Raw genomic sequence first — 57,671 nt, forward strand, 5'->3', positions numbered from 1 at the left:
TAATTCAAGTGAATTTGTTTGAAAGAAGAACTTTAAAAGCTTTATTTTCACCCGATAAAATACCCATAAAACAAGAGGAAGCTCAAATGAGCTTCCTCTTGTGAAAAATTGTGGGACAGCAATGGCCCAAAAGCCACTTTATTCAATATTCAGTATATAACTAAAAACGGATAAACGGTTCCGGATCCTCTTTATGATGATCTGTGGCCAGTTGTGCGGTGCCACCGGTTTTCGGTTCTGCTGAAGTTGCCGGAGGATGAGCTTCCGTATCGACACCTAAAGGTTCAATTAAATGCGGATTGTCTAGTGGCAGGGTCTGTTCCAGCTGCATATCGAAAATATCGGTCAGAATACTGTCAAAGCGCTGCGCGTTATAACTGAGTAGCTGGCTAGCTTCTTCGGGTTGAATCGCGCCGGTATTTAGGGCATCGGCAATGTGTTCTTCAAAACTGAGGCCATCAAAACTGCCTTTGGCTTCAGCTTTTTTAAAGCGATCCCACAGCGGTTCAATTTCGGTTAAGCTCTGGAAGGTACTTTCCATCCGGCCAAAGACATCGTCCGGGTCCGTGTTATAGAAAACATGCTGTTTCAGCTGCTGGCGAAAAGCATTGTCCTGCATCATGCTCATGGCCACATCACGTTTCAGCTGATCGCTTGGTGGCTGCAAGGCACGGCCCCACGGGAAGCAGATCAATTTCACGACGCCAGCCGCCAGCTGCATAGGGAAATTATTGAACAGTCCAAAGAAGGCTTCTTGTGCATTAAACAGTGCTTTGTCTAAAGCCAGTTGCGCATGCAGTTGCTCATCTGCGGTTTTTTGCCCATGTGCATAGTATTTTAAGATGGCGGTGGCAATAAACAGCTGCGCATGAATATCGGCCAGGCGTCCGGACAGCATTTCCTTGCGTTTAATATCACCGGCCAATAAACCCAGACACATATCGGCAGTCAGGGCAAAGGCCGCACTAAAACGGTTGATAGTTTTGTAATAAGGCCGGCTAAATTCATCGGCTTGTTGCGGAGCATCGAATGAACCGCCAAACCAGCCAAAGGCAAATGCGCGCGCAGTCCGGTTAAAGGTATAACCGAGATGATGGTAGAACAGTTCATTAAATTGTGTCAGCGCGGCATCTTTATCAGGGGCTTGTAGCAGTTGTAATTCTTCATACAAATACGGATGGCAACGCATCGAACCCTGGCCAAAAATCATCAGCGAGCGGCTTAAAATATTGGCCCCTTCAACGGTAATGGAAACTGGAATGGCCTGATAGGTCAGCGCCAGAAAGTTCCGTGGACCCAACTGGATGGCGCGGCCACCGACCACATCCATACCATGATTAACCACACGGCGCATAGACTCTGTGGCATAGTACTTGGCCATCGCGGTCATCACGGCAGGTTTGCCGCCCTGATTCAGTCCACAGGTCACCAGATAGCGAAAGGCTTCCAGCATATAGGTTTCACTGGCAATATCACTGGTGACTTCCTGTACGCCTTCAAATTTCCCCACCGACAACTTGAATTGCTGGCGGATTCGCGCAAAAGCACCGACATTTAAATAGGTCATTTCCCCGGCAGCGGTTGACAGTGCCGGTAAGGAAATCCCGCGACCGACGGCCAGACATTCCATTAACATGCGCCAGCCTTTACCGGCATTTTCCACACCACCGATAATCCAGTCGAGCGGAATAAACACATTCTGACCTTCGACTGTGCCGTTCATAAATGGTGAACCGGGATGATGGCGCGGCCCGACTTTTACTCCAGCATGATTGGCCGGCAGTAGCGCACAGGTAATGCCATAGTCGGTTTTAGTCTTATCGCCGAGTAAGCCTTCCGGATCATACAGTTTAAAAGCCAGACCAATCACGGTGGCAATGGGCGCCAACGTAATCCAGCGTTTGGAGAAATTCATTTTCAGACCAAGTACTTGCCGGCCTTCAAACTGGCCATAACAGACCACGCCAGTATCTGGAATGGCACCAGCATCGGAGCCGGCTTCGGGGCTGGTCAGCCCAAAGCAGGGAATTTCTTCGCCTTTGGCCAGACCGGGCAAGTAGCGTTTTTTCTGCTCATCGGTACCGTAGTGCAGCAGCAATTCACCCGGGCCTAAGGAGTTGGGCACCATACAGCTGACCGCGGCAGTTAGGGAGCGTGAGGCAATTTTGCTCATAATCCGGCTTTGCGCAAAAGAACTGAAAGCCTTGCCGCCGTACTCCTTGGGAATAATCAGGCCCAAAAATCCATGGGTTTTAATAAACTGCCAGGTTTCAGGAGATAAATCTTTGTGCTTATGATGGATTTCCCATTCATCCAGCATCTTGCACAGCTGTTCCACTTCATTGTCTAAAAAGGATTGTTCCTCCGCACTGAGCGTAGGATAGGGATATTGCTCAAAGGTATCCCAGTTGGGCGCACCCATAAACAGCTCTTTTTCCCACCAGCTGGTGCCGGCATCCAGTGCTTCACGTTCGGTGCTGCTCATGCTTGGCATGGCTTGTGACAAAGCCTTATACGCGGGTTGGGTGATGATTTTCATGCGCAAGGCATCCACCATCACAATTATGCTCAGCACAATTAACGGAATGCCTAAAATTAAGGACCAGGGATTAATAAAGGCAGAGACAATACTGACCGCGATCAGGGTCATGGCACCGCTGTTGCGAGACAGCTGAAAATAGAAAATCGCCCACAGTGTAAAAACAAGAATGACGATACTGAGTATAAAAAGCATTATTGTATTTCTCCCGGCTGCTACAGCATCACCGTGCCTGCAAGGAAAAATGAAAGAAATGCTGCTTCATTTTGTCTGAAGTCATCCGGTGAAGGCTGTTCTTGGAACTTCGGTATCGTTTTTTTAAATATCAAGACCATTAAAACGATTGCTAAAAACAAACTCTATGGATGAAGATTGGTTGAAAAATGATCGCTATTCAAGTAAAAACGCGCAACGAAATGTGAAGATAAGTAAGGGATTAACAGCTAGGTCAAAGAATGATAGAAATTTATTTCTGATTTGAATGGGGTATTTTTTTAAAGATGAGCCGTCTTTGGATTTAAGAGGAAATAGATGATCTCTCTGGGCTAAGAATTCTGATCCGAGGACGATGTAAAAATTTAAGTAAAAGATGACCTTGTAAAAAAGCCCCGAATCCGGGGCCTTGTTTTCTAAGCTTAGTTTTCTCAGCTTATGCTTCGATGGTTTGTACACTAATTTTCTTGGCAGGATCAGTCTTGCGACGTACTGCTGGAACTGGCTCACCGTAGTATTGACGGTCTGCAAAATAACTTGAGCGCACCATTGGTGCAGACCAGATATTTTTAAAGCCCAGTTTGCGGCCATGTTCTGCATAACGCTCAAATTCTTCTGGTGTTACAAAGCGGTCAATTGGTGCGTGCTGTTTTGATGGCTGTAAATATTGGCCAATGGTCACATAATCTACATCATGTGCTCTCAGATCATCCAATAATGAAATCACTTCTTCTTCAGTTTCACCAATACCCACCATCAGGCCACACTTGGTTGGAATTTCCGGGCAATATTCTTTAAACATTTTCAGCAGGTTTAAAGAGTGCTGATAGTCTGAACCCGGACGCATGGCTTTATATAAACGTGGCACGGTTTCAATATTGTGGTTAAACACATCTGGCGGACATTCAGTCATAATGCGCAGCGCAATATCCATACGGCCACGGAAATCCGGAACCAGAATTTCCAGCAGGGTATTCGGACTTAAGGCACGCGCTTCTTTAATACAGTCAACAAAATGCTGTGCACCGCCATCAAGCAGGTCATCACGGTCTACCGAGGTAATGACCGCATATTTCAGGCCTAAGTTGGCAATGGTTTCAGCCATATGACGCGGTTCATCCGGATCAAGTGCATTCGGACGACCATGGGCAACGTCACAGAACGGACAGCGACGGGTACAAATATCACCCATAATCATAAAGGTTGCAGTACCACCACCAAAACATTCTGGCAGGTTCGGACAGGCTGCTTCTTCACAGACGGTATGTAGTTTTTGCTGACGCAGTGTCGATTTGATCCGTTGAACTTCTTCTGGTGCCGCCATCTTGACCCGAATCCAGTCCGGTTTGCGCGGCGTTTCAACCGTAGGCACAACTTTTACAGGAATACGAGCGACCTTTTCTGCGCCACGAAGTTTAACACCCTGTTCTGGTTTACGGTTTTCAGACATATTCAACTTTTCCACTGTTTTGACGGGGGAGATATTCGAAAAATAGCGCCTCCATTATAACGGACTTGGGTGCAAATAGGAAAAAAACGATATTCATTTAAAAAATGTGGCTATCACGCAATATATGCTAGGTAAATACAGAAAATCATGATGTTTTCAGTCATAATATGCATATGAGATATAAACAGAATAGATTAGTTTAAGGAGCGTTGAATGCCACGTAAAAAAGAGGTGGTTGCCGGAACTTTCGTTAAATATGATGCGGTGGTCCTAGGTTCTGGTCCTGCAGGTGAAGGCGCAGCAATGAAACTTGCCAAATCAGGCATGCGTGTTGCTGTGGTGGATATGCGTGAGCAACTCGGCGGTAACTGTACTCACGTGGGCACAATCCCAAGTAAGGCGCTGCGTCAGACGGTATCCAGTATTATCCGTTACCAGCGTGATCCGATGTTCCAGAAAGTGGGCGACTGGAAACAGTTCACCATGAAACAGGTGCTGCGTAATGCACATAAAGTGATTCAGCAGCAGGTCGATACTCACTCACGCTTCTATGACCGCAATAAAATTGATATCTATCACGGTCGTGCTTATGTGCAGGACAAAAATACCGTGCTGGTATTCAGTCCGGAAGGCATTAAGGAAACCCTGATTTTTAAGCAGCTGGTGATTGCAACCGGTTCACGTCCGTATCGTCCAGAAATTTTAGACTTTAACCATCCACGTGTATTCGATTCAGACAAGATTCTGGATCTGGATTTCTCGATTCAGAAAATCATCATTTATGGTGCCGGTGTCATTGGCTGTGAATATGCCTCGATCTTCATTGGTCTGGACCATAAAGTCGACCTGATTAACACCCAGCATAAATTGCTCAGCTATCTGGATGATGAAATCTCCGATGCCTTGTCCTATCACTTGCGTGAACAGGGCGTGTTGATTCGTCACAATGAGCAGATTGATCATTTGGAAACCTTTGATGATCACGTAGTGCTGCATTTGCAAAGTGGCAAGAAAATCAAAGCCGATGCCATCTTGTGGTGTAACGGCCGTTCAGGCAATACCGATGGTTTAGGCCTGGAAAATGTCGGCCTGAAACCAAACAGCCGCGGTCAGCTGACGGTAAATGAGCAATATCAGACTGAAGTAGAAAATATTTTCGCTGCTGGTGACGTGATTGGCTGGCCATCTCTGGCGTCTGCTGCCTATGACCAGGGTCGCTGTGCAGGGGCCAACATGAGTGGCGAAGAAAATGTGGCACCGGTGACTGATATTCCAACCGGTATTTATACCATTCCGGAAATTTCTTCAATTGGTAAGACCGAGCAGGAACTGACTGAAGAAAAAATTCCGTACGAAGTGGGTCAGGCTTCTTTCCGTCATCTGGCACGTGCGCAAATTACCGGTGATACGGTTGGTGAACTGAAAATTCTGTTCCACCGTGAAACTTTAGAAGTATTAGGTGTACATTGCTTCGGGAATAACGCGGCAGAAATTATTCACATTGGTCAGGCGGTAATGAACAGCCCGAACAATACCATCAAGTATTTTGTAGAAACCACATTTAACTATCCAACGATGGCAGAAGCGTATCGTGTGGCGACCTTAAATGGTATGAACCGTCTGTTCTAAGCGGTTGCTCATACTAAAAAACCCGTAAACACAGTTTGCGGGTTTTTTTATGGTTGGATGAAAAGGATAAATATCCTGCAGTCAAAGTCCTGAACATCGGTGCATATTCAGTATCTCTAGTTCAGTTCCTGCTTAAAAAGGTCGGCTTCCGGCAAGGCTGATACGTTTTAACAAACGGCGCTGCTCGGCTGGAAATGGACGGGGGGAATGCAGGGTAGCCTGATTATCCCAGAACACAATATCACCGACTTCCCACTGATGCTCATAGGCAAATTCTGGTTGAAGCAGATGGGCACGTAACTGGGTAATCAGTTCGCTACCAGCCTGATCGTCATAGTTTTCCAGTTCCACTTCGGTATGGGTATTGAGCCACAAAGCTTTACGCCCGGATTCTGGATGGGTGCGCACCAAAGGATGTGGATAGGCATGGCTTAAAACCGGTTGATCTTTAAAGCGATACAGCGGACTGTTGCCATAAACGCCGTCTTGCGACGAGGCTTGGGTTTTCTGCCGGCGAACAAAAGGGTTGTAAGTAATTAATTGTAGCTGGTTGATATGTGCCTGAGTGTCGGCATCTAGGGCATTATAAGCTTTGATGGTATTAATCCAGCTGGTCTGGCCACCATTTTGTGGCAGTTCAATAGCATAGAGCAAAGAGCCAAAGGAGGGCAGCGGTGTCCATTGATGATCGGCATGCGGGCTTAATTCACCATGACCAGTATAATCGCCTTGTCCTACTGCATTGGAAACAGGCACGATATCGGGTGGTACACCGCTATCATCCTGCGCGGCCAGTACAGGCGTGTCGGCAGCGGGACGGAAAATTGAACCGAAATAGGTGGTAAAGGCCAGATACTGTAAATCATCCAGCTGTTGCTGTTTGAAAATTAAAACTAAATGTTCTGCCAAGGCCTGTTTCAGCCGGAAAATGGTTTCACCCGATTGAGCCTTGCGCGCATCTAATCCATACACCACCGCACCAAGAGCCTGGTCAGTGTGTGGAGCAATACGGATTTCGCTGCCGTCCTGGAATTGATTGGCCTGATGCCAGCGCGGTGCATGGTGAATGGTGAATGGCTTGGGAAAGTTGGGTCAGACTGGTCATGTTTAAGTTTTTCTCTCAGTGTTATTGCTTCAAGAAAATTTAGAAAAAAACGCAGGCCAAATAAAATCAGAAGAAATTCTAAACTTATGAAAAGGCTATAAAAATAATTAAATATATGATTTATATTCTTTTAATTAAAACAGCAAACCAAATAACTGAATTTGCTGTTTCGGGATTTGCTGTTGATGCTGCGGGTTTTTAAACATTAATGTGCACAAAACGCCTGATTAAAGTATTCAAACAGCTGCGGGGTTTTCATCCATAACAGCAGCGATAAAATAAAAAAGCTGATAATGCACAGGCCAATCAGAATTTTTAACAGCGACATTGAATTAGTCATGCACCACCGCCTGTTCATTCACAAAGAAATGTACCCAGACGCCAAAAGCACTTAGCGCAATCGAGAACATCCAGATGGCATTATAGTTACCGGTTAAGTCATGGTTCAGGCCACCCAGCCAGCCACCGAGGAACGAACCAACCTGATGGGTGAAGAATACAATCCCACTGAGCATGGTCAGATATTTCACCCCGAACATATTGGCTACAATGCCATTGGTCAGTGGCACGGTCGATAACCATAACAGTCCCATAATGACACCAAAGCCATAAATTGTCCAAGTACTGAGCGGTAACAGTAAAAAGGCGATAATGGCCAAGCCACGCAGACCATACAGCCACATCAGTAAATGCGGTTTGGAATATTGGCCGCCCAACCAGCCAGCCGTATAGGTGCCGATAATATTGAATAAACCGACTAAGGCCAGGAAGATGGTGCCGGTGGTGGCGTTAAATCCATGATCAATTAAATAACCTGGCAAATGAATACCAATAAACACCACCTGAAAGCCGCAGACAAAAAAGCCCAAAGATAAAAACCAGAACGGCTTGTGGTTTTTGGCAATCACCAGAATCTGCTTAAATGTTAACGCCGGTTGCGGTTTGGTGGTCGCTGCATTCGGGTTGGTATACATCGGTGCTTTTAAAGTCCATGCCAAAGGAATTAGCAGGGTCATTAAAATGGCGCTAACCACCAGCGCACCTTTCCAGCCTAAATTCTGCAATAACAGCAGCGTGGTCGGCAGCATAATAAACTGACCGAAAGAGCCCGCTGCGCTGGCAATTCCCATCGCCAGGCTGCGTTTTGAAGGATGGGCTGCACGGCCAACTGCGGACAGTAAAATCGGAAAAGAGGTGGCAGAGAGCGCCAGACCTAAAATTAAACCGGCACTTAAATTCAGCAGCCAGCCGGTCGAGCTGACCGCCATCAGCAATAAACCCAGTGCATATAAGGTACCACCAACAGCGACCACAATTTTACTGCCATATTTGTCGGCAAAGGCGCCGGTAATTGGTTGTACCGCACCCCAGATCAGGTTTTGCATGGCAATAGCCAGACTAAAGACATTATGCCCCCAGCCAAATTCATGGCTCATTGGCACCAGATACAGGCCAAAGGCATGTCGTACCCCCAATGACAGCGCCAGAATAATGGCACTTCCCATCAGCATATAAATCAGGGCTTTGGAAAAACGGGTATCTGACATAAAAAGTCCGGCAGCCAGGAAAGACCTGCTTATGTTAGTAGATTGCCGCGTGGGAGGCGATAGAATAAAAATTAAATAAAAGATAAAATTTTTTTATGGCTGCATCAAAAAAGACAGCCCGAAAGGCTGCCTGATGATGGACTGAAAATTAAAGCCTAGAAACGGATACCAATACCGGCATAGGCCAGAATCGGATTCACTTCAATATCGGCCTTAGAACGAATAAGTTCGCCATGTGTGGCATCGGTCACGGTAATGGTGGTGTCATTTTGCAGATGTGCATAGGACAGCGAACCAACCGCAAACCATTTTTCATTAAAGTCATAGGTGAAACCGACTGTTGCTACCGGTGCGAATGCGTCGGATGCTTCAAGTTCAACTTTCGGATTGGCATTACTTGGTGTACCTTCCAGTGATGCACCGGCTTGCCCCTGTTTGATATTGGCAATCATATGACCGGCGGCAATCAGATCCTGTTCGGTACGCGGGTTAATTTCCAGTTCGTTAAAGTAGGCATACATTAAACCTAGGCCGACATAAGGACGGAATTTATTTACACCGGTTTTACCGAAGTGATACTGAAACTCAAATGCTGGTGTCCAGGCACGTGCCGAGGCCGCAGGACCATGCGCTTCTAGATCGGTAATGAAAATATCATTTTCAAGCTCTAAATTTCCTAAAGCTCCGCCCATAGGTGTTGCAGTTGCTGAAAAAGGTGCATAAATTTTTCCTTTACCTTGTAAATCGACTTTAGGCGGAATACCAGCTTTCATTTCAAAAGAAATATTGTCGGTAAAAAAGTAATTGGTCATGATGCCCAATGTGGTGACATCATCGGCTTCTAAACCCGTACCTGGATTATCCCATTGACTGAGTCCACGGATTTCAGCAGTTCCACTCAGTGCTGAGGCGACATCAGCATTAATTAAAGCTAGCCCATCAAGAGTAGCCTTTAAGAAAGGATTGACGCTACTTCCTGGTTTGATATTGTCGAGCACCGTTTGTGCTTTGATATCTCCAACTTTTGCAGTTTCACCTTCTTTTACCGCGGTATTAACCTGAAAGGGTTGTGCCTTGCCTTGTGGCATGACATGCAATGCCCCGACTGAAACAGAAAAACGTTTAAAACCATCACCATCTTGCAGGCTAAAATACGGTGAGGCATAAGAAACAGCAGGTAAGGCCAACAGCGTGCTGGCAAATAATAAGGTCTTCTTCATATAAGGGACTCCATGTCCAATTTGTTGCTCGTTTTTATAAGGGCCATTATTTAATAGTTAGATAAAGCAAGACTGTTGTTTTTGAAGAAGATTGTTTTATACATTTGTAACATTCTTGAAATAAGTTTGCTGCTCTGTGACTTATTTATGACTTGTGTAGCTAGAAATGCTAATAGGGTTTTTAGGGATGAAACCTGAATATTGATATAAGTATTTGATTTGTTTATTTTAAGTTGAAGTTTTAGGCGATAAAAAAGGCCACATCAATGTGACCTTTCTGACAATTTTTTTAGTTTTTACGCCAATGACAGCTTAAGACTGGAAACGTGACAGGTCTTCTTCAGGACGTGCAGTCAGGACTTCCAGACCGTCTTTAGTCACTAAAATAGTGTGTTCATATTGCGCTGAAAGTTTGTGATCTTTGGTCACCACAGTCCATTTGTCGCCCAGTAATTTGGTTTGCCAAACACCCGCGTTTACCATTGGTTCAATGGTAAAGGTCATGCCTTCTTCTAAAATCATGCCGGTATCTGGCTGGCCATAATGCAGCACTTGCGGTTCGTCATGGAAGGTTGTTCCAATGCCATGACCGCAATATTCGCGCACCACACTAAAGCGCTCAGATTCGACATATTTCTGAATGGCATGGCCAATATCACCAATGGTCGCGCCCGGTTTTACAACTTCCATACCGCGGTACATAGCTTCCTGTGCTACTTTGCATAGACGGTTGGCAAGAATAGAAGTTTCACCACCAACGATGTACATCATGTTGGTATCGCCGTGGTAACCATCTTTAATGACCGTGACATCAATATTCAGGATATCGCCTTTTTTTAATGTCTTGTTTTCAGATGGAATACCGTGACACACCACGTGGTTTACCGAAGTACAGATGGTATGCTGGAAGGCTGGACGACCTGGGGCTGCACCATAGCCCAGGCAGGCTGGAATGGCATTTTGTACATTGACAATATAATCGTGACAAATCGTATCAAGCTCAAGTGTGGTTACACCCGGTTTGATATGTGGCTTGATCATATCCAAAACTTCCGCTGCCAGTCGTCCCGCTACCCGCATTTTCTCAATTTCATCTGCGGTTTTAATTAATCGACGAGGCGCTTGATAAGTACTGTTCATGATCTCTAAAAACTTTTGGAAATTTATATGTGACTATGGTATAAATAGCCGCCCATTTTATCAAATGCTTTTTCGTGAATAAATTTCGCGGGCATTGTGCGATGGGGCAACAAAATCCGCACATATATCGTCACATTACTCTGGGTGCCCTTTGGGGTGGAGAATGCGGATATATGGAGGCCTAACCCAAACTTTAAGGTAAAGAAAATGGCAGATTACAACGTAAGCATGCGCGACCTTCTACAAGCTGGCGCGCACTTTGGTCACCAAACTCGTTTCTGGAACCCAAAAATGCGTCAATACATCTTTGGCGCGCGCAACAAAATTCACATCATCAACCTTGAGCACACTGTTCCTGCGTTAAATGATGCTTTGAACTTCGCTAACCAATTAGCAAGCAAAAAGAACAAAGTTTTGTTCGTTGGTACTAAACGTGCTGCTTCTAACATCATCCGTGAACAAGCTCAACGCGCTGGTCAACCATACGTAGATCACCGTTGGTTAGGTGGTATGTTGACGAACTGGAAAACACTTCGCCAATCTATCAACCGTTTAAAAGATCTTCAAACTCAATCCACTGACGGTACTTTCGCTAAGCTGACTAAACGTGAAGCTTTAGAGCGTAGCCGTGAGATGGAAAAACTTGAACGTGCTTTAGGCGGCGTTAAAAACATGGGTGGTTTACCTGACGCATTATTCGTAATTGACGTTGACCACGAAGCAATCGCGATCAAAGAAGCGAAAAACCTAGGTATTCCTGTAATCGGTATCGTTGATACAAACTCTAACCCAGACAACGTAGACTACGTTATTCCGGGTAACGACGATGCGATCCGTGCAGTAACACTTTACGCTTCTGCTATGGCTGATGCGATCATTGCTGGTAAAGAGTATGCTCAAACCCAAGCAAATGCTCAAGCGAAAGGCGAAGAAGCTCCAGCTTCTGAGGCTTAATGCGTTTTTGACGCAAGCTTGTCATTTTTGCGACATGTGATGGTGGCAAAGTAAGCGTCATGTATGCAGGCGGCCCATGAGTATCCTCTGGGCCGTTTCTGTTCTAAAAAGAATTCATTTTCTACCGAATTAGGAGATTCACATGACTGCTATTACTGCAAGCATGGTTAAAGAATTGCGTGACCGTACTGGTTTAGCAATGATGGAATGTAAAAAAGCTTTGACAGAAGCGGGTGGTGACATCGAATTAGCGATTGACAACCTTCGTAAATCTGGTCAAGCAAAAGCTGCTAAAAAAGCAGGTAACATTGCTGCTGACGGTGCGATCACAATCGCTCAAGAAGGTAACAAAGCAATCCTTCTAGAAGTAAACTGCCAAACTGACTTCGTTGCTAAAGACGAAAACTTTGCTGGCTTCTCTGCGAAAGTTGCTGCTGCTGCACTTGCTGCTGGCGAAACTGACGCTGCAAAAATTGCTGAACTGAAACTTGAAGATGGCCAAACTGTTGAAGAAGCGCGTATTGCTCTTGTTCAAAAAATTGGGGAAAACATCCAGGTTCGTCGTGCGCAAATCATTGAAGGTGGAAACCTTGCAGTTTACAAACACGGTCTGAAAATCGGTGTTGTTGTTGCTTACACAGGTGATGCTGCGACTGGTAAAGGTATTGCAATGCACGTTGCTGCATTCAACCCAGTTGCTGTTACTGCTGAACAGGTTCCTGCTGAGCTGATCGCGAAAGAGAAAGAAATTGCTGAAGCAAAAGCAATCGAATCTGGTAAGCCAGCGAACATCGTTGAAAAAATGGTAACTGGTTCGGTTGAAAAATACCTGAACGAAGTTGTTCTTGAGCGTCAAATGTACGTAATCGACAACGAGAAGAAAGTTGCTGATGCATTGAAAGCTGCTAACACAACTGTTGCTCAATTCGTTCGCTTCGAAGTAGGTGAAGGTATTGAGAAGAAAGCAGAAATGAGCTTCGCAGAAGAAGTTGCTGCTGCTCAAGCTGCTGCAAAATAATTTATTTTGCGAAAAAGCCCCGTTTCGGGGCTTTTTTTATGACCAAGACAACAACAGGAAGAACAATGTCGAAGAAAACTAATATGGGCATTGGCGCAGTAATTGCGCTGCTGGTTGCGGCTTATTTAGGTATCGACCTACAACTGCAAAACTCCGGTTCAAATACCTTCACTCAACAGCAGTCTGAAACCACACTGCAAGCTCCCGTTCAGGATGATACCGCCAAAATTGCCCAAGCCTTTCAGCAACGAAAAAATGATGTACAGGTACAAGCTACTGGTACAGTAGTGGCACTGTTAAGTGATGACAATGAAGGTTCGCGCCATCAGCGTTTTATTCTGGAACTTGGCAATGGGCAAACCTTGCTGGTTGCCCACAATATTGATTTGGCTCCACGCATCGACCGTCTGCAAAAAGGCGATACTGTCGAGTTCTTTGGTGAATATGAATATACCGACAAAGGTGGCGTGATTCACTGGACCCATCATGATCCGCAAAAACGCCATATCGATGGCTGGTTAAAGCATCAGGGAAGCATCTATCAATAAGCCCTCCGGCATTGGAGCAAAATGCTTCCTGATGTGTAAGCGTCTTTAGGTTTGGACATCCAGATGCGTGGTGTGCTGGCGAGATTTCCAGGATGGTAAAATCTTGCCTAAATAGGCATCCATACACCAGAGCGGTCCAATCAGCAGGAATTGCAGATCTTTAAAGAACGATGGTTTTTTGCCTTCGACCTTGTGGCCATAGAACTGTCCAATCCAGGCAAAAACAAACAGCGCAATATAAAAACCAACACCAACCGGTAAAATCCAGATTAACCAGGCCATCACCAGAGTCAGTGCTGCCATGGCCACGGCCAGTACCAGATCCAGGCGTGCATAAAAAATAAAGACCAGCACCAGTAACAGGGCAGTAAGCAGGGCGCTGAAATGCGCAATGATGCCAATAATGGAAAAATAGATGGTCGGTACACAGACCCAGTGAATCAGTTTATTGGTCTTGTTTTGATGACTTTCGCTATATTCATCCAGCCATTCTGAAATTGTTTTCATGCAGTACTCCTTTTGCATTATTTTTCTGAGTTTCCAAGAATGTTCTCACTATAAACGAGAAGCGGAAAACGGTCAAAATGGGGCGGCAAAAATACCTGAAAATCGTAAAATGAGGGAAATAGGGAAATTCCTGTATAAAGGAATAGGGCTAAATGCGCATAGGATGCGTTTTAAGCGCAGAAAAAATAAAAAGCTACCTATGGATTCAAAAAGGAAGAAAAGCACGCTAAGCGTGGAAATGAAAGCAAATTTGTAGTTTCAAAATGGATTATTCGATTTTATGACCAGATCAGCGTATTTAAAATCCAAAAAACGGATAGGGAAGTAAGCGTCTTTCCCTGAATTTGGGCATTAAAAAAGCCACCTGAGGTGGCTTTTGGGTCATATGGTGCAGGAGCTTAAACGGGTATTAGGAATTTGGACCATCTACACGTTCAATGCTGACTTTGGCTACGCCAGCATTGGTAATGCCTAAACGTTTTGCAGCACCGTAAGATAAGTCGACTACACGGTTACCATGGAATGGGCCACGGTCATTAACCTTAACGATTACGCTTTTACCGTTGTTCTTGTTGGTTACACGGATATAGCAGTTCAGTGGTAGGCTGCGGTGTGCTGCAGTCATGGCATTCATGTCGAATGTTTCGCCGCTGGCAGTTTTACGACCGTGGAACTGACGACCGTACCAAGAGGCCATACCGGTCTGACTGAATTTACGAACAGTATTCGATGCTACGGTGTTTAACTTTTCAATGACAGAAGGCTCTTCTTCTGGGATTTCAATTTTTGCAGCGATGGTTTCGCGGCGGATTTTATCGCCAGAACGTTCTGTAATTGAAAGGCTATTTAAATTAGAGAAGTGGGTATTAAAGCTTTGTGCTTCTTTGTTTAGCACACGGGCAGCCAGGCTAGAGCTTTCATTGTCGTTATTGAACGATGAAGATTGCACCATTTCGGCTTGCGACTGACTTAAGGTAAATACCGTCGACAGCGCCAGTAAATATTTAATTGAAGAATGCATATGTTTAAAACTCCTGCAGCTTGATGCCGTGAATCAACCCTAAGTGGTTGATATAGCAGACATCATGCCTGTTATTTCACTTTTGCAACCATATTTGACGAAATGGATAATATTCATCGTTTACTAAAGGTGTCTAGTCTTTACACGGAAATAATGACAAAAAATACCAAACCTTTACCTCTTTTGGTTAAATAATAGCCAATATTGTAACAATGTATGTGAAAAGTCGGTTTTGTGCGCAAAATCTCGTAAAAAAATCTTGACTTTGTAACTTTTTAGTAAAAATAAGTTCTTATCGACTGACAATTTCAGTACCCAATAACCAGAGTGCAGTGGCATACATACGGCTGCGGTTATAGGTGGTAATCACCTGAAAGTTTGGATAGGTGATGTAATAAATTGGACCATAATTTTCTTGTAATTGAATGACATTGACCAGATCGAGGTCATCAATTTTCACAATCGGATTCAGCGGACTGATGCCCTGATTTTTCAGCACACCATACGGGGTAGGCAAGGTTAGATCTTTGGCAATCACTGCATCTGGAGTTGAACCGCTATAACGGGCAGGGAATGCAATCGGCTGATTACGCTGCCAGCCATGCTGGGCCAAATAGTTGGCAATCGAGCCAATCGCATCTACTGCTGAATTTCTTAAATCAATATGTCCGTTGCCATCATAATCGACGCCAAATTTAGGAATATTGCTTGGCATAAACTGTGGATAGCCAATTGCACCGGCATAGGAACCGACCACAGAATGGGTGGCAACACCATCTTTATAGCTCCAGGCAATTAGCGCAGACAGTTCACTCTGGAAATATTCGGCCCGGCGTGGATAGCCAAAACCTAAAGTGGCCAGCGCATCCCGGGTAATAAAAGAGCCTTTATTGGAACCAAAACCGGTTTCAACGCCTAAAATCCCCAGAATAATCGCTTGCGGCACGCCAAACTGCTGTTCGGCACGATTCAGGGTATCGGCATATTGCTGTTTGAAACGCACACCACGTTGAATGGTGCTTTCAGCCAGAAAATTGGTTTTATAGGCATACCACGGTTTGCTTTCACCGGGACGATTCATGATGTTGATAATATTTGGCAGATTTTTGGCACCGCTCATGGCGCGATCAATTTGCTCGGAACTGAGCCCATACTGCTGCATGGTTTTTTGCTTAAAGTTTGGATAGTCCGGATGGCTGAGGAAGTCATTGGCCTGAACAACACTGGATAAGGAAAGAGCACCAACAAGTAAAGAAAGACGCTGTAATTTTTTATAGAAATAACGATTCAACATATTGGTTCAATTTCCCAATGTATTATCAATTTAGTGACAAAAAGCAGATGGTGTTTAAAAATTAAAACAGGTTGAGCAAAAATGTCGATTTAAAAAAGACAGTTCACACAGGCAATTAAGATAACATTCATTCTGGCGCTACAGGCAAGCGCATATACAAAAAGTGACAAAGCCTGTCTAAAAAATGTGCGCTGTTTGTAACAAAGTTCAACCAGGGCTTCATCCTCCCTCCTTTATAGAGAAATGTTGCGGGAAAAGTGGCATAAAAAAACCTGACCGGAGTCAGGTTTATTAAAGGTGTTTCTGCTTAGGCATGAAACAGGGTGTCATGATATTCCGCCAGCGCGACCAGTTCATCTTTGGTCAGGTTTGGAATAATTTTATCTACCGCAATATGTACAGCTTTAATAACCGCAGCTGAGCCAATATCAGCTGCTTTACGTTTGATCATGCCCAAATCGAGGGTTTTATTAAAGTCACTCATAAAATGACGCACAGTAGCTTCGGCAAACTGTTTATACAACTCGGCCAAAGCAGACTTGTTAATGTCATTGCCGGCTTTAATTTCGGCATAGGTGTTTTTCAGATTGGTCACCAGGCTGGCATCTAAACTTTCACCGACACGCGTGTTGCCGTCTGCATCTTTAAACAGGCTGCGTTCAGAAAATTCAATTGATTGCTTGACCACATCGTTCGGGGCTTTACTCAACAATTGCTTGAGTAACACCGCTACGGTGGATTTGACATAACCGGCCAGTTTTTCCGCAGTATCGCGTTTGTCACTTGGCGGGAAACGGCGGACAAGCTCGGTTAAAATGGCATCAATGATTTCATCATTAATCATTAATGCTGTTTTATCACGTAATGGATACAGCGGTTCGCTTGAATTTTTTTTCTGCTGCGCAGTTTGAATGGTATTTAAAAGTTCCTCGGAAGGAATAAAACCAAAAAATGGCATCTGTTAACCTCAATGTTTTTTTATTGTCGCGCTAAACGAATAGGGCGAGGCATCCATGTTAAATCCGATACACGACATGGATTAATGTCTAATCCGCCACGACGTGTATAGGTGGCATACACCATCAGTTTTTCAGGATTCAGGTTTTGCCAGATGTCGGAAAACATCTGTTCAACACATTGCTCATGAAAACCGTTATGCTGACGGTAAGAAATAATATAAGCCAAAATACTGCGATAACAAGGTTTTTTACCCTGATAGCGGATAAAAATTGTGCCCCAGTCAGGTTGACCGGTGACCGGACAGTTACTTCTCAGTAAATGTGAATACAGTTGCACTTCGACCTGTTCGTCTTGCTCGGCATCGTGCTGTAATAAGGATGCATCCGGATGATTTTCCAGTCGGGTCGGGCTTAAGTCATCAATACATATGCCTTCAGGATGGCTAATTGCCAGATCATCGACAGATAACAGTTCCAGATTGACCTGTGCCTGTGCCGCGACTGATAAATCCTGCTCGACGGTATTGATCAGCGCGTCTGTTGAAGCAAAGGTGCTAAAGTTCAAACTGTTGAAATACAGCTTTAAAGATTTCGACTCGATTAAATTTGGTGAGGTGGCAGGCAAGTGAATCCGGCCAATAGCAACTTGCGGAACGCCGGCTGCATTTAACCAGGACATCTCAAAGACATGCCACCAGTCTTTACCTTGCTGAATACCAGCCACATGCGCATATTTTTCCCGCGCTTCAGCACGCGCAATCGGAAACAGCACATCAGGTTGATAGGTTGTTGGGTACTGAGTGTCTTTACCCAATAAAGAATTTTCTACGCTCATTATTCACGCATTCCTGAACCACGGGAGAGTAAATGATAGGCAATGCCATATAACACAGCACAGCATAATGTAATCACGCCTAGGGAAACGGTCACGTTGACATCGCTATGTCCTAAAATGCCATAACGGAAGGCGTTGACCATATACACCACAGGGTTAATTAAAGAAAGGTTTTGCCAAAACGGCGATAATGCACTAATTGCATAGAACACACCACCTAAATAGGTGAGCGGTGTTAGCACAAAGGTTGGAATAATGGAAATATCATCAAATGATTTGGCATAAACGGCATTAATAAAACCGCCTAAAGACAGTAATAATGAAGTGATCAGTACGGTATAAATAGTCACAAACCAGTTGGTAATGTATAGGTCGGTGAAAAACAGGCTCATTAAGGTCACAATAATGCCGACCAGTACGCCGCGACATACTCCACCCAGCACATAGCCCCACAAAATGGCATGTAATGGCACCGGACTCATGATCAGTTCTTCAATGCTTTTCTGGAATTTGGCACTAAAGAAACTAGAGGAGACGTTGGCATAACTATTGGTAATGACCGCCATCATGATCAGGCCGGGCACAATAAACTGCATATAGCTAAAGCCGCCCATTTCCCCAATACGTGAACCGACCAGATTACCGAAAATCACGAAATATAGACTCATGGTGATGGCCGGTGGTAACAGGGTTTGTGGCCAGATCCGCATAAAACGGCGGATTTCCTTATGAACCAGCGTATACAGCGCAACTCTTAATTGATTAAAGTTCATTGCGCGACTCCTGCAAGATTTTTCTCTACCATCTTCACAAATAATTCTTCAAGACGATTGGCCTTGTTACGCATACTGCGCACCTGTACCCCTTGTGATTCCAGTAACTGGAACAGCTCATTCACGGTATGGGCCTTGTCCATAGTCACTTCCAGGGTTAGCGGATCGACCAGATTAAAACGTACCCCGATAATATCCAGATGAATGGGCTGAATTGGTTGAACCAGATCGAAAATAAAAGTTTCTTCATTCAGCTGGTTCAGGAAGCCTTTCATGGTGGTGTCTTCTTTAATCACACCGCGGTCAATAATGGCAATGCGGCGGCATAGCATTTCTGCTTCTTCCAGATAGTGGGTGGTCAGAATAATGGAAGTGCCACTATTGTTCATTTCAATCAGGAAATCCCACATCGAGCGGCGCAGTTCGATATCGACCCCGGCGGTCGGTTCATCCAGAATCAGCAATTTCGGTTCGTGCATCATGGCGCGGGCAATCATCAAGCGGCGTTTCATCCCGCCAGACAGCATTCGCGCTTGCGTGGCACGTTTATCCCACAGCCCCAGTTTTTCTAAATACAGTTCGGCGCGCTGCTGCGCCACTTTTTTGGGAATACCGTAATAACCGGCCTGGGTCACCAGAATATCAAAGGTTTTTTCAAAATGACCAAAGTTAAACTCTTGTGGTACCACGCCCAGACACTGTTTGGCTTGAGAGGGATGGGTATCCAGATTGTGGCCAAAAATTTCCACGGTACCCGAGGTTTTCTTGGTTAAGGAGCTAATGATACTGATCGTTGTAGATTTGCCTGCACCGTTGGGACCCAGCAGCGCATAAAATTCACCTTCAGGTACAGTCAAATTGATACCTTTTAAGGCCTGAAACCCATTGCGATAGGTTTTAGACAAGTCTCTTAACGTCAATGCATCAGTCATGAAAATCTCGCATGGTGTAGGGAGAGGCTATTGTGAGCGATATTGCCCAATAAACCAAGTAATCTACCGGGAATTCTGCATCGTATATTTGGAACGATTGCTTAAAGCATAAGCATAAAAATAAAGAACTTATATATAGTTGCTTTACCTTGTGCATTTTTTTGTTATGATGTGCGACGCGCGCTCGTAGCTCAGTTGGATAGAGTACAAGTTTCCGAAGCTTGGGGTCGTGGGTTCGATTCCCGCCGGGCGCACCAAATTCTGATCAATAAAAAACTATAAAAATTACCAAGATTCAATCATTTAAAACTCTTTACTTCAGTTTTGAACCAAAATCCTTTCCATAATCTGGCTTGAATAACGAATGCTGAACCATCATCGTAGGACAGTGCTTATTGGTCTGCCTTTCTATATTTGGTTAAAAAGTAGTCATTGAACTGCATTTTCTTTGCATTTTTTATCTTTATTTTGATTAAAGAATCATCCTTTCTAGATTTTTATCGCCTCATCACCCACAAAATAGAAACATCCGTTTTAAGCTTTAAACAGGACAGAAAGGCTGAATAAAAAACCTGTTTAATCAGAAAAAATCTCGTCGCTATACCAGATCAGTTTAGTGAGATATAGAAGCACCTAAATTTAAATAATCTATATGATTTTAAAATATTTTTTCTTTATATGACTGGCATTGAGATGGCATATCAAAAATAAGCATAACTGTCGGATGAATTCGCCATAGCCGGAAGCGATTTTTCAGCCTATAAATGTCGCAGGGTAAATTACTAAAACACCATAAGAGTCAGAACAATGGGTTATATCGTTAAATTAATTCCTGAAGAAGTCTATTTTGTGCCGAATGATCATGAAATTGGCATGACAGAATCGCGTGAAAAAGCAATTGTAGAGGGTCTGTTTTTCGAATATGCCAATGCGCGGGCAAAAGTCAGGCTGTTTAATAAAGACCTGGTTGAAAATATTGATTACATCATTGAATCGACCAGCGAAGATCCGGTGCAACTCAAGTAAAGCTAGACATAATCCAAGAAAAATAATCACAGAAAAAGGACGCTGAATTGAGCGTCCTTTTGATAAATAGGGGATCAATGAGTCGTATCTAGCTTATTCATTATGGATGATTCGGTTCCTGATACACAATCAGGGCCGTTAAAATAGGAACTGCGAAGGCTGGAATTAACAGCATAATCCAGTACTCGACGCTTGGCATGTTGCTCAAGAATTGATACACGATAAAACCTAGACCTAAAACTGCAAACAGGCAGAATGCAAACAGAATAATAAATTTTTGCATCTTCAATTCCTCTTTTTAATTTAATGTCTCAAGTCCACTATAACGGATAACGCAGAATTTAGAAAAAGACTTATGTTTCATTCTGTTGCCGGCGATTGTTTGCTATCAATCTAGCGATAGAGCAGGGTGAAAATGAGAGCAGATGCGCTGAGAAAAATAAGGCTGAATTTCACGACAGAAATATAATAAGCCTGATTAAGTTTTGTTCAATAGGCTTTTTGCTATACAAATGCTGAGAAATGTTAGAAGGCTTGCCAATCCAAGCCGAAGGGGACTATAGTGAACCTACAGTAGGTCGCAAAACAAAGACGCTACGATGTAGTTGGACGGATCAATGACAGCTTGTTGAGTTTGTAACTCTGGTTCAAACAATAGATCTAGCACTAGCCTTCCAACATAAAAAAGCTCGCAGCAATGCGAGCTTTTTCTTGCTTAAAATAACGATGAATTGAGCGTCACATTGAGCAAATTGTTAAGAATAAGAAAAATCGGATAAAATGTTAAACCATAAAAATCAATCACTTATTTTTAATTATACTGACCTAATAAAGCATAGAATTAACATTGTCAAACAAATTAACAACTCTGTTTAGTCAAACTTGAATCAGCTATGCTATAACAAATTGTCTTCAAGAAAACCAATGATAAGAGGAAATAACCATGAGCCAATTAATTGATATTAAAGTAGAAGATCAGTATCAGCACCGTTATGATGCCAAAGCACAGCTGCGTCAGATTGCTGAAAATGCCAAAACAGCTGAATTGCCGTTATTTAAGAAAATTGACCATATTATTGTCGAGGATGAAATTATCCTGCCAAGTATTGAATTATTTTTTGAAAGCCAGAAGAGCAATAATATTTATAAAATTATTGAATAGAAAGAAACTTAGCATTTGCTAAGTTTCTTGTTTTAAGCTGGCCTAAGCGGTTTCAAACTGATTCAGCACATGCGCCAACAGTTGATAAAGCGCCAGACGATTTTTATTGGCCTGCTCAACTTCTGTTTTATTTAAGCGGATTTCTTTTTTCAAACGACCTTGTGTACGTTGTTGTACACAGACATGCTGCGAAGATACCGGATCATTTTTAAGCGTTAATTGTGGGCCTTGATGATAATGAAACAAGGCATGTAAACATTGATCCAAGCTCGGATAAAAATGAGAAATGGTTAAGGCGGTGAGGTTCGCAGACTTAGGAATATGCCGACTCATACGTCTTTACTCTTTATTTATAAGTGACCTGATTCTAAAAGACTTGTGCCCATTTTGCATGCATAAAGTTGTAAAAAGCGATGCCTGATCTTCAAAGACTTCAAAACAGGTGATGATTTCACTCTAACCGCTTTAAATCAGGCTGACATCCACATCGTATTTATGAAATTCCTGTAAAATGCTGCGCAGCATCTGTTGGGCGGTTTCATCTGCGGCGTTCAGGATGATTTCCTGATTGCGAGTGCTATCGAAGCATTCAATCGCCTGAATCAGCCAGCGCTGTTCATGTTCGGTGTTGTGAATGATGATACGGCGGGGCTGTAACTGTGCGGAAACCTGACGTGGAATGACATGGGTAATGGCCAGCTGAATCTGCTTGAGTTCGTCTTTAGGACTTAAAAAGGTGATGACCCAGTTTCCGACTTTGCTGAGTTGCATCGGATTATCAAAGGGTTCAAATTGCAGGTAGTGCAGGGCAGACATGCTTCATTCCCAACAGAATACAGAGCTGTTGTTATGCCGTGCTGTGGCCAATCTCACTATTGGTCTTAAGTCTTAGTGTTTTAAGAAAGGATTGCTTATTTTTAATTATTTTTCTAAAAGCTGAACAATAACCGCTATTTATAAAGGTTTTTAGCGCATATAAAGAAAATTCTTAGATGAAAAAAGACTTAAAGCAAAGCAAAATTATATGAATCTTCAGGCACTTTGCAGGCTCTGCAGCGAAAAGTTAATCTGCTGTAAAGCATGGTTCAGTTCTTTTGGTGGCAAACGCGATTCCTGTAATTCGGTAATCCACTGCATTTGACACAGTTTCAGGCTACGAATATCTGGTGCGGCCTGAATGCGGAGAATAAGCTGCTTGGCCATTAGTCCACAATAGCGCTGTAACAAGCTAGCCATTAATTGCTTGGTGTCTTCAAAGCTCAAGGCAACCAGCGGTTCTGGCTCTGGTTCCACTTCTGGCGGCACTTCAATTTCCAGGACTGGAATTTCTGGAGCAATCGCAGCAGGTTCGGCTTCAGCCACTTTGGCCGCTGAAGACGGGGCAATAATATGTTCGACCCATTTTTCCACCAGTTTTGGCACCGGCGTATTTAAGGTGGTTTTAATTTCTGAACGTAGGGTAGAGACTGCTTCACTTTGCGGTTCGGCTTGAGCTGGCACCAAAATTTCTGCTTCGGCTGGCTCGGTCGCAGCAGAGCTGATTAAACCCATCTCCAGCAATTGTTCAATTAATTCTGGCGTAGCAATACGCTGTTTAAACTGGTCGCCCAATTGCTCGAAATCTTCGGTTCCAATTAGCACCAGAAGACGGCGTTGACGTGCATTCAATTGCCGCTGGCGTTGTTGCAGGGCGTCAATGCCCAACTGTGTTTTATGATAATGAATCATGCCTTAATTTATTCCCCAAATAAATTAAGGCTGACTATAAAGAATGAAAATTACACTAATATGAAGTGTTTATGACATTGTTGGGCTTAGAGTGTGACGATGTTGGTGTTCTCAAGGGCTTTTCTTAAATAAGGGTCAAGTTCATCCTGACGCAGCAACCATTGGATATAATCATTTGGTAAATCGGCAATGGCCGTACCACGATGCTTACCAAAACTCATGACGCGTGGAATACGGGCGTCTTCAGATGCAGCATATAAGGCTTCAATACTGTCAATTTGCAGATGATGCACAATATGCATCAGGATATTGGCGGTCAAAATAATATCCATATCGGCCCGGTGCGCTTTTTTAATCATATCGCGGGCTTTTTCGCTGCCTTTGCTAATCATGTAAATTAAGGCAGAAATGTTGTGTGCTTCAACATCGGGCCAGACCAGACGCGCCAGAGCAAGGGTACAAATCGCCTTAATATGAGAAGTATCAACACCGCATTTTTGAATAGCGCGAATGTCATAATCAATATTGTGACCAATGATATACAGCGTTTCTTCAGGTAGGCAGAAGCTGGTGTAATGCGGCTGATCAATCAGGTCGGATTCCAGAATATGATGCACGGCCATCGCGGCATAGGAAATCGGTTCATCGACCTGATAAAACTGGTCAAAAATTTGCGATTTATCCAGGCTGATTTTGCCCTGTTGTAATTGAATGGGCGCATAGGCAACTTCGATCGGATAACCATTCAGGGTATGGGTTTCAGTGTCGAGAATAATCGCGTGCATGTGCTCATTCGCTTGTTAAGGGATTTAAAAAGCAATCTAACACTATCATGTTGAAAGTTACAGGGCTGTCGGGCGAATAATCGGCATTTGTGGGCCGTTCAGCTTATCTATTTTAAAGATAAGTGACTCTATTTTAATACAATACACTTATATATTAATTGCACTGATATTGCCTGAGCGCAGCAAACAGCGTAAAAGTGAAAATTGCGAAGGACGCAACTTTAGAATAATACCTGTATAAGGATAATCAGATGAGAAAAATTTGGCTTAGCGTGGCGTTGGCCAGCAGCAGTTTATTTTTAACGGCATGTAATGATGACAATGACAACAGCGCAGTCATCATTGATGATGGTATTCCGAAGCATAATATTAGCCAGCCAGTAGTAAAAGCTGAACTTTATTTAGACCAGGATTCCAATGCGAATATGGTCTTACAGTCGGTTAGTGCTTCACAAACCTTGATGACGTATAAAATGCTAGGAGTGAATGGGCAGGAAACACAAGCTACGGCCTTGCTGTTTGAACCCAATCAGCCTAAACCGGCTGGTGGATGGCCCATTGTGGTCTGGGCACATGGCACCACGGGCGTCGCCGATATTTGTGCACCAAGCCGTCAGGGCCTGAAAGGCAATGAATATTTTATTGCGCGCCTGCTGGCTGAAGGTTATGCCGTGGTCGCTCCAGATTATGAAGGGCTGGGCGAACCGAGTGGACAAGAGCTGCATCCGTTCTTGAATTTAAAAAGTCAGGCTTACTCCATTACCGATGCGGTTGTGGCGGCACATCAACATTTTAACAATAGCGCTGAAACACGCTGGACCGTGGTCGGTCATTCCCAAGGTGGACAGGCGGCTTTAGGTGCAGCGCAATATGCATCCCGGGCGCAATTAAATTATAAAGGTGCGGTGGCCATAGCGCCGGCATCTTCCCTGAGCATGATTCTTAGCGGTGGAGAACAGCAGGCAGCAGCAGAACCAGATCTGAGCAAAAAAATACAGATTCTGGCTCCATTAGATACTTTCACGGCATTAATTACGGCAGGTCTTAGAAATAGTCATCCAACCCTGCAATACTCTGAAGTGTTCAAGAACCCGACCGATCTGCTCGCGGCAGAAGCCGAGTCGCTGTGTAATGCTGATCTTGGCGCAGCATTCGGTGGAGAAATGATGAAGTATGCGCAGACCTATGGCAACTTGGCCGCTTATCCACGTACTCAGACCGACTTTATGACTACGGTTCCTGAAATTAAAGATTTCCTGACCCAGGCATCACAGCCATTAACTGTTAAGATTTCAACGCCTGTGTTTATTTATCAAGGCTCTGCCGACCCGACCATTCCAAAACAGGTCACTGATTTTCTGGTACAGTCTGCACGCCAGCAGGGAACCAGAATTCATTATGTCACCGATCAGGACTTACCTATAGATCAGAAATGGGATCATGGCTCTGTATATGTCGATAATTGGGATGAGATTGTGGCAGATGTGAAATCGATCATGCCTACCCAATAATTTTTTCAATTCCGGTAAAGATAGAATTAATGATATAGCTCATGTTTTTATAAAAACATGGGCTATTTTTATGCAAAACTGATTAAAGTTGATGGGTAAAAAATATAAAGTTCATGTTACAATATGCGCCAATCTTAGCACGGCTTAAAAGCCCTACATGAATAGGACCTCGCTAATGTTTGCCAATATCTCTATTGCTGACTTTGATCCAGATTTAGCTCAAGCAATCTCTAATGAAGATGCGCGTCAAGAAGCGCATATTGAGCTAATCGCTTCAGAAAACTATTGCTCACCTGCAGTAATGGAAGCTCAAGGTTCAAAACTGACCAATAAATATGCAGAAGGCTACCCAGGCAAACGCTATTACGGCGGTTGTGAATATGTAGACGTTATTGAACAATTGGCTATTGACCGTGCTAAAGAACTCTTTGGTGCTGACTATGCTAACGTTCAGCCGCACGCAGGTTCTCAAGCAAACTCTGCAGTTTACTTAGCATTACTGAACCCGGGCGACACGGTTTTGGGTATGAGCCTGGCTCACGGTGGTCACTTGACTCACGGTGCAAAAGTTAGCTTCTCTGGTAAAACATATAACGCGGTTCAGTACGGTTTAAACCCTGAAACTGGCGAAATCGACTATGAAGAAGTTGAACGTCTGGCTTTAGAACATAAACCACGCATGATCGTTGCTGGTTTCTCTGCATACAGCCAAATCGTAGATTGGCAGCGTTTCCGTGACATCGCAGACAAAGTAGGCGCTTACCTGTTTGTGGATATGGCACACGTGGCTGGTCTGGTTGCTGCAGGGGTTTACCCGAACCCGGTACAAATTGCTGACGTCACTACAACCACTACCCATAAAACACTACGTGGTCCACGTTCTGGTTTAATCCTGGCTAAAGCCAACGAAGAAATCGAGAAGAAATTACAATCTGCTGTGTTCCCAGGCAACCAGGGTGGTCCACTGGTTCACGCGATTGCTGCAAAAGCAATCTGCTTTAAAGAAGCAATGGCGCCTGAATACAAAGCCTATCAACAACAAGTGGTGAAAAACGCACAAGCGATGGCTGAAGTGTTAATCGAACGCGGTTACGATGTGGTATCTGGCGGTACGAAAAACCACTTGTTCCTGTTATCTTTAATTAAACAGGACATCACCGGTAAAGATGCGGATGCTTGGTTAGGTGCTGCTCACATCACTGTGAACAAAAACTCTGTACCAAACGATCCACGTTCTCCATTCGTCACTTCTGGTATCCGTATTGGTACACCAGCAGTAACCACACGTGGTTTCGGCGAAGCTGAAGTACGTGAACTGGCTGGCTGGATTGCTGACATCCTGGACAGCAAAGGGGATGAAGCTGTAATTGCTGATGTCAAAGCAAAAGTTGAAGCTGTTTGCGCGAAATTCCCGGTTTACGCGAAATAAGCCCGCACTTGAGAAAAAGCTCCCTCAAGGGAGCTTTTTTTATAGGTGCTAAAAAACAAATTGCAATTATTCAGCCGGATTAAATTCTGCTATAACAGTTGCATAGCACTTGTGAAATAGATCAATTATTTTTATTTTTGGCTGATAATGATAAAGGAACAAAGAATGGATAAACCGACAATTATTTTGTCTGAACAAGACTTGCACCGTTTAGAAACCATGCTTGAACATCAGTCTAAACTTACCCCGACCATGGAACATCTGGAAGATGAGCTGGCGCGTGCCGAAGTGGTTGCACCGCAAGATGTGCCAAGCAATGTGGTGACCATGAATGCCCGCGTGCTGGTGACCATCGCACCTTTCCCGGAACCAACCGAAATTACGCTGGTGTATCCGCATGACTTCCGTGGCGATAAAGGCCAGGTCAATGTACTGGCACCTGTCGGGGCGGCTATTTTAGGGCTGGCTGAAGGGCAGGAAATTGAATGGCCACAACCGGATGGTCATATTATGAAAGTCCGTATTGATAAAGTGTTGTATCAGCCGGAACGTGAAGGTGATTATTTATAATCTCCGCTGCGCGAAAAATTAAAGCCCTCAGTTGAGGGCTTTTGTGTCTTTGCAGTTTGGCTTAAAAATTTGATAAGTATGCGCGAAAAGGAGAGGATTCACTCTCTGTCATTGATCAGTAAAATATTGTTAATTTTAAATATTCCGCTTTTACTGCATTTGCAAAAAGCTACAGCTTGCTTTATATAAAAGTCTTAGTATAAAAAATGATTTGATCAAGCTGATGATGTTATGCCGCAAATAGATGTGTTAGAACCATTAACAGAGCTGGAGCTGAACCGGGATACCATTCTCTCGATCAAGCGTCATGAGCTGGTGCCGGTATTAAATGACCAGTACAAATTAAATCATTATGCCGATGCCCTTATTCAGTCGCAGGCAGTGCTGTTAAACGGGATTGATCCGCACATGACCCAGCAGCTCAGTCAAACCATTGAAGAATTGATCCGCATGCTGGCGGATTCCAAAAAATATCTGAAAAAACGCAAATTTAATGCGCTGCAAAAATGGCTGGGGATTGATCTGGAATATGGTTCCAGTCAGGTGGAATATTATAAAAAGCTGGACCGCTTACTCGATCAGGCCAATCATTTAAGCCAGAAATTACAGATCGAAATTCAGAAATCTCAAGCGCGTTTTCAGCAGTTACGTGGCTTAAGAGAGCAGATGGCGCAGCATATTGTCGCCGCTGAAGAATTTTTGACTGAATATCCAAGTTTTGTGAAACATCAACATCCTTTAGATAACTTCTCGGAACGATTATCTAAAAAAATAAATACACTGCGCACACTGCAGGCGAGTAATGATATTGCCATTACCCAGATGCAGCTGAGCCAGCAGCTGTCATTTACCTTGTTGGACCGGTTTAAGGAAGCGCAGCAGGTGCTGATTCCGGCCTGGCAATATCATGTCAAACAAAGTCAGCAAAGCAGCTCGACAAGTGAGCTGGAAAAGCTTGATAATAGTCGGGAAAATCTGATTAAAACGCTAAAAAAATCACTCGAAAACAGCTCTAAATAGAATCAAATATAAGGTGACGTATGACCCATCCTGAACAGGTAAATGCCGTGGTGGAAGCCACAACCGAAGAAAATCAGCAGAAATTCCAGGCGCTCAATTTACAGGAAATTGGCTTGCAGCCATCCGATTTCAATGAGGTCATGGCCGCGCGTAAAGAACTGGCCGACTTAAGCCATAATTCGGTGGCGGAATATGGGAAAAATATTGCCACCAAAACTTCGACTTATACTGATGAACTGCTTCATCTGGTGCAGAATAAAGATCTGGATGCGACCGGGCAAAAGCTGAATCAGGTGGTACAGGTGGCGCAGCAGTTAAATACCAGCAGTATTCTCAACAAATCGAAAAGCTCCGGTTTTTTTGGTAGCCTGATCAGCAAGTTTAAAGGTGCCAAGCAGAATTTTGACCAGCACTTTAACAGCACCAAAGAACAGATTGATGTACTGGTCAAGGAAATTGAAACCTCGCAAAACGGCTTAAAAACCCGTGTCGATACCCTGGATAAAATGTTTGAAGGCGTGCAGGAAGAATATAAACAGCTAGGGATTTATATTGCCGCTGGCCAGCTCAAACAGCAGGAAATCCAACAGCAGATTGGCCAGTTAACCACGCAGGAGCAGGACCAGAGTACCACCCAGAAAGTTTATGATTTAAATCATCTGGCCAATAATCTGGAAAAACGCGTCAGTGATTTACAGGTGTTGCAGCAATCGGCCATGCAGACCCTGCCAATGATCCGGATTATCCAGTCCAATAACCTGATGCTGGTCGACAAGTTTTATGCAATTAAAAACATTACCTTACCGGCCTGGAAAAACCAGATTAGTCTGGCAATTTCCTTAAATGAGCAAAAGAACAGTGTGCAGCTGGCCAACAGTATTGATGATGCCACCAATGAGCTGCTACGCCGTAATGCCGACCTGCTGCATCAGAACTCGGTCGATACCGCCAAGGCCAACCAGCGTTCAGTGATTGATATTGAAACGCTTGAACATGTGCAAAACACCCTCATTAAAACAGTCAATGATGTGATTCAGGTGCAAAAAGAGGGAATGCAAAAGCGTGCCGAAGCAACCACGCGTTTACGTGTGCTGCAAGATAACCTGAATCATCTGGTGCTTGAATCAAGTTCGAGCGGTTCCAATCCTTCCTGAGTAAACGCTGGCTCGGGAGTATTGCAAACGTAAGGAGAATACATTGCCCTTAGATGATTATGCGGTACCGACCGAGCACATCAATAGCGGTGTGCTGGCGCTGAAAAAGCGCCAGCGCAATCTGATGTTGCTGGGTATAACCTCCAGCACGGTGTTCATTGCCTCCATTATTGCTTTTTTTGTACAGCAAGATTTTGTCTATGGCTTTTTTGGCCTGACCACGCAGGTCGAACAGCTGCACATTCCTTTAACTGTTGATGCAAACCTGGCGATTTTAGAACAGCAACCGGATTATTTTCTGGGGCTGTTGTCCTGGTTTGGCTGGCTGTTTCTGAAATTATTGCTGTCGTTTATTGGCGCCTTTTTTGTGGTGCATTTTCTCAAGAAAATCCGCTTTTTCTATGTGCGCTTTCAGTCCTTTATCCTGAAGTTTGTCGGCTGGTTAATTGCCTTTATCATGCTGTGGTCAGGTCTGACCTATCTGCAATATGACCTGAAAAATGATGACTATGATGCGCAGCAAAAAATTGTCTATTACGACAAGCAGCTGGCAGAAAGTGAGCTGGCGCGTTATCTGGCAGATGCACCGCTGGATACACCAGTCAAATCCTATTTACTGGCGCAAACCGCTTTGTTGCATCAGCCACCGGATAAAGCCGCAGCCATTCCGCATGTGTTGAATCTGGTGAAGGCCGAGCAGCAGAATCCGGATTTTATTCAGTATGGCTTTAAACCGGAACAGCTCTGGTCAATGCAGCAACAGGTTTATGGCAAAACCCTGACCCCAATGGCAGAAAGCGTGAATAAACAGGTGGTTCAAGCCGAGCGTTTAAGTCAGTTTGTACAGATTCTGGTGATTGCAGTGGCGATTGTGTCAGCCATTTTCAGCCTGATTTTCTTTGTGTTGGCACAAAGTTTTAAAAAGCGGGCATTAAGAATTGAGCAGCGGATTTTTTAATGCTGATGATGAGGCTTCTGTGGGAGCCTTTTTCTGGTAGATGATTTCTATCGCGTTGTTACAATTTAGATTAATCTATCCATAAAAGATAATAATTTATAAAAACGATCATTAATATAAAAACAAACTGTTTTATCTATTTTTAAATTTGGCCTATGATAGCGGTATTGAAAAATTTGACTCCTTAGGAGACGTTAGCAATGTTAGATCAAAATACTACAGCCCAATTAAAAGCCTTGTTAGAACGCCTTGAAGGTCCAATCGAATTAGTGGCCACTTTAGATGCTTCTGACAAATCAGACAAAATCAAAGAACTGGTAACTGAAATTGCCGCCCTGTCTGATCAGGTGACTGCACGCTTCGATGGTAACAACAAACGTGCACCAAGCTTTGGTGTCGCCAAAGCCGGTGAGCAACCGCGTGTATTCTTCGCAGGTTTGCCAATGGGCCATGAGTTCACCTCTTTGATTCTGGCATTGTTACAAACTTCGGGCTATGCACCAAAAGTGTCTGATGAAGTATTAGCTTCTATTAAAGACTTGGGTATCCAATCGGACTTTGATGTATTCGTATCGTTAAGCTGCCATAACTGTCCAGACGTGGTGCAAGCATTGAACCTTATTGCGATTTACAACCCGGGTACTACTGCCACCATGATTGATGGTGCATTCTTCCAGGATGAAGTGGAAGAACGTAAGATCATGGCAGTACCGATGGTATTCCAGGACGGTAACCACATCGGTCAGGGTCGTATGACACTGGAAGAAATCATTGCCAAATTAGACACCAACTCTGCAGCCAAAGAAGCTGAAAAGTTAAATGCCAAAGCGGCCTTTGATGTACTGGTGATTGGTGGTGGACCTGCTGGAAACACTGCAGCGATTTATGCAGCACGTAAAGGCATTAACACCGGTATCGTGGCGGAACGTTTTGGTGGTCAGGTGATGGACACCATGGACATTGAAAACTTCACTTCAATCAAGAAAACCCAAGGTCCAAAATTTGCCGCTGAAATGGAAGCACACGTACGTGAATACGGTGTCGACATCATGAACCTACAACGTGTATCTGACATTAAAGGTGCAGATGAAACAGCCAACGGTTTAGTTGAAGTGACCTTGGAAAACGGTGCCAAGCTGGAATCGAAAACTGTGGTGCTTTCAACCGGTGCACGCTGGAGAGAGATGAATGTCCCAGGTGAAGCAGAATACCGTACCCGTGGTGTGGCGTATTGCCCGCACTGTGATGGTCCTTTATTCAAAGGCAAACGTGTTGCAGTCATTGGTGGGGGTAACTCGGGTGTAGAGGCCGCAATTGACTTGGCCGGTATTGTTGAGCATGTAACCTTAGTAGAATTTGATACCAAATTACGTGCGGACCAGGTATTGCAAGACAAACTGAACAGCTTGCCCAACACCACTGTCATCAAAAATGCACTTTCAACAGAAGTCGTGGGTGATGGTTCACAAGTGACAGCGCTGAAATATAAAGACCGTGCAACAGATGAAGAGCACACGGTTGAACTGGCGGGGATCTTTGTACAGATCGGTTTGTTACCAAATACCGATTTCTTGAAAGAAACAGCAGTTGAGCTGAGCAATCGTGGTGAAATTGTGATTAATGACCGCAACGAAACCAACGTCAAAGGTGTATTTGCTGCCGGTGACTGTACTACAGTCCCATATAAGCAGATTATTATTGCCACAGGTGAAGGCGCGAAAGCATCGTTGTCTGCCTTTGATTACATCATCCGTTCTGGACAGTAAGTAAAATTAGAATAGGGCCTGAGTTCCCCAATACCCAGGCCCTATATGCGGTAAAATATCAAAAAATAGTTATTGTTTTTTTTACAGGAACTGAGATCGCTAACAGCTCAGTTCCTTTTTTTGTTGTACCCCAGTTTTAGGGATGAAGCAAGTTTAAGCGCTTGAACTTCTCAGTCAGTTCTTCCTGACTTTCCCGATGCTCAGGATGCGGCACAATACATTCAATCGGGCATACCGCAACACAGGTTTGATGATCATAAAAACCAACGCACTCGGTGCAGCGGCTGACATCAATCTCGTAGATTTTGTCGCCTTCATAAATGGCATCATTCGGACATTCCGGCAGGCACATATCACAATTGATGCATTTATCGGTAATCAGCAGCGCCATGAGTTAACCTGCCTGATAGGCCAAGGATGATGCTGAAATATCAGCAGTGGAGTTCGGTAAATTACGGATCAGCAGGGCATAGCGCATATCGACATCAGCCGGGACCGGAATTTCCACAATATGACCAGAGCCTTTGGCTTCCTCAATTGAATTGCCTTTTTTGTCTTTGATTTCGGTGAGGATAAAGCTGATATTGCCTTTGGTGGTCATCAGTTCTAAAGAATCACCCACGACAAAACGGTTTTTGACATCAATTTTAATGTAGTCGCCATTGCGCTCCAGCACTTCGCCGCAGAATTGCTGATGATCAAAACTGGATGAGCCATTTTCATAATTTTGATATTCGCTATGCACATGGCGGCGCAGGAAACCTTCGGTATAACCGCGATTGGCCAGACCTTCGAGCTGGGTCATCAAGGATGGATCGAACGGTTTGCCGGCTAAAGCATCATCAATCGCTTTACGGTAAATTTGCGCGGTACGGGCGCAGTAAAAATAGGATTTGGTGCGGCCTTCAATTTTCAGTGAATGTACGCCAATTTTGGTCAGACGTTCTACGTGTTGGACCGCACGTAAATCTTTGGAGTTCATGAAGTAGGTGCCGTGCTCATCTTCTTCGGCGGCAAACATATCTTCTTCATTGCGTTGTAACAGCACCGGTTCATTAAACTGGTGCTGGGCTTGCATGTGGAGCGCATCAGCATCTTGCGAGCAACCGCCTGCATCCAGATTTTTTACCGGAATTACATCACCGGTTTCATCCTCGGCGGCATCCAGCACTTTGTATTCCCAGCGGCAGGCATTGGTGCAGGCGCCCTGGTTGGCATCGCGTTTGTTCATATAGCCTGATAGCATGCAGCGGCCGGAATAGGCCATGCACAGGGCACCATGTACAAAGACCTCAATTTCCATATCGGGAACTTGGGTTTTGATTTCTTCAATTTCCTCAATGGACAGTTCGCGCGACAGAATCACCCGGGTCAGGCCCATATTTTTCCAGAACTTGACCGTAGCCCAGTTGACCGCATTGGCCTGTACCGACAGGTGGATGTCCATGTGCGGGAAGTGTTCACGCACCATCATGATCAGGCCCGGATCAGACATGATTAGTGCATCAGGCTGCATGGCCACGACTGGCTCAAGATCACGGATAAAGTTTTTCAGTTTGGAGTTATGCGGCTGGATGTTGACCACCACATAGAATTTTTTGCCTAATTCATGTGCTTCTTTAATGCCAATAGCCAGATTGTCATGATCAAACTCGTTATTCCGGACACGCAAACTATAACGCGGCTGCCCGGCATACACGGCATCTGCTCCATAGGCAAAGGCATAGCGCATATTTTTTAAAGAACCGGCAGGAGAGAGAAGTTCGGTAACGGGATGAAGATGCATGATCAATCAAAAAGGCATAAAAAAATTGTGGCTTTATTGTAGGGATAAAATTTTTCGATTCAACCTAGTAAAAAACTCGGGATTATCAGGCACTCAGCCTGCTAGCGCTGAGAGATGAGCGGCAGCAGGCGAGAGGAAAAATGGTTAATTGACACGCTGACCGTGCTCATCAATCACCAGTTCACCATCTTCTTTACGAAAGGCCTTGAGCTGCGGCTGGGTCAGTAAATCCAGTACCAGTTCAGAAGGTCGGCACAGTTTAACGCCGCGTTCAGTCACCACAAAAGGACGGTTAATCAGCAGTGGATGTTGTACCATCAGGGCAATCAGTTCTGCATCGCTCAGATCACGCTCAGCCAGTTGCAGGGTTTCATACGGCGTTACATTTTGACGGATCGCCTCGTGTACACTTAAACCGGCCTGCTGAATCATGTCAGCCAGCACTTCGGCTGTTGGTGGATTTTTTAAATATTCAATAATTTCAGGTTCTTGTCCGGTATTACGGATTAAGGCCAAAGTGTTGCGCGAAGTGCCGCAGTCAGGATTGTGAAAGATTTTAATTGGAGCTGCCATGATGCTAAAACTCAGGTAAAAGAGGAATATTGCTTTTATATATGGATATGCGTATATTCGCAAGTATAAATATGGGGAAGCTGTATGAATCAAACTGATTTTTTTAAATGCCTGTCCGATCCGACCCGTCTGGATATTTTGAAACTGGTGCTGGCCAAACAGAATATTTGTGTCTGCGAGCTGACCGAGGCATTAAATTTAAGCCAACCTAAAATTTCCCGTCATTTGGCTTTGCTGAGAAATTTATCGGTTTTACTGGACCAGCGTCAGGGGCAGTGGGTGTATTACCGCCTGAATCCAGATTTACCCGAGTGGGCAGTGAGTGTGCTGAATATTATCGCGGAGCAAGATGTCAGTCCGATGAATTCGCTGACAGCAACGCTTTCAAGTTATTGTGAGTAAAACCATGAAATTCCTCTTTTTATGTACCGGAAATAGCTGCCGCAGCATTTTATCTGAAGTGTTATTTAACAGTCGTGCTCCAGAAGGCTGGACAGCCTATAGCGCCGGCAGCAAACCGACCGGTCGTGTCCATCCACTGACGTTAAAGACGCTGGAAAATCTGGGCCTGTCGACTGAAGGGCTCTCCAGTAAAAGTATTGATGACTGTGAGCAGTATCAGCCCGATGTGGTGATTACCGTATGTGATGCGGCTGCCCAAGAAGCCTGTCCTTTGTATTTGGGCGGCGCGATTAAAGCGCATTGGGGACTTGCCGATCCATCGCATCTGGATTTGCCGGAAGCGGCCAAGTTGCAGGCCTTTTTAGAAACAGTCGCGCATATCAACAAGCGTCTGGATGCACTGTTTGCGTTACAGCCTGAGCAGATGACCCGTCCCGAACTGATTGCAGCCATCAACAATATTTCCCATATCGAGTAAGTCATGGCCAGCACCCGCAAACTTTCCTTTTTAGACCGCAACCTGACGCTGTGGATTTTTATTGCCATGGCACTCGGAATTGGCATTGGGGTGTATTTCCCGCAGGTGTCGAGCAGTCTGGACCAGATGAGTATGGGCAATGTCAATTTACCAATTGCCATTGGCCTGATTCTGATGATGTATCCACCGCTGGCCAAAGTGGACTATGCCGCTTTACCGCAGATTTTTCAGGATAAACGCACGCTGCTGTTGTCGCTGGTACAAAACTGGCTGATTGCACCGTGTTTGATGTTCGCACTGGCACTGATTTTCCTGCAGCATTATCCGGAATATATGACTGGCCTGATTCTGATTGGACTGGCGCGCTGTATTGCCATGGTACTGGTCTGGAATGATCTGGCCTGTGGCGATAACCAGTATGTCGCTGCCTTGGTGGCCTTTAACAGTATTTTCCAGATTCTGTTTTTCAGTACCTATGCCTGGTTGTTCTTAAGTGTGTTACCGCCTTATTTTGGTGTGGCCGGTCAGGTGATTGATGTCAGTTTCTGGACCATTACCCATGCGGTGCTGGTCTATCTGGGCATTCCGTTTTTGCTGGGCTTTCTGACCCGGCTGATTCTGGTGAAAAACAAAGGACTGGACTGGTATCAGCAGCGTTTTATTCCCAAAATCAGTCCACTTAGCCTGCTGGCGCTGCTGTTTACCATTGTCGCCATGTTTAGCCTGAAAGGGGCCGATGTGGTTGGGTTACCTATGGATGTACTGCGCATTGCCATTCCATTGACCATCTATTTTGTATTGATGTTCTTTGTCAGCTTCTTGATGAGCAAGTGGATGGGCAATGACTATCCACGTACCACGGCCATTTCCTTTACCGCGGCCGGCAACAATTTTGAACTGGCTTTGGCGGTAGCGATTGCAACCTTTGGTCTGGCCTCACCGGTGGCATTTACCACCATTATTGGCCCGCTGGTGGAAGTGCCTGTGTTAATTGCCCTGGTGAGTGTCTCGCTGTGGCTGAAACGTAAATTTTATGATGGAACAGGTGGATGATGTCACTTCCCAATCTTGATGTAGACTTAATTGAACAGCCGAGTTTTGAGCAGGTTCAGGCCAGAGCATTGCCGCATCCGCCGCGAATTTTATTGCTGTATGGTTCAAACCGCGAACGTTCCTATAGCCGTTTGGCGGTGATGGAAGCCGGCCGGATTCTGGAGCACTTCGGTGCCGAAGTTAAAATTTTCCATCCCAAAGGTTTACCATTGCCGGAAGATGGTGATGCTTCACATCCTAAAGTTCAGGAATTGCATGAATTGCTGGCCTGGGCAGAAGGTATGGTCTGGTGCAGCCCGGAACGTCATGGTGCCATGAGTTCTATTTTGAAAGCACAGATTGACTGGATTCCTTTAGCTGCCGGTGCCATTCGTGCGACCCAAGGTAAAACTCTGGCACTGATGCAGGTTAGTGGTGGTTCGCAGTCCTTTAATGCGGTGAATCAGATGCGTATTTTAGGGCGCTGGATGCGGATGATCACCATCCCGAACCAGTCCTCGATTCCGAAAGCCTTTTTGGAGTTTGATGAAGCTGGACGTATGCAAGCCTCTTCCTTATATGACCGGATTGTCGATGTCATGGAAGAGCTGTACAAGTTCACTTTATTGACCCGCGGGCAGGCCAGCTATCTGACCAACCGTTATTCCGAGCGCAAGGAATCGGCTGCGGAACTGTCGAAACGGGTTAATCAGAAGTCGATTTAGGCGTTTCATCGGCCTCTAGCTGTTTTAAAATCTGGCAATGGTCGATAGTGGTTCGGGCATTGCAAGACTGCCGTAATTGCTGCAGTTGCAGCTGAAAATGCTGTAACTCGGCAATTTTGCTTTCGATCTGTACTAAATGATGATCGAGCAGTTCATTTACCGCCTGACAGTCCTGATCGGGCTGCTGTTCCAGCGCAATCAGGGTTTCAATTTCCTTTAAGGATAAATCCAGTGCGCGGCAACGTTTAATAAAAATTAGCCGTTTTAAGGTGTCATCATCATAATAACGATAATTATTTTCGGCCCTTAAGGTGGGTTGGATGAGCGCTTTCTTTTCATAAAAACGCACCGTGTCTGCACTCAGACCGGTTTTTTTGACCAAATCCCGAATCAGATAATGTGCCATGACTTGACCTTGGAGTTAGACCATAGTTTCTAATGAGCATAATACAGTCATAGAAAAATGCAACAGGAGGCTTTATGGCCTGTCAATGTCAGCCTGCACCGGTCAAACCTGATGGCCGTTTTCGTACCGCACTCTGGATTGCCCTGATTATTAATTTGCTGATGTTTGTGGTGGAACTGTTTGGCGGGATGTATGCCCATTCGGCAGCACTCTGGGCCGATGCGCTGGATTTCTTTGGCGATGCCGCCAACTATGCCATTTCACTGGCTGTGCTGGGGATGAGTCTGTACTGGCGTGCTACCGTGGCTTTATTAAAAGGCATTACCATGGCTACGTTTGGCTGTCTGGTGTTGGCCAAAACGGTCTATAACTATATGCAGGGTATTCCCCCGGAAGCGATTACCATGGGGGTAATTGGTGGATTGGCCTTGGTGGCCAACGTGGTGGCAGCCGTGATTCTGTATCGCTTTCGTGATGGCGATTCCAACATGAAATCGGTCTGGTTGTGTAGCCGCAATGACGCGATTGGCAATGTCGCAGTCATTCTGGCAGCAGTTGGCGTCTTTGGCACTGGCAGTCTATGGCCAGATATGATTGTGGCGGTGATTATGGCAGGTCTTGGATTAACTGCAGGTTATCAGATAGTGAAGCAAGCTTTGACAGAACGAGCATTAGGGCATGAGACTACTTAATTCTCGTATTCGTTATAAAGCAAAGCTGCCGAAAGGCGGCTTTATAACTGGGGGAGAAATTATTAGGATAAAAAGTTGCATAAGGCAAAATTATTTTTTCAAAATATACTTGAAATTTAAGAATATAACCCCTAAATATAATCTAGATATTTTTATGCTCTTTCGAGCACCCAATCGCACCTAGAGTCACAGGACGCATCATTGTGTTCCGAGTACTTGGCAATGGCGACCGACAAGGTTTCATCGTTGAGTAAGACGAATAGGAAGCGATATGCTGCTTCTGTCATGGCGAAAACTTGGAAGCATGTAGGCTGTTTGAAAATTTGGAGCGTAAATATGATCGATAAAGTCACAATCTATTTGGCTGATATCTGTTTGTCAGTTTATTTGGGGTTGACCGTGTTCATTGGTTGGGATGTTGGAAATATTTTAATACAAATATTGTTAATTTCCACGTGCTTATACACAATAACACAACACAAGGGACAGTTATTTTCTGATATAATAATATGGGGAATGTGTCTAAAAATGGGCTCGATTTTGAAATTTGAAAATATAAATCAGAATGATATTTCGAGCACCCAATCGCACCTAGAGTCACAGGACGCATCATTGTGTTCCGAGTACTTGGCAATGGCGACCGACAAGGTACAATCGTTGAGTAAGACGAATAGGAAGCGATATGCTGCAACTCTGAAACTATGTGACCATGACCTTGCAAGAGCATAGTGAAACGGGAATGGAATTTTATCAATATTGTCAGCAAGAGTTTGATGCTGAGCTAAGTAAATTCAAAACAAAATTAGGTAAGAAAAAATCAGCTTTAAAATATCATTCAAAATATATAACAGTAGATGAATTTTTTGAAGATAGAGAAAAATATAAAGTAGAAATAATAAATTCTATTCAATTAAACAAATTTAAATTTGATCCTCTCACTCCAATTTTTCTTCCAAAAGATAAAGATAGTTACCGTATGGTATGTGTGCCTTCAGTAAAGGATAGATTGATTCAGAATTTATTTATGTCTTATTTAAAAGAGGTTCATTCAAATCAATATAAGAGATTTGCTACCAATGATTTTTCTTTAAAAGGTAATGGTGGTGTAAAGGCTGCACATGACAAATTAATAAATTTAAGAAAGAAATATAAATACGCATTAAAAACAGATATTTCCTCATTCTTTGATGAGTTAAATAGGCAAACTATTTTACATTTATTTAAAACAAAAATAGCAATTCCAAATCTCGATAATTTTTTCAAAGAGATGATCAATGCTGATCCAAATTATAAATTTCTTCAAGCAACATCAGAAGATCAATTCAAAAAATTTTCTGAAATTTTAAAAGTTAAAAAAGGTAAAGGAATTAGACAGGGCATGCCAATAGCTTCTTTGCTGGCTTCATTTTATTTACAAGATTTTGAAGCAATATTAGCAAAAGAAAATATAAATTATATTCGATATGCAGATGATCTTGTGGTATTTGCTAATAAAAGAGAGGAAATTAAAAAATACTTTGATCTTATAAGGGCCGAATTATTAAAAATACAATTACATATACCTGATATTGGAGTAGGCAAATCAGAAATTTATACTCAATCTCAAACTTTGATATTCTTAGGACTTGAGCTTAAGAAAATTAATAATGAATATAGATTATTTATTCCTCATAAAGCATTTACTGAGTTAAATAAAAAAGTTATAGAACTACAAGGCTATAAAAAGAATATAAAAGCTAATTTAAACTTTTATAAGACCTGCCAAAAAATGGATCAGATTTGTAATGGTTATCTAGTTTGTTATGAGTTTACTGCTAATTTAGATGACTTTAAAAAATTTGTAGAAGAAAGAAAAACATTTGTTTATAAGAGATTACTTGCTCCTTTAGGAATTGATTACACTAAACTTTCCTCTGAAAAGAAAAAATATTTTTTTAATGAATAAAAAACCAGGCAATTTTGCCCGGTTTTTTAGATTCAAGGAATCTTATTTTTCAACGAATGCACGTTCAATTACATAATCGCCTAGAACACCCATACGTGGAGATTCTTTCAGACCATGTTGGTCAAGCAGCGCAGCAACGTCATCCAGGAAGGCTGGGCTACCGCATAGCATCGCGCGGTCAGTTTCCGGGTTAAAACGTGGTAAACCGATTTTCTCGAACAATTGACCAGATTCAATTGCAGTGGTGACACGACCTTGAGTATGGAAATCTTCACGTGTTACCGTTGGATAATAAACCAGTTTTTCTTTCGCGCCCAGTTCCGAGAAGAATTCGTGGTTTGGAATTTCGTTCAGAATCAGGTCCTGATACGCCAGTTCAGAAATATAACGTGTACCATGAACAACAATGATTTTTTCAAAACGTTCATAGGTTTCCGGATCACGAATCACCGACAGGAACGGTGCAAGACCGGTACCTGAAGACAGCAGGTATAAGTTTTTACCCGGATTTAAGTCATCGAGTACCAGAGTTCCGGTTGGTTTGCGAGAAACCAGCAGTTCATCGCCCACTTTAACTTTTTGCAAAATCGAGGTTAATGGACCATCTGGCACTTTAATCGAGAAGAATTCCAGCTCTTCTTCATAGTTGGCACTTGCAATCGAATATGCACGCATCAAAGGCTTACCATTCACTTCAAGACCGATCATTACAAATTGACCGTTTTTAAAACGCAGTGCAGTGTCACGAGTCGTTTTAAAAGAGAATAAAGTGTCATTCCAGTGGTGGACGTGAGTAATCTTTTCGACGTTAAAAGCAGCCATTAAAGGTCTCAATAAATTATCAAATTAGAACAGGTTGCTATTCTAATCTAAATTCATACTCGATAAACTGAATATATTTAATTGAGCTTATCAAAAAAAGTGATTATGACTGATCTGACCTTGCCCATTATCGGGATTATGAAATCTCCTTATAAAGAAAAGTTTGGCATCCCACGGCAGCCGAATCTGGTTCAGGTCGAATCCTATATTGACATGCTAGAACCTTATAACGATTTGCTGGCCTTTGAGGGCATTGAAGCATTTAGTCATTTGTGGTTGCTGTGGCAATTTCATGACAATAAAAACCAGCAGCAGACAAAATTCCGTGCTCAGGTGCGGCCGCCGCGTTTGGGTGGTAACCAGAAAATTGGAGTATTTGCGACACGCAGTATGTACCGGCCGTCACCGGTGGGCTTGTCAGTGGTGCAATTAAAACAGGTGAAAAAAGTCGGCAAGGCAGTACGGGTTTATGTGACCGGGAGTGATTTACTCGATGGTACACCGATTTTAGATATCAAGCCTTATATCCAGTATTCTGATGCGGTCATGGAGGCGCAAAGTGGCTATGCGCAGGATGAGCCTGAACGTAAACAGGTGGTGTGGACAGAGCAGGCCGCTGTACAAAAACAGCAATTGTTGCAGCAGCATAAAATTAGCGCGCAGATGCTGGGTGAGCTGGAACAGGTGTTGTCTTTAGACCCGCGTCCGGCTTATCAGGAGGATGAAACCCGGCTCTATAAAATGCACTTTGCCAATATTGATGTCGGATTTATGGTACAGCCAGATCAGGTGCTGATTCAGATGTTAGCGCTTAAGCCGGCTTAAACATAAAATAAGCCATCGCAATCAGCACCGCCATATGCAGAATTTGGGCCGGTGCAAAATACAAGGCAAAGCGTGGTCCGCCAATTAAAAAGGCATTCACGCATTTGGCCAGTGCATGTGCACCCAGACCCAAAATCAGCGCATAAAACAGGGTTAAATTGCTGGGCGAGCCTTGGGTAATTACCGCGGCAGCGGCAGCGTGAATTTCAAATAAGGATGCCAGGAAGGTTCCGGCAATTAAACCGGTGCTGCCCAGTGCCTGATCCAGTCCGTAGACCATGGCTTGAATCAGGGTGAGCGTGACCACAATAATCGCGGCCTCTTTGAGGCTAAACATGCGGCTATCGGCTTCTTTGGCTTTTTGCTGTGAGCCGGTATTTTTTCTGAGCAGCCAGTAACCCACCGCCACCAGAATCATAATCGCCACTGCACTCGGTACCACAAATACCTTAAACCAGGACAGATTAATCCCCACAATAATAATCAGAATCTGCAACAGTGTCGCCACGCAGGACATGAGCGCCGCGCCCGCATTAATCTGGGCATCGCCGCGGCCGGAACGCACTTCCATGCCTAAACTGGCAATGGTGGCGGTACTGGACACAAAGCCGGACGCAATTGAGGATAGCATCAGTGCATTATTGGTGGACAGCAGGCGCTTGGCGATATGCGCCAAAGCCTGTACCGATAAAATCAGAATCAGCAGTTTTAAAATCACATAAGGATTGAGCACATTGCCCCATAAGGGGGTATCTGGCGTCAAAGGCAGGGCAATCAGAACCAGTGCCAGCAGGAACAGACCATCACGCAGCTCTGCTTCGGTAATCCATTTGCTGACAATGCCGTGCATCAGGTGTTTGGTCATGAGCAGACCGGTTAAAATAACCGCTAGACCAGTCGCCAACGGAATATTCCACAAACAGAGCGCGCCAATAAAATAGGTCATAATAAAGGCCAGTTCGGTGGTCGCACCCGGGTCTTCAACCTGATTTTTAAGCGAAAACAGCCCAACTCCGCCAATAATCACGGCCCCGACAATACCAAAAACTGGCCCTAGCAAAAAGCAGATCGCACCGAGCAAGGCACACACGGCAAAGGTGCGCACCCCGGCAAAATGATGGTTGGCTTCATTGTGCTTGCTGCGTTCACGTTCCAGACCAATTAACAGGCCACAGCCAAGTGCGGCTGCAAGCATGGTCATCAGCTCCTGAAAAGAGGTACTCAAGATTGAAGGGGTAGTTAAAAATTCCATCTTTATATCCCGCGGCAGTGGGGCGACGTCTCCATCATATAATTGATTCTGTGAAGATTGCTATGCGGAACTGTATGTTTAATTTGCAGGAGCTGCGCTTGATGCGTATCTGCATCAGATTTTCCAGTGGCAAAGGCAGGCGGGAAAAATAAACTCTGCTATAGTGTGCTGATGTTGGGGGAACAAAAACAATGAATTTTAATTTTGAAATTGATACCACCTGGTGTTTAGAGCAATTATTAAAAGATGGCCGGATCAGCGAACGCGATAAAATGCTGGTACAGACCACGCATCGCCAGCGTGAGCAGCTGAAATGGCATCCGTTGCAATGGATTGCGCATTTTAACCTGACCGATCAGCAACATCCCCAAACCACATTGACACTGAACCGTTTATGTCAGTGGCTGGCAGAAAAGACCGAGCTGCCTTTTTATGTGATTGATCCGTTAAAGGCCGATGTGGCCGCTTTAACCGCGGTGATGTCCCAGGAATTTGCCCTGCGCAATAAAATTCTGGCGGTAGAGATTCAGCCCGATGCGGTGTTCATTGCCACCGATCAGCCGTTTATGACCGATTGGGTCGCCAATTTAGAACACAGTTTATTGCCGCGTAAAATCCAGCGCGTGCTGCTGAGTCCAGAGCAGTTACAGCGTTATCTGGTAGAATATTATCAGGTCAGTCGTGCGGTCAGTGGTTCACAAAAAGCCGCAGCACATGACCGTGAAAATAAAGGTGTCGAAGCCTTATTACAGCTGGGCGATACCCAAAACCCCGATGCCAATGACCAGCATATTGTTAAACTGGTGGACTGGGTGCTGCAGTTTGCTTTTGAACAGGGCGCCAGTGATATTCATTTGGAGCCACGTAAAGACAAGGGTAAAATCCGTTTCCGGATTGATGGCGTACTACATACCATTTATAACATGCCGGCCAATACCTTAACTGCGGTCATTTCACGGATTAAAATTCTCGGCCGCATGAATGTGGCAGAAAAACGCAAACCCCAAGATGGCCGTTTAAAAACCCGTACTCCCAAAGGTCAGGAAACCGAATTGCGTCTTTCGACTTTACCGACGGCTTTTGGTGAAAAACTGGTGATGCGTATTTTTGACCCGGAAGTGCTGGTACGCAGCTTCCAGCAGCTCGGTTTTGAAGAACGTCTGTTACAGGGCTGGCAAAGTCTGACCGGTCATAGTCATGGCATTATTCTGGTCACCGGGCCGACCGGTTCGGGTAAAACCACCACGCTGTATTCATCACTGAAACAGCTGGCCACCGATGAAGTCAATGTCTGTACCATTGAAGACCCGATTGAAATGATTGAACCGAGCTTTAACCAGATGCAGGTCAATCAGGGCATTGAGCTGGGCTTTGCCGATGGCGTGCGCGCGCTGATGCGTCAGGACCCGGATATTATTATGGTCGGGGAGATTCGTGATCAGGATACGGCCAATATGGCCATTCAAGCGGCATTAACCGGTCACCTGGTGTTATCGACCTTGCATACCAATGATGCGCCGTCCAGTCTGACCCGTTTGCATGATTTAGGTGTGCAGCCTTTTTTAACTGCAGCCACCATTCTGGGGGTATTGGCGCAGCGTCTGGTGCGCAAGCTGTGTCCGCATTGCAAACAGGAAGGCATGATTAATACCAATGAATGGGAACATCTGACGTTTGACTATGTCATGGAGATGCCGGAAAAAGTTTATAAGCCGGTGGGCTGTGAAGCCTGCCGTCAGACCGGTTATAAAGGCCGGATCGGGATTTATGAGTTTATGCCCCTGAGTCTGGACACCAAACAGCTGATAGGTGCCAATGCTGATCTGACTCAGTTACGCCAGCAGGCCAAAAAAGAAGGCATCGAGCCACTACGGATTGCCGGGGCGCGTAAAGTCATGGCCGGTATTACCACCTTGGAAGAAGTACTGCGGGTGGTACCGTTAAACTAAAACCCAAAAAAGTGAAAAATTTTTGAATATGAGGAAATCTTAAGATTCAGCTCATCTTGCTTTGTTTTAATGACTACATCGAAACGAACAACACTGAATGAGGAAAGACAGATGAACCTATTTTCAAAAGCACTTTTAACTGCAGGTCTAGTGGGCGCAACTACATTTGCTGTTGCAGATACCGCAGTGAACCAGTCTGCACTGGCGCAAGCAACCACGGTGAAACAGGCGTTAACCATGAAAGATGACAGCAATGTTCAGCTGAAAGGTTATATCGTAAAAGCCATTGGTGATGAAAAATACCAGTTCCGCGACAGCACTGGCACCATCACAGTAGATATTGATGATGACCTGTGGAATGGTAAAGCGATTTCTGCCAAAACTCCAGTGGTGATTACTGGCGAAGTGGACATTGATTATAAACCATCTAAACGTGTTGAAATTGATGTCGAGCAGGTTCGTTTCTAAGCCGACCTTTTAATCAGATTGATTGCAGCTCCACACAAAACCACATGCTCCATGCATGTGGTTTTTTTGAATCTTGTGAAAAATCAGGCATGATGTAAAAAAAGCTAGAGTAGAACCAATGCGTATTTTACTGGCAGAAGATGACGCCTCTCAGGCAGAAAGTATTAAAACCTGGCTGGAAATGGACGGTTATAACGTCGATTGGGTCGAGCGTGGCAATCATGCCATTTTGGCCATTGAGCAGCATCACTATGATTGTGTGCTGCTGGATCGTGGCCTGCCGGGCAATACCGGCGATGAAATTCTGACCGCTTTGCGCCGCAAACAGTTGGATACCCCGGTGATTTTTATTACCGCCAAAGACAGCATTCAGGACCGGGTCGATGGACTGGATTTAGGCGCCAATGACTATCTGGTCAAGCCTTTTAGTCTGGAAGAACTGTCAGCACGGGTGCGCAGCCAGTTACGTACCAGGCAGACCCAGCCCGATCATCAGATCCGTTTTGCCAATTTGCTGTTAGATACTCAAGCCAAAACCTTAACCCAAGATGGCCACGCGGTGAATTTAACCGCCAAGGAATTCCAGATTCTGTATAAATTAATGCAAAAGCCCGAGCATATCGTAACCCGGGAACAGCTGGAAGAATCGCTGTATGCCTGGGGTGATGAAATTGAAAGCAATGCCATTGAAGTGTTTATTTATCAACTGCGTAAAAAAATTGGCAGCCATTTAATTAAAACCATTCGCGGTTTGGGCTATCGCATGCAGCAGGAACAGGCGTAAATGAAGCAAACGGGTGCGGTTTCTTTACAGAAAACCCTAGTTAAAACCTCGGTACTGAGTTCGATGATTGCCGGCCTGCTGGCACTGGTGCTGCTGTTTGCCGTGTCAATTTATCAGACCATGCAGCTGCAAGATGAAATCATGGATGAAGCGGCCGATATGCTGTTATTGCAGGATATTAGCAGTGGCGCCGGCGAGCAGGTCGATGAACTCACTGAACAGTTCAAGATGCATTATCAGCTGCGACTGGGCCAGCAGACCTTGACCGAAACAGAAGATTTTCCCTTAGCACCAGCTACGATCACACAGCAGGAAGAGGGATTTTCCTTTGTCTGGGCGAATCAGCGTTTATGGCGCGTTTATGTGGCCAGTGATGATGACTTAAGCGTACTGATGACCCAGAAAATGAATGTGCGTTTCCAGGAAATCTGGGCCACAGGTCTGGGCTATGCCGCGATTTTAATTTTATTGTGGCTGATTCAATGGGGCATTGTACATTTTGCTATTCGTAAACAGTTCCGCTCTTTACAGGCTTTGTCTGCGCAAATTGCGCAAAAGCATGTGCAGGACCTGAGTCCGGTACAAAGTACCCAGCCAGAATTACTGGAATTACAGCCGATGGTGCAGCAGTTAAACCGTTTGCTTAGCCGGCTGGAACATTCTTTAGAAGCCGAGCAGCGTTTTACTTCTGACGCCTCACATGAACTGCGTTCGCCGCTTTCTGCCATTCAAATGCGCTTGCAGGTGTTAAAACGCAAATATCAGGATCAACCGCAATTAGCGGAAGATCTGGCCCAGATTCAACGCGATGTCAACCGCGGCACTCAGGTACTGGAGAATCTGCTATTACTGGCGCGTTTAGACCCGGCACATCTACAAGACTTGCCTATAACCGAGGTTGATTTACAAAAGCTGGTGCTGGATGTGCTGGAGGCCTTGGCACCGTTTAGTCTGGAAAAACAGATTAAACCGCGCTTGCAGCTACAACCGGCGATCATTCAGGCCAATCCGGAATTGCTATATACCTGTATCCGTAACCTGATCGACAATGCCATCCGCTATGCCACGCAACAGGGTGAGGTGGTGGTCAGTATCAATGGTGATGCTGAACAGGTGCAGCTGTGTATTGAAAATAATGGTCAAGAGATCAGTGATGAGGTGTTACAACGTCTGGGTGAGCGTTTTTATCGGGCGCTGGGCACACAAACCCAAGGCAGTGGTCTTGGTATTTCGATCTGTAAAAAGATTATCAGCCTGCATCAGGGCCAATTGCAGTTTAGCCGTTCAGCTTTAGGCGGTTTACTGGTGGAACTGAGTTTGCCCGGTGTGAAGCAAAAATAACAAAATCGAAAATAACAACATTGAGTTCAATCTTGAGATACGCATGGGCAGTTAAAAAGCAGTATGCGCTGATTCATACTGCTGCTTCCCACGATTATTATTATTCAGATATTGTTCTTATTTGGTGAGAATGAGGCGATTATTACGGGTAAGGCGTAGGCGGTATTCTTCTCCGGCATGCATGATGCGAATTTCACGACCGAGAGCAAATAGGTTATTAGAATGTAACATTGGTAAGGCATGCTGTTGATCTGCATTACGGCTAAACAGGCTAAATGGTGCGTTCATTCCTTCGACTCCGTGGTGTATGTTGAACGATATAAATGATAATCATTATCAAATATATCTGTCAATGCTTGATTTGGGGAATTTATAAAAAGTATAAATTTGCTTACACTTGCTCATATTTTTAAAACAGGACGTTTCATGTCAAAGCCACATCTACATATCGCGATTGGGATTTTATTGCATCAGACCCAGGTTTTGGTCGGCTGGCGCGAGGCCAAACAGCATCAGGGCAATAAGCACGAATTTCCCGGCGGCAAGGTAGAGCAGCATGAAACCCCGGTGCAGGCCTGTCGCCGTGAAGTGCGCGAAGAAGTAGGCATTGACCTGATCCAGTGGCATGAGTTTGATTTTATCCGGCATGAATATGAAGATGTGATTGTCAATTTGCATGTGTTCCATGCCTTTGTGCCGGCGGCGTTGCTCTCAGACATCCAGCAGTCGTGGACCTGGTATAAACGGCAGGATTTGGCTCGTTTGAATTTCCCGCAAGCCAACCAGCGTATGCTGCAACGCCTCTACTGGCCTGAATGTATCAAAATTAGTGAAGACTTAAACTGTCTGGATACCCCGGATACCCAGCAACTGCTGTACTGGCGTGTCGCACCGGCACCGGAACGCAGTATTGAACTGGCTGAGCAGAATATTGGCTGTTTAAAATCATTAATTGTTAATCTGGAACTGTGGAAGCAGCTGAATAGCGTGCAGCAGGTCTCGGTCGCTGCCATCCATTTAAAGCAGCAACAATGTCTGCAATTGCACAAGGGCAGCCTGCAGGCCGGTCAGCGTTATATTGCTGCCTGTCATGATCTGGAATCGTTACAACATGCGCAGAATATTGGCTGTGATGCTGCAATTTTAAGTCCGGTGCTGCCAACAGCCAGCCATCCGGATACTCCGGCATTAGGCTGGGCACAATTTCAGAACTGGGCCAAACAGGTCGATATTCCGGTGTTTGCCTTAGGCGGGATGCATCGGCAGGACTTGGCGCAGGCCCAGCAACACCATGCCTATGGTATTGCCGGGATCCGCTTTATGGATGCGTTGGATAGCGCTTCAGACTAAAGTTGTTTCAGCGCTTGCTGTGCCTGTTGCACGGTACGGCTATTGTTTTGTAGCTGGCCGGCTTTTTGAATAATCAGCCATAATTGGCGTTTCATCGCCGGTGTTTGTGCATAGCTCAGACCACGGCGGGCCAGGGCTTCTGCATTTTTCGGCTGTTTTTTCTGGTTCGCCACCAGCCCTAAATACATATAGGTTTCAGCCGATTGCGGTGCCAGACGCTGTGCCTGTAAGGCGGCAGCTTCGGCACGCGCCCATTGTCCCTGACGATAAGCCGTCTGGGTCTGCTGCATCAGTTTCTTAAACGCTGGTAAAGAGCGGCCATCTTCAAAACGCTGCTGTACTTTTTGTTCAGGAACCACGACCTGTAATTTCTTGCGCTGAATTTCTTCCTGTTCATAAGGATGAATCACCACGCCGGTGGGTGTGTGAATGGTTTTTCGTTCAGTCGTTTTTTCTTGGTCCGGTTGCGGTGCCGGCTTGGATTCCGGCAGGCTTTGACAGCCCACCAGTCCAGCCAGTCCCATCCCCAAGATCAGATATTTCAAGGTCATTTAATTAAGGGTCCACTTATTGCGTATAACTGCCGCTTGAAATGATGCGTGCATCATTTTCGGAAAGTTGTCTTTCCATCTCGGCTTCACTTTCCTGGATATAATTCTCGATACTGTCACTGCTTTCAGGTACAGCTTGGTAATATTCGGTATCCGAATTGTAAACCGGCTCAACCTGATAATGCGGTAAACCACAGGCGGTGGCCTGACGCGGCACATGATTACGATAAATCGGAATATACATCGCACCGGCACAGCCTTGAGCCGACAAGTGACCAGAGTCACGGTCAATCCAGTGCCACTGCACGCTGTCCGGCTGGCGCAGATTTACCGGCTTCTGGCGCAGTTGACGCATCACGTTACTCCACACCGGCAGGGCACCCGATGAACCTGTCAAACCGGTGACTTTGTTATCATCCAGCCCTAACCAGACCACACTTAAATAGTTGCCCGAATAACCGGCAAACCAGGAGTCGCGGGTATCGTTGGTGGTGCCCGATTTACCGGCCAGTTTTAAATCGCTGGACAGGCTGTTATAGGCTGCACGTCCGGTTCCTGCACTCATTACCTGTTGCAGGCCATAATTCAGCATATAGGCCGCAGACGGTTCAATGGTCTGCTGTACTGACAGGCCATAACGCTCGAGCAGACGACCATTAGAATCGACCACCGCGCGAATGGCTTTGGTTGGATACTGGAACCCACCGGTGGCAAAGTTGCCATAAATATTCATCACCTGCATAGGTGATAAATCGACCGCGCCTAGATAAATGGACGGATACTGTGGAATATTTTCGCTGCTGACGCCAAATTTAATCAGATGGTTACGGAAGGTCGATAGACCAAATTCCTGACCCAAACGTACCGCCGACAGGTTATAGGAATTGGCCAGCGCTTGCGCCATCGGGACTACGCCATGTTCGCTGCCGCTGTAATTACGCGGTGTCCATGACTTGCCGGCAGATGGAATACTGATTTCGGTATCCTGTACCGGACTGGCCCAGTTATAGCGACCCGATTCTAGTGCGCTTAAATAGATGACCGGTTTCAAGAGCGAGCCGACCTGACGCTTGGCATCCAGCGCACGGTTAAAGCCGGTAAAGTCCTGGGTAGAACCGACTGCAGCCACCAGTTCACCATTTTCAGGATGGGACACCAGCACCGCCCCTTGCAAATCTTTTAAACGGCGCGGATTGGCATTGGCCAGACGGTTTACTGATTCTTTAAATGCGCTTTGTACCTTGGTCTGTGCAATTGGGTCTAAAGTGGTAAAAATCCGTAGTCCCTGATTGGTCAGATCACCTTCCTGATATTCAGCACGTAACTGACGACGCACAATGTCCAGAAAATCCGGGAAGCGGGCAGGGCCCATGGTCGGTTTGGCAATCACATTTAACGGACGCGCGGTTTCGGTTTCATACTGTTCCTGCGTCAGATAGCCCATCACCAGCATATTGTTCAGTACAATATTACGGCGTTTTTCTGCCGCTTCCGGATTACGCCATGGATTATATAAAGACGGTCCCTGCACCAGACCAACCAGAAAAGCCTGCTGGGCAATATTCAGTTCACGCAGCGGCAGACCAAAATAGAACTGTGAGGCCAGACCATAACCATTAATAGAATAGTTGCCGTTTTGACCCAGGTTCACTTCATTTAAATAGGCTTCCAGAATTTCATCTTTGTCATAATGCAGCTCAATTAGCATCGCCATCAGCGCTTCATTGGCTTTACGCTTTAATGTACGTTCCGGGGTCAGATAAAAGTTTTTCACCAGTTGCTGGGTCAGGGTCGAACCGCCCTGACGTTTCCCGCCGGTAATATTGCTGACAATGGCACGTGCAGTCCCGCGAATCGACACGCCATGATGCAGATAGAAATTACGGTCTTCGGTGGCAATTAAGGCTTCAATTAACGGTTTTGGCACCCGGTTCAGTTTAATCAGCACCCGGTCTTCATTGTGCTGCGGATAAATCCCGCCAATCAGCATGGGCTCTAAACGGGCAATACCGGTAGTTGATGGTTTGGTTGCACTGACTTCAGCAATCTGGTTATTGGCAAAGCTGACTTTGAGTACCTGTTCCGGTTCAACACTTTCACCAAAATCGAAGCCGCGGGTATGTACAAACAAGGTGTCGCCCGCATCGACATAGCTGCCGGTTTTGTTATAGCTTTCTGCGCTTTTATAGCCTAAAAGTTTTAATTCCTGCACGAAATCGGCTTTATTGAGCGGTGCATTGGTATAGATTTCCAGCGGACGAGCAAAGACCTTGGCTGGAATGTCCCAGCGCTGTCCTTCAAATTTATCTCTAACAATATTATCTAATCGAATCAGGTAGATACTTAATGCCAGAAATGCCCCAATCACCAGTATACAAAATAGAAGTGCAATAATACCTATGCCACGTTCAGACTTCATAAATCGCAATAAAACCCTAAGAAATTAGGCTAATCATGCGAAGCTTTTACATAATTTGCAATATTTAATCTGTGAATGAAGCGGCCAATCGAGGAGAAAAAACGGTTGGATTCAGATTTCTAAAGTTTTTTTAAAACATTCGGGTTAGTGCTATTATAGTCAACGGATCGTAGCGGAGCGATGTCGTAGGTGCAAATTTCACACAAGAACTTTCGTAATATCGGATTGATTGGACGTCCTGGCAAAACTTCGGTCGTAGAAACGCTCAGTTTAATTCATGATCATCTGCTGAATTTAGGCCTGCATCCGGTATTTGATGCAGAAACAGCAGAACTGGTCCCTTATCCGAACACCCAAACCGTCAGCCGCGCCTTACTGGGCGAAGTGGTTGATCTGGTGATTGTGGTCGGCGGTGATGGCTCGTTGCTGCATGCAGCGCGCGCACTGGTCAAATACAATACGCCGGTCATCGGGGTAAACCGTGGCCGTTTAGGTTTCCTGACCGACATTAAACCCACGGAAGTCATCTTCAAGCTGGATCAGGTGTTAAAAGGCGAGTTTCAGCTGGACCGCCGTTTCCTGCTGGAAATGGAAGTACGCTCCAAAGGTGAAGTCATTTATGAAGCAGTGGCTTTAAATGATGTGGTGCTGCATTCCGGTAAATCGGTACACATGATTGATTTTGACCTGAATATTGATGGTCAGTATGTTTATCGTCAGCACAGTGATGGTTTAATTGTATCTACGCCTACTGGTTCTACCGCCTATGCCTTGTCTGGTGGTGGCCCGATTGTGCATCCGAGTATGGATGCGATTGTGCTGGTACCGATGCATCCGCATACCTTGTCTTCACGCCCGATTGTGGTGGGTGGACAAAGTGAAATTAAAATACAGATTCGTGAAAACCGTGTCTTGCCAATGGTAAGTGCCGATGGTCAGCACAGTGTTTCACTCAGTGTCGGGGACAGTTTGCATATCCGCAAGCATCCCTATAAGTTAAACCTACTTCATCCACCGGGTTATGATTTCTATATGGCATGTCGTACCAAGCTCGGCTGGAACCAAGATTTTGATTCTTTGCAACAGCAGGATTTATGATGAATATTGAACAGATGCTGGCCGTACTCAATCCTGAAATTGTTGGTCGTCTAAAAACCGCGGTAGAGATTGGTAAATGGCCGAATGGTGTGGCGTTGACCAAAGAGCAGCGCGAAATTTGTATGCAGGCTGTATATGCCTGGGAAATCCAGCATTTACCGGAAACCGAACGCAGTGGTTATATTGACCGCGGCACCAAGGAAGAAGGTGAACAATGTGATGATGATCATCACAAAAATGAAGATTTCCAGCCGATCAAGTTTATTTAAACTTTAAGGAAACGGATTCATGCAAAAAAGGTAAGCCGCGGCTTACCTTTTTTATTGGCAGTCTTTTGTGGCTTAAGCATTTAAACGCGCAGCCCAGAATTGCTGTGCTTTGTCCATGGCTGCTGCAAAACTGTCGCAGACGCCCATGGTATACAGCGCGATGCCCATGGTTTCCACCACCGCCACTTCACCATAGTCATGCGATTGCTGGCCTTCCCAGACGGCTTTAAATACCGCCAGGTCCAGTTCTTCTTCAATCGGGCTGCGGTTGTCGGTCAGCTTTGGCAATTCATGTTCATACAGCTCGCCGTTACGAATGCCACAAATTAAGGTTTTGGCATCCGGATTCCGTTCAAATTCGCCGCCTTCACCTTTAATCACCGCACTGTTCAGATAGCCCAGTTTAAACGCCGACTGCTGATGGGAACTGCGATAGGCCGGATGGAAAATGGCCTGCACGGTGGCTTTGGCATTAAAGGGGTTAATCAGTCGGGCGAGGGTATGAATAGGAGAGCGCAAGCCCATCACATTCCGCAGTGCAATCAAATCGGCCAGCACCGGAGAAATCACGTCTAAAGGCAGATAGGCAAAATGACGCTGCTGTAATTGCTGTTCGACTTCCGTATCTGACTGGCAGATTGGATAGCCTAAGTATTCCAGCACCTGTTCGGTGTAGACCCGGTTGATGGTATGCCCGGCAGCACCGTGCATCACAATATTAAAACCCTGTTTGGCCAGGGTCAGCGCGGCCAGTAAAAACCACGGATAATGTTTGCGTTTCCCGGCATAAGAGGACCAGTCCAGATCTACATCTAAAGCTTTAAACTGCAACTGGTCACGGGTGGCCTGAACAAAGCCGGCCAGTTCATCGACCGATTCTTCCTTGACCCGCAGCAGCATCAAAAAAGCACCGAGCTGAACATCGAGTACTTCCTGTTTCAGGATCATGGAAAAGGCCTGATAGGCTTCTTCATAGGTGAGGGAACGTGCACCATTTTTGCCTTTTCCCACAATACGTACGTACTGGGCAAAAGGATGTTCAATGTCTTTATAAATGTTTCTTTTCGTGCTCATGTAACTGCCTGAATCTCAAATAAATGGCGCCGGTCGCTTCCCACAATATACACATGTTTGCGGCTTTTTAAAAACCGTATGCTTTGCTCGGATTTAGACTAATGTCTAAGCTGCTTCTGTTTTAAAGTTCGCCAGTTCTCGCTGTTTTTAGCAGCACTATATTTGAATTTTAGGTAAAATTCGCAGCGTTTTATATTGTTTTTTATTTTTACTCATCTCCTGTTCTAAAAAGCCGCTTTTGCGTTTGAGCCTGTTTATTCTGGCGGCTCAAAGTAAGCCCGACTTTTGCCGATGAAAATAAAGCGTTGAATGTTTTGAGCCATGGCTCAAGGCAGCGTATGCCTGTTGTTTTAAAAACAGGCAGAACAGGTCGTGGGTAAAAAATCAAGGGTATTTGTCCTCTGGACAAGAACAAAAGTAGATCTGTTATGGCCAAACAACCTATTTATAAATCCCTGTACTTTCAGGTGATTATTGCAATTATTGCAGGTATTCTCGTCGGTCATTATTCTCCTAGTGGCACACAAATTATTAATGGCGTGGAACAGTATGTTCCGGGTCTAGGTGAGCAGCTGAAACCCTTAGGTGATGGCTTCATCCGTTTAATCAAAATGATTATTGCGCCGGTGATTTTCTGTACCGTGGTGAGTGGTATTGCCGGTATGGAAAGCATGAAATCGGTGGGTAAAACCGGTGGCGTGGCATTACTGTATTTTGAAATTGTCTCTACCATCGCCCTGATTATTGGTCTGGTGGTGATTAACGTCTGGAAACCAGGCGTTGGCATGAACGTTGATCCAGCTTCTTTGGATACCACCGGTATTTCAAAATATGTAGAAACTGGTGAAGCGCAATCTACAGTCGAGTTCCTGTTAAATATCATTCCAAATACCGTGGTCGGTGCCTTTGCCCAGGGTGAAATCCTGCAGGTGCTGATGTTTGCCATCCTGTTTGGTTTTGCCTTACACCGTTTAGGGCCAGCAGGTAAGCCGGTCTTGAAACTGATTGATCAGATTTCGCATGTGTTCTTTAACATTGTGAACATGATCATGAAAGTTGCGCCAATTGGTGCTTTCGGTGCGATGGCCTTTACTATTGGTAAATACGGGATTGGCAGTCTGGCGCAACTGGCGCAGTTAATTATCTGCTTCTACCTGACCTGTGTGCTGTTTATTTTTATCATACTCGGCAGTATTGCGCGCATGACCGGTTTCAGTATCGTAAAAATGATCCGCATGATTCGCGAAGAATTACTGATTGTATTGGGGACCTCATCTTCAGAATCAGTACTACCGCGTATGTTGAAGAAACTGGAAATTGCCGGCTGTGAAAAATCGGTGGTGGGTTTGGTCATTCCAACGGGTTATTCCTTTAACCTGGATGGTACCTCGATTTATTTAACCATGGCCGCAATCTTTATTGCTCAGGCCACCAATACACCTTTAGAACTGCATCATCAGATTACTTTATTGCTGGTGCTGTTGATTTCTTCTAAAGGCGCAGCAGGGGTGACCGGTTCAGGCTTTATTGTGATGGCGGCAACACTGGCGGCTGTGGGTCAGATTCCGGTGGCCGGTCTGGCGCTAATTCTGGGTATTGACCGCTTTATGTCTGAAGCACGTGCTTTAACTAACCTGGTGGGTAACTCATTGGCAACCATTGTTGTAGCGAAGTGGGTCGGTCAGTTAGATCAGGAAAAGCTGCAATATGCATTAAATAATCCGGAAGAAATTGACCGCAAGATGGCAGAACAAAACCAGCAATCTGCTTCGGCTTAACAGCAGGGCGGTGACTAAAGGAAGCTTCGGCTTCCTTTTTTATTACTTGGCAGTCAATAAAAAAGCCGGGAAAAGCCATGACAGTACGCTTTAAAATGCATAGCATGGGGCTGAATGTAAAACAAGAATGTATACCCTACAAGGATGGACTATGCTGGCTTATGATGCAGATTTAGAATTATTCCGTGACAACTTCCGCCGCTTTATGAGTGAACAGATTGCCCCGCATTATGAACAGTGGGAACGGGAAGGGATTATGCCGCGCTCGGTCTGGAACCAGCTGGGTGAAAACGGCTTTTTATGTGTAGATGTACCGGAACAGTATGGCGGTTATGGTGTACCGACCCATTATTCGCTGATGCTGGTGGAAGAATCGGCACGTGCCGGTTATAGCGCACTGTCTACCGGTATTTCCTGTCATTCAGAAATTGCTGCACCGTATATTTTAAATATTGGTTCAGAAGAACAGAAACAGTACTGGCTACCCAAAATGGTTAGTGGTGAAGTGGTCGGTGCGATTGGTATGACCGAGCCGGGTGCCGGTTCTGACCTGCAAGCCATGCGCAGTCATGCCATTTTGCAGGATGATCATTATATTTTAAATGGTTCTAAAACCTTTATTTCCAATGGCCAACATGCCGATCTGGTGGTGCTGGCGGTAAAGACCGATCCGCAGGCACGCGCCAAAGGTGTGTCTTTATTATTAGTCGATACCCATCTGGATGGTTTTAAGAAAGGCACCAACCTCGACAAGATTGGCCTGCACGCTCAGGACACCTCGGAATTGTTCTTTGATAATGTAAAGGTACCTAAAGAACAGTTACTGGGCCAGCCGGGACAGGGCTTTGCTTATTTAATG

Annotated in this window: 57 protein-coding genes, 1 tRNA gene and 1 pseudogene (1 of these 59 running past the window's edge); 30 read left to right on the forward strand and 29 right to left on the reverse strand. The window is 44.9% G+C overall.

Going from position 1 to position 57,671, the window contains the following annotated elements:
* Positions 1–160: 160 nt before the first annotated feature.
* Together FTU55_RS06830 and lipA are read right to left on the reverse strand one after the other, a co-directional pair.
* A complete protein-coding gene (locus FTU55_RS06830; protein WP_180046589.1) occupies positions 161–2,734 on the reverse strand; it encodes an acyl-CoA dehydrogenase in 2,574 nt (857 codons plus the stop codon).
* A gap of 454 nt (positions 2,735–3,188) precedes the next feature.
* Entirely contained in the window at positions 3,189–4,202 is a 1,014-nt protein-coding gene (gene lipA, locus FTU55_RS06835) for a lipoyl synthase (protein ID WP_005179140.1), read from the reverse strand.
* Positions 4,203–4,415: 213 nt separating this feature from the next.
* Here lipA and sthA point away from each other — a divergent pair, with 213 nt between their 5' ends.
* Entirely contained in the window at positions 4,416–5,831 is a 1,416-nt protein-coding gene (gene sthA / locus FTU55_RS06840) for a Si-specific NAD(P)(+) transhydrogenase (protein WP_005179136.1), read from the forward strand.
* 132 nt (positions 5,832–5,963) lie between these two features.
* Here the strand turns inward: sthA and FTU55_RS06845 are convergent.
* The 5 genes and pseudogenes from FTU55_RS06845 to map all read right to left on the reverse strand — a co-directional run bounded on the left by FTU55_RS06845 (position 5,964) and on the right by map (position 10,843).
* Positions 5,964–6,936 (reverse strand): annotated as a pseudogene (locus FTU55_RS06845) (TauD/TfdA dioxygenase family protein).
* A 205-nt stretch (positions 6,937–7,141) separates the two neighbouring features.
* Positions 7,142–7,276 (reverse strand): hypothetical protein, encoded by a 135-nt coding sequence (locus FTU55_RS15125; protein WP_005179131.1) that lies wholly within the window; start codon positions 7,274–7,276, stop codon positions 7,142–7,144.
* Positions 7,269–8,483: an MFS transporter gene (locus FTU55_RS06850; protein WP_180046593.1), complete on the reverse strand. Its 1,215-nt coding sequence runs from the start codon at positions 8,481–8,483 to the stop codon at positions 7,269–7,271. Before FTU55_RS06850 ends, FTU55_RS15125 begins: the two co-directional genes overlap by 8 nt.
* A 155-nt stretch (positions 8,484–8,638) precedes the next feature.
* Entirely contained in the window at positions 8,639–9,703 is a 1,065-nt protein-coding gene (locus tag FTU55_RS06855; protein WP_180046595.1) for an OmpW family protein, read from the reverse strand.
* Between the two features lie 312 nt (positions 9,704–10,015).
* Positions 10,016–10,843, reverse strand: coding sequence for a type I methionyl aminopeptidase (gene map, locus FTU55_RS06860; RefSeq protein ID WP_075166964.1), 828 nt, complete (start codon positions 10,841–10,843; stop codon positions 10,016–10,018).
* Positions 10,844–11,050: 207 nt separating this feature from the next.
* Here map and rpsB point away from each other — a divergent pair, with 207 nt between their 5' ends.
* From rpsB to FTU55_RS06875, 3 genes are all read left to right on the forward strand, one after another.
* On the forward strand, positions 11,051–11,797 hold the full coding sequence (gene rpsB / locus FTU55_RS06865) for a 30S ribosomal protein S2 (RefSeq protein ID WP_005179120.1): 747 nt from the start codon (positions 11,051–11,053) through the stop codon (positions 11,795–11,797).
* Between the two features lie 142 nt (positions 11,798–11,939).
* Positions 11,940–12,815, forward strand: coding sequence for a translation elongation factor Ts (gene tsf / locus FTU55_RS06870; RefSeq protein ID WP_180046597.1), 876 nt, complete (start codon positions 11,940–11,942; stop codon positions 12,813–12,815).
* 65 nt (positions 12,816–12,880) lie between these two features.
* The gene (locus tag FTU55_RS06875) at positions 12,881–13,363 is read left to right on the forward strand and encodes a DUF3465 domain-containing protein (RefSeq protein WP_180046599.1); all 483 of its coding nucleotides are present in this window, start codon (positions 12,881–12,883) and stop codon (positions 13,361–13,363) included.
* A gap of 45 nt (positions 13,364–13,408) precedes the next feature.
* Here the strand turns inward: FTU55_RS06875 and FTU55_RS06880 are convergent, their stop codons facing one another.
* The 7 genes from FTU55_RS06880 to FTU55_RS06910 form a co-directional block, all read right to left on the reverse strand.
* On the reverse strand, positions 13,409–13,870 hold the full coding sequence (locus tag FTU55_RS06880; RefSeq protein WP_180046601.1) for a DUF962 domain-containing protein: 462 nt from the start codon (positions 13,868–13,870) through the stop codon (positions 13,409–13,411).
* Positions 13,871–14,279: 409 nt separating this feature from the next.
* Positions 14,280–14,891 (reverse strand): septal ring lytic transglycosylase RlpA family protein, encoded by a 612-nt coding sequence (locus tag FTU55_RS06885; protein ID WP_005179113.1) that lies wholly within the window; start codon positions 14,889–14,891, stop codon positions 14,280–14,282.
* Positions 14,892–15,183: 292 nt separating this feature from the next.
* On the reverse strand, positions 15,184–16,185 hold the full coding sequence (mltB, locus tag FTU55_RS06890; protein WP_005179112.1) for a lytic murein transglycosylase B: 1,002 nt from the start codon (positions 16,183–16,185) through the stop codon (positions 15,184–15,186).
* A gap of 307 nt (positions 16,186–16,492) precedes the next feature.
* Positions 16,493–17,143, reverse strand: coding sequence for a hypothetical protein (locus tag FTU55_RS06895; RefSeq protein ID WP_180046603.1), 651 nt, complete (start codon positions 17,141–17,143; stop codon positions 16,493–16,495).
* Between the two features lie 20 nt (positions 17,144–17,163).
* The gene (queF, locus tag FTU55_RS06900; RefSeq protein ID WP_180046605.1) at positions 17,164–17,979 is read right to left on the reverse strand and encodes an NADPH-dependent 7-cyano-7-deazaguanine reductase QueF; all 816 of its coding nucleotides are present in this window, start codon (positions 17,977–17,979) and stop codon (positions 17,164–17,166) included.
* Positions 17,979–18,752, reverse strand: a complete 774-nt coding sequence (locus tag FTU55_RS06905; protein ID WP_005179108.1) for an ABC transporter permease — start codon at positions 18,750–18,752, stop codon at positions 17,979–17,981. The genes queF and FTU55_RS06905 overlap by 1 nt, the downstream gene beginning before the upstream one ends.
* Positions 18,749–19,684 carry an ABC transporter ATP-binding protein gene (locus tag FTU55_RS06910; protein WP_005179107.1) on the reverse strand — a complete coding sequence of 312 codons (936 nt, stop codon included), beginning with the start codon at positions 19,682–19,684 and terminating at the stop codon, positions 18,749–18,751. Before FTU55_RS06910 ends, FTU55_RS06905 begins: the two co-directional genes overlap by 4 nt.
* A 180-nt stretch (positions 19,685–19,864) precedes the next feature.
* On the opposite strand from FTU55_RS06910, the gene FTU55_RS06915 reads away from it, so the two are divergent.
* Positions 19,865–19,941, forward strand: a tRNA-Arg gene (locus FTU55_RS06915).
* 550 nt (positions 19,942–20,491) lie between these two features.
* The gene (locus FTU55_RS06920) at positions 20,492–20,710 is read left to right on the forward strand and encodes a hypothetical protein (protein WP_005179105.1); all 219 of its coding nucleotides are present in this window, start codon (positions 20,492–20,494) and stop codon (positions 20,708–20,710) included.
* A gap of 100 nt (positions 20,711–20,810) precedes the next feature.
* Here FTU55_RS06920 and FTU55_RS06925 read toward each other — a convergent pair whose 3' ends face one another.
* A complete protein-coding gene (locus tag FTU55_RS06925) occupies positions 20,811–20,993 on the reverse strand; it encodes a hypothetical protein (protein WP_005179103.1) in 183 nt (60 codons plus the stop codon).
* A 660-nt stretch (positions 20,994–21,653) separates the two neighbouring features.
* Here FTU55_RS06925 and FTU55_RS06930 point away from each other — a divergent pair.
* Positions 21,654–21,872, forward strand: a complete 219-nt coding sequence (locus tag FTU55_RS06930; RefSeq protein ID WP_005179101.1) for a hypothetical protein — start codon at positions 21,654–21,656, stop codon at positions 21,870–21,872.
* Between the two features lie 42 nt (positions 21,873–21,914).
* On the opposite strand, the gene FTU55_RS06935 is transcribed toward FTU55_RS06930, so the two are convergent.
* From FTU55_RS06935 to FTU55_RS06950, 4 genes are all read right to left on the reverse strand, one after another.
* A complete protein-coding gene (locus tag FTU55_RS06935; protein WP_005179099.1) occupies positions 21,915–22,205 on the reverse strand; it encodes a hypothetical protein in 291 nt (96 codons plus the stop codon).
* Between the two features lie 132 nt (positions 22,206–22,337).
* Positions 22,338–22,688 (reverse strand): hypothetical protein, encoded by a 351-nt coding sequence (locus FTU55_RS06940; RefSeq protein WP_075166959.1) that lies wholly within the window; start codon positions 22,686–22,688, stop codon positions 22,338–22,340.
* Positions 22,689–22,904: 216 nt separating this feature from the next.
* Complete coding sequence (locus FTU55_RS06945) at positions 22,905–23,600, reverse strand: hypothetical protein (RefSeq protein ID WP_168408590.1); 696 nt, start codon at positions 23,598–23,600, stop codon at positions 22,905–22,907.
* Between the two features lie 86 nt (positions 23,601–23,686).
* A complete protein-coding gene (locus FTU55_RS06950) occupies positions 23,687–24,385 on the reverse strand; it encodes a putative quorum-sensing-regulated virulence factor (protein WP_168382735.1) in 699 nt (232 codons plus the stop codon).
* A 251-nt stretch (positions 24,386–24,636) separates the two neighbouring features.
* On the opposite strand from FTU55_RS06950, the gene FTU55_RS06955 reads away from it, so the two are divergent.
* The 7 genes from FTU55_RS06955 (at position 24,637) to ahpF (ending at position 32,793) form a co-directional block, all read left to right on the forward strand.
* Positions 24,637–25,896 carry an alpha/beta fold hydrolase gene (locus FTU55_RS06955; protein WP_005179093.1) on the forward strand — a complete coding sequence of 420 codons (1,260 nt, stop codon included), beginning with the start codon at positions 24,637–24,639 and terminating at the stop codon, positions 25,894–25,896.
* A 175-nt stretch (positions 25,897–26,071) separates the two neighbouring features.
* Positions 26,072–27,325 (forward strand): serine hydroxymethyltransferase, encoded by a 1,254-nt coding sequence (gene glyA, locus FTU55_RS06960; RefSeq protein ID WP_005179092.1) that lies wholly within the window; start codon positions 26,072–26,074, stop codon positions 27,323–27,325.
* A gap of 165 nt (positions 27,326–27,490) precedes the next feature.
* Positions 27,491–27,895: a nucleoside diphosphate kinase regulator gene (gene rnk, locus FTU55_RS06965; protein WP_005179090.1), complete on the forward strand. Its 405-nt coding sequence runs from the start codon at positions 27,491–27,493 to the stop codon at positions 27,893–27,895.
* A gap of 231 nt (positions 27,896–28,126) precedes the next feature.
* Positions 28,127–28,915 carry a tellurium resistance protein gene (locus tag FTU55_RS06970; RefSeq protein WP_104470294.1) on the forward strand — a complete coding sequence of 263 codons (789 nt, stop codon included), beginning with the start codon at positions 28,127–28,129 and terminating at the stop codon, positions 28,913–28,915.
* Between the two features lie 20 nt (positions 28,916–28,935).
* Positions 28,936–30,069, forward strand: coding sequence for a toxic anion resistance protein (locus FTU55_RS06975; RefSeq protein WP_045794839.1), 1,134 nt, complete (start codon positions 28,936–28,938; stop codon positions 30,067–30,069).
* A 43-nt stretch (positions 30,070–30,112) separates the two neighbouring features.
* On the forward strand, positions 30,113–31,027 hold the full coding sequence (locus FTU55_RS06980) for a hypothetical protein (RefSeq protein WP_180046607.1): 915 nt from the start codon (positions 30,113–30,115) through the stop codon (positions 31,025–31,027).
* A gap of 200 nt (positions 31,028–31,227) precedes the next feature.
* Positions 31,228–32,793 (forward strand): alkyl hydroperoxide reductase subunit F, encoded by a 1,566-nt coding sequence (gene ahpF / locus FTU55_RS06985; RefSeq protein WP_171431727.1) that lies wholly within the window; start codon positions 31,228–31,230, stop codon positions 32,791–32,793.
* A gap of 136 nt (positions 32,794–32,929) precedes the next feature.
* Here the strand turns inward: ahpF and FTU55_RS06990 are convergent, their stop codons facing one another.
* From FTU55_RS06990 to arsC, 3 genes are all read right to left on the reverse strand, one after another.
* A complete protein-coding gene (locus FTU55_RS06990) occupies positions 32,930–33,184 on the reverse strand; it encodes a YfhL family 4Fe-4S dicluster ferredoxin (protein WP_127799989.1) in 255 nt (84 codons plus the stop codon).
* Positions 33,185–33,187: 3 nt separating this feature from the next.
* On the reverse strand, positions 33,188–34,579 hold the full coding sequence (gene yegQ, locus FTU55_RS06995; protein ID WP_180046609.1) for a tRNA 5-hydroxyuridine modification protein YegQ: 1,392 nt from the start codon (positions 34,577–34,579) through the stop codon (positions 33,188–33,190).
* Positions 34,580–34,723: 144 nt separating this feature from the next.
* Positions 34,724–35,152: an arsenate reductase (glutaredoxin) gene (arsC, locus tag FTU55_RS07000; protein ID WP_180046611.1), complete on the reverse strand. Its 429-nt coding sequence runs from the start codon at positions 35,150–35,152 to the stop codon at positions 34,724–34,726.
* Between the two features lie 84 nt (positions 35,153–35,236).
* Here arsC and FTU55_RS07005 point away from each other — a divergent pair, with 84 nt between their 5' ends.
* The 4 genes from FTU55_RS07005 to arsH are packed head-to-tail and all read left to right on the forward strand — an operon-like array spanning position 35,237 to position 37,789.
* On the forward strand, positions 35,237–35,554 hold the full coding sequence (locus FTU55_RS07005) for a metalloregulator ArsR/SmtB family transcription factor (protein ID WP_005179068.1): 318 nt from the start codon (positions 35,237–35,239) through the stop codon (positions 35,552–35,554).
* 4 nt (positions 35,555–35,558) lie between these two features.
* On the forward strand, positions 35,559–36,032 hold the full coding sequence (locus tag FTU55_RS07010) for an arsenate reductase ArsC (protein ID WP_016659186.1): 474 nt from the start codon (positions 35,559–35,561) through the stop codon (positions 36,030–36,032).
* A 3-nt stretch (positions 36,033–36,035) separates the two neighbouring features.
* Positions 36,036–37,085: an ACR3 family arsenite efflux transporter gene (arsB, locus tag FTU55_RS07015; protein ID WP_160241168.1), complete on the forward strand. Its 1,050-nt coding sequence runs from the start codon at positions 36,036–36,038 to the stop codon at positions 37,083–37,085.
* Entirely contained in the window at positions 37,085–37,789 is a 705-nt protein-coding gene (gene arsH, locus FTU55_RS07020) for an arsenical resistance protein ArsH (protein WP_034598177.1), read from the forward strand. The genes arsB and arsH overlap by 1 nt, the downstream gene beginning before the upstream one ends.
* Here the strand turns inward: arsH and FTU55_RS07025 are convergent.
* Positions 37,770–38,195 carry a MerR family DNA-binding protein gene (locus tag FTU55_RS07025; RefSeq protein WP_005179057.1) on the reverse strand — a complete coding sequence of 142 codons (426 nt, stop codon included), beginning with the start codon at positions 38,193–38,195 and terminating at the stop codon, positions 37,770–37,772. The genes arsH and FTU55_RS07025 overlap by 20 nt on opposite strands.
* A 74-nt stretch (positions 38,196–38,269) precedes the next feature.
* Between FTU55_RS07025 and FTU55_RS07030 the strand changes: the two genes are divergently transcribed.
* Positions 38,270–38,887, forward strand: coding sequence for a cation transporter (locus FTU55_RS07030; RefSeq protein WP_127799997.1), 618 nt, complete (start codon positions 38,270–38,272; stop codon positions 38,885–38,887).
* A gap of 709 nt (positions 38,888–39,596) precedes the next feature.
* Positions 39,597–40,832, forward strand: coding sequence for a reverse transcriptase domain-containing protein (locus tag FTU55_RS07035; RefSeq protein ID WP_127799999.1), 1,236 nt, complete (start codon positions 39,597–39,599; stop codon positions 40,830–40,832).
* 42 nt (positions 40,833–40,874) lie between these two features.
* Here the strand turns inward: FTU55_RS07035 and FTU55_RS07040 are convergent, their stop codons facing one another.
* Positions 40,875–41,654 (reverse strand): ferredoxin--NADP reductase, encoded by a 780-nt coding sequence (locus tag FTU55_RS07040; protein WP_005179053.1) that lies wholly within the window; start codon positions 41,652–41,654, stop codon positions 40,875–40,877.
* Positions 41,655–41,759: 105 nt separating this feature from the next.
* Here FTU55_RS07040 and tsaA point away from each other — a divergent pair, with 105 nt between their 5' ends.
* Positions 41,760–42,479 (forward strand): tRNA (N6-threonylcarbamoyladenosine(37)-N6)-methyltransferase TrmO, encoded by a 720-nt coding sequence (tsaA, locus tag FTU55_RS07045; RefSeq protein WP_171431731.1) that lies wholly within the window; start codon positions 41,760–41,762, stop codon positions 42,477–42,479.
* Here tsaA and FTU55_RS07050 read toward each other — a convergent pair.
* The gene (locus FTU55_RS07050) at positions 42,466–43,731 is read right to left on the reverse strand and encodes an MgtC/SapB family protein (RefSeq protein ID WP_180046615.1); all 1,266 of its coding nucleotides are present in this window, start codon (positions 43,729–43,731) and stop codon (positions 42,466–42,468) included. The two genes, tsaA and FTU55_RS07050, sit on opposite strands and share 14 nt — an antisense overlap.
* A 191-nt stretch (positions 43,732–43,922) precedes the next feature.
* On the opposite strand from FTU55_RS07050, the gene FTU55_RS07055 reads away from it, so the two are divergent.
* The 4 genes from FTU55_RS07055 to FTU55_RS07070 all read left to right on the forward strand — a co-directional run bounded on the left by FTU55_RS07055 (position 43,923) and on the right by FTU55_RS07070 (position 48,273).
* Positions 43,923–45,680 (forward strand): GspE/PulE family protein, encoded by a 1,758-nt coding sequence (locus tag FTU55_RS07055; protein WP_005179045.1) that lies wholly within the window; start codon positions 43,923–43,925, stop codon positions 45,678–45,680.
* Positions 45,681–45,791: 111 nt separating this feature from the next.
* Complete coding sequence (locus tag FTU55_RS07060) at positions 45,792–46,148, forward strand: NirD/YgiW/YdeI family stress tolerance protein (RefSeq protein ID WP_005179042.1); 357 nt, start codon at positions 45,792–45,794, stop codon at positions 46,146–46,148.
* A gap of 118 nt (positions 46,149–46,266) precedes the next feature.
* Positions 46,267–46,932 (forward strand): response regulator transcription factor, encoded by a 666-nt coding sequence (locus tag FTU55_RS07065; protein ID WP_016659177.1) that lies wholly within the window; start codon positions 46,267–46,269, stop codon positions 46,930–46,932.
* Complete coding sequence (locus tag FTU55_RS07070; protein ID WP_180046617.1) at positions 46,933–48,273, forward strand: HAMP domain-containing sensor histidine kinase; 1,341 nt, start codon at positions 46,933–46,935, stop codon at positions 48,271–48,273.
* Positions 48,274–48,390: 117 nt separating this feature from the next.
* Here FTU55_RS07070 and hemP read toward each other — a convergent pair whose 3' ends face one another.
* Positions 48,391–48,561, reverse strand: coding sequence for a hemin uptake protein HemP (gene hemP / locus FTU55_RS07075; RefSeq protein ID WP_016659175.1), 171 nt, complete (start codon positions 48,559–48,561; stop codon positions 48,391–48,393).
* 138 nt (positions 48,562–48,699) lie between these two features.
* On the opposite strand from hemP, the gene FTU55_RS07080 reads away from it, so the two are divergent.
* Positions 48,700–49,623 (forward strand): thiamine phosphate synthase, encoded by a 924-nt coding sequence (locus FTU55_RS07080; protein WP_180046619.1) that lies wholly within the window; start codon positions 48,700–48,702, stop codon positions 49,621–49,623.
* On the opposite strand, the gene FTU55_RS07085 is transcribed toward FTU55_RS07080, so the two are convergent.
* A complete protein-coding gene (locus FTU55_RS07085; RefSeq protein ID WP_180046621.1) occupies positions 49,620–50,174 on the reverse strand; it encodes a tetratricopeptide repeat protein in 555 nt (184 codons plus the stop codon). The genes FTU55_RS07080 and FTU55_RS07085 overlap by 4 nt on opposite strands.
* A 16-nt stretch (positions 50,175–50,190) precedes the next feature.
* The gene (gene mrcB / locus FTU55_RS07090) at positions 50,191–52,593 is read right to left on the reverse strand and encodes a penicillin-binding protein 1B (protein WP_180046623.1); all 2,403 of its coding nucleotides are present in this window, start codon (positions 52,591–52,593) and stop codon (positions 50,191–50,193) included.
* A 189-nt stretch (positions 52,594–52,782) separates the two neighbouring features.
* Between mrcB and FTU55_RS07095 the strand changes: the two genes are divergently transcribed.
* Complete coding sequence (locus FTU55_RS07095) at positions 52,783–53,691, forward strand: NAD(+) kinase (RefSeq protein WP_005179018.1); 909 nt, start codon at positions 52,783–52,785, stop codon at positions 53,689–53,691.
* Complete coding sequence (locus tag FTU55_RS07100; protein WP_005179016.1) at positions 53,691–53,960, forward strand: YeaC family protein; 270 nt, start codon at positions 53,691–53,693, stop codon at positions 53,958–53,960. The genes FTU55_RS07095 and FTU55_RS07100 overlap by 1 nt, the downstream gene beginning before the upstream one ends.
* A gap of 72 nt (positions 53,961–54,032) precedes the next feature.
* On the opposite strand, the gene FTU55_RS07105 is transcribed toward FTU55_RS07100, so the two are convergent.
* Positions 54,033–55,034: a glycosyl transferase family protein gene (locus FTU55_RS07105; RefSeq protein ID WP_168397859.1), complete on the reverse strand. Its 1,002-nt coding sequence runs from the start codon at positions 55,032–55,034 to the stop codon at positions 54,033–54,035.
* Positions 55,035–55,462: 428 nt separating this feature from the next.
* Between FTU55_RS07105 and FTU55_RS07110 the strand changes: the two genes are divergently transcribed.
* Together FTU55_RS07110 and FTU55_RS07115 are read left to right on the forward strand one after the other, a co-directional pair.
* Positions 55,463–56,812, forward strand: a complete 1,350-nt coding sequence (locus FTU55_RS07110) for a dicarboxylate/amino acid:cation symporter (protein WP_005179011.1) — start codon at positions 55,463–55,465, stop codon at positions 56,810–56,812.
* A gap of 151 nt (positions 56,813–56,963) precedes the next feature.
* Positions 56,964–57,671 carry the 5' portion of an acyl-CoA dehydrogenase family protein gene (locus tag FTU55_RS07115; protein ID WP_075166939.1) on the forward strand. 435 nt of this gene lie beyond the right edge of the window, so 708 of the gene's 1,143 nt are visible here — the first part of the coding sequence; its start codon is at positions 56,964–56,966; its stop codon lies beyond the right edge, outside the window.

The organism is Acinetobacter sp. YH12117, assembly GCF_013418865.1.
Taxonomy (GTDB): domain Bacteria; phylum Pseudomonadota; class Gammaproteobacteria; order Pseudomonadales; family Moraxellaceae; genus Acinetobacter; species Acinetobacter indicus.

Coding starts and splice junctions, on each gene's coding strand:
- FTU55_RS06955 (WP_005179093.1), top strand. CDS start 24,637: ATGAGAAAAATTTGGCTTAGCGTGGCGTTGGCCAGCAGCAGTTTATTT.
- ahpF (WP_171431727.1), top strand. CDS start 31,228: ATGTTAGATCAAAATACTACAGCCCAATTAAAAGCCTTGTTAGAACGC.
- FTU55_RS07085 (WP_180046621.1), bottom strand. CDS start 50,174: ATGACCTTGAAATATCTGATCTTGGGGATGGGACTGGCTGGACTGGTG.
- mrcB (WP_180046623.1), bottom strand. CDS start 52,593: ATGAAGTCTGAACGTGGCATAGGTATTATTGCACTTCTATTTTGTATA.
- FTU55_RS07035 (WP_127799999.1), top strand. CDS start 39,597: ATGACCTTGCAAGAGCATAGTGAAACGGGAATGGAATTTTATCAATAT.
- queF (WP_180046605.1), bottom strand. CDS start 17,979: ATGAGCGTAGAAAATTCTTTATTGGGTAAAGACACTCAGTACCCAACA.
- arsB (WP_160241168.1), top strand. CDS start 36,036: ATGGCCAGCACCCGCAAACTTTCCTTTTTAGACCGCAACCTGACGCTG.
- FTU55_RS06880 (WP_180046601.1), bottom strand. CDS start 13,870: ATGAAAACAATTTCAGAATGGCTGGATGAATATAGCGAAAGTCATCAA.
- FTU55_RS06875 (WP_180046599.1), top strand. CDS start 12,881: ATGTCGAAGAAAACTAATATGGGCATTGGCGCAGTAATTGCGCTGCTG.
- FTU55_RS07050 (WP_180046615.1), bottom strand. CDS start 43,731: ATGGAATTTTTAACTACCCCTTCAATCTTGAGTACCTCTTTTCAGGAG.
- FTU55_RS06990 (WP_127799989.1), bottom strand. CDS start 33,184: ATGGCGCTGCTGATTACCGATAAATGCATCAATTGTGATATGTGCCTG.
- FTU55_RS07005 (WP_005179068.1), top strand. CDS start 35,237: ATGAATCAAACTGATTTTTTTAAATGCCTGTCCGATCCGACCCGTCTG.
- rpsB (WP_005179120.1), top strand. CDS start 11,051: ATGGCAGATTACAACGTAAGCATGCGCGACCTTCTACAAGCTGGCGCG.
- FTU55_RS07040 (WP_005179053.1), bottom strand. CDS start 41,654: ATGGCTGCTTTTAACGTCGAAAAGATTACTCACGTCCACCACTGGAAT.
- FTU55_RS07105 (WP_168397859.1), bottom strand. CDS start 55,034: ATGAGCACGAAAAGAAACATTTATAAAGACATTGAACATCCTTTTGCC.
- FTU55_RS06945 (WP_168408590.1), bottom strand. CDS start 23,600: ATGATTCATTATCATAAAACACAGTTGGGCATTGACGCCCTGCAACAA.
- rnk (WP_005179090.1), top strand. CDS start 27,491: ATGGATAAACCGACAATTATTTTGTCTGAACAAGACTTGCACCGTTTA.
- FTU55_RS06855 (WP_180046595.1), bottom strand. CDS start 9,703: ATGAAGAAGACCTTATTATTTGCCAGCACGCTGTTGGCCTTACCTGCT.
- FTU55_RS06970 (WP_104470294.1), top strand. CDS start 28,127: ATGCCGCAAATAGATGTGTTAGAACCATTAACAGAGCTGGAGCTGAAC.
- FTU55_RS07080 (WP_180046619.1), top strand. CDS start 48,700: ATGTCAAAGCCACATCTACATATCGCGATTGGGATTTTATTGCATCAG.
- glyA (WP_005179092.1), top strand. CDS start 26,072: ATGTTTGCCAATATCTCTATTGCTGACTTTGATCCAGATTTAGCTCAA.
- FTU55_RS07070 (WP_180046617.1), top strand. CDS start 46,933: ATGAAGCAAACGGGTGCGGTTTCTTTACAGAAAACCCTAGTTAAAACC.
- FTU55_RS07010 (WP_016659186.1), top strand. CDS start 35,559: ATGAAATTCCTCTTTTTATGTACCGGAAATAGCTGCCGCAGCATTTTA.
- FTU55_RS06925 (WP_005179103.1), bottom strand. CDS start 20,993: ATGCAAAAATTTATTATTCTGTTTGCATTCTGCCTGTTTGCAGTTTTA.
- tsf (WP_180046597.1), top strand. CDS start 11,940: ATGACTGCTATTACTGCAAGCATGGTTAAAGAATTGCGTGACCGTACT.
- hemP (WP_016659175.1), bottom strand. CDS start 48,561: ATGAACGCACCATTTAGCCTGTTTAGCCGTAATGCAGATCAACAGCAT.
- FTU55_RS07055 (WP_005179045.1), top strand. CDS start 43,923: ATGAATTTTAATTTTGAAATTGATACCACCTGGTGTTTAGAGCAATTA.
- arsH (WP_034598177.1), top strand. CDS start 37,085: ATGTCACTTCCCAATCTTGATGTAGACTTAATTGAACAGCCGAGTTTT.
- FTU55_RS06950 (WP_168382735.1), bottom strand. CDS start 24,385: ATGCACGCGATTATTCTCGACACTGAAACCCATACCCTGAATGGTTAT.
- arsC (WP_180046611.1), bottom strand. CDS start 35,152: ATGGCAGCTCCAATTAAAATCTTTCACAATCCTGACTGCGGCACTTCG.
- FTU55_RS06935 (WP_005179099.1), bottom strand. CDS start 22,205: ATGAGTCGGCATATTCCTAAGTCTGCGAACCTCACCGCCTTAACCATT.
- yegQ (WP_180046609.1), bottom strand. CDS start 34,579: ATGCATCTTCATCCCGTTACCGAACTTCTCTCTCCTGCCGGTTCTTTA.
- FTU55_RS06895 (WP_180046603.1), bottom strand. CDS start 17,143: ATGCCATTTTTTGGTTTTATTCCTTCCGAGGAACTTTTAAATACCATT.
- FTU55_RS15125 (WP_005179131.1), bottom strand. CDS start 7,276: ATGACTAATTCAATGTCGCTGTTAAAAATTCTGATTGGCCTGTGCATT.
- mltB (WP_005179112.1), bottom strand. CDS start 16,185: ATGTTGAATCGTTATTTCTATAAAAAATTACAGCGTCTTTCTTTACTT.
- FTU55_RS06975 (WP_045794839.1), top strand. CDS start 28,936: ATGACCCATCCTGAACAGGTAAATGCCGTGGTGGAAGCCACAACCGAA.
- FTU55_RS06910 (WP_005179107.1), bottom strand. CDS start 19,684: ATGACTGATGCATTGACGTTAAGAGACTTGTCTAAAACCTATCGCAAT.
- map (WP_075166964.1), bottom strand. CDS start 10,843: ATGAACAGTACTTATCAAGCGCCTCGTCGATTAATTAAAACCGCAGAT.
- FTU55_RS07025 (WP_005179057.1), bottom strand. CDS start 38,195: ATGGCACATTATCTGATTCGGGATTTGGTCAAAAAAACCGGTCTGAGT.
- FTU55_RS07060 (WP_005179042.1), top strand. CDS start 45,792: ATGAACCTATTTTCAAAAGCACTTTTAACTGCAGGTCTAGTGGGCGCA.
- lipA (WP_005179140.1), bottom strand. CDS start 4,202: ATGTCTGAAAACCGTAAACCAGAACAGGGTGTTAAACTTCGTGGCGCA.
- FTU55_RS06930 (WP_005179101.1), top strand. CDS start 21,654: ATGAGCCAATTAATTGATATTAAAGTAGAAGATCAGTATCAGCACCGT.
- FTU55_RS07030 (WP_127799997.1), top strand. CDS start 38,270: ATGGCCTGTCAATGTCAGCCTGCACCGGTCAAACCTGATGGCCGTTTT.
- FTU55_RS06905 (WP_005179108.1), bottom strand. CDS start 18,752: ATGAACTTTAATCAATTAAGAGTTGCGCTGTATACGCTGGTTCATAAG.
- FTU55_RS06850 (WP_180046593.1), bottom strand. CDS start 8,483: ATGTCAGATACCCGTTTTTCCAAAGCCCTGATTTATATGCTGATGGGA.
- FTU55_RS07100 (WP_005179016.1), top strand. CDS start 53,691: ATGAATATTGAACAGATGCTGGCCGTACTCAATCCTGAAATTGTTGGT.
- FTU55_RS06920 (WP_005179105.1), top strand. CDS start 20,492: ATGGGTTATATCGTTAAATTAATTCCTGAAGAAGTCTATTTTGTGCCG.
- FTU55_RS07110 (WP_005179011.1), top strand. CDS start 55,463: ATGGCCAAACAACCTATTTATAAATCCCTGTACTTTCAGGTGATTATT.
- tsaA (WP_171431731.1), top strand. CDS start 41,760: ATGACTGATCTGACCTTGCCCATTATCGGGATTATGAAATCTCCTTAT.
- FTU55_RS07065 (WP_016659177.1), top strand. CDS start 46,267: ATGCGTATTTTACTGGCAGAAGATGACGCCTCTCAGGCAGAAAGTATT.
- sthA (WP_005179136.1), top strand. CDS start 4,416: ATGCCACGTAAAAAAGAGGTGGTTGCCGGAACTTTCGTTAAATATGAT.
- FTU55_RS06885 (WP_005179113.1), bottom strand. CDS start 14,891: ATGCATTCTTCAATTAAATATTTACTGGCGCTGTCGACGGTATTTACC.
- FTU55_RS06830 (WP_180046589.1), bottom strand. CDS start 2,734: ATGCTTTTTATACTCAGTATCGTCATTCTTGTTTTTACACTGTGGGCG.
- FTU55_RS06940 (WP_075166959.1), bottom strand. CDS start 22,688: ATGTCTGCCCTGCACTACCTGCAATTTGAACCCTTTGATAATCCGATG.